Raw genomic sequence first — 57,671 nt, forward strand, 5'->3', positions numbered from 1 at the left:
AGATGTTAGCTTTTATTCAACCCACTACAGTTGACAAAGAGCCAAAAAAAGGAGAAGCTGAGTTCTCCTTTTTTATATTCTTATTTTTCAGTCAAAGCTGCAAGTCCTGGAAGAACTTTACCTTCAAGAAGTTCCATTGAAGCGCCTCCGCCCGTACTAATCCATGAGAACTTGTCTGCACGACCAAGGTTGATAGCTGCGGCAGCTGAGTCACCACCACCGATGATTGATTTAACGCCTGGTTGTTTCACGATAGCGTCCATCACACCGATTGTACCAGCTTGGAAGTCAGGGTTTTCAAATACACCCATAGGTCCATTCCATACAACTGTTTTAGCACCAGTCAAAGCTTCGTCAAATTTAGCGATAGATTTTGGACCGATATCCAAACCAAGGAATCCTGGATCTACTGCTTCACCTTCAGTGTCTTTCACTTCAGTGTAGTCTGCAAATGCATTAGCTTCTTTTGAGTCAACTGGCAAGATCAATTTGCCGTTTGCTTTTTCAAGAAGAGCTTTCGCAACATCCAATTTATCTTCTTCTACAAGTGAGTTACCGATTTCGATACCTTGTGCTTTGTAGAATGTATAAGTCATACCACCACCGATAAGAACTTTATCAGCTTTTTCAAGCAAGTTTTCGATAACACCGATCTTATCTGAAACTTTTGAACCACCAAGGATAGCCACGAATGGACGTTCTGGAGCTTCAACAGCTTCTTGGATGTATGCAATTTCGTTTTCAAGAAGGAATCCAGCAACTGCTTTTTCAACGTTTGCTGAGATACCAACGTTAGATGCGTGTGCACGGTGAGCAGTACCGAATGCATCGTTTACGAAGATACCATCTCCAAGTGATGCCCAGTATTTACCAAGTTCAGGATCGTTTTTAGATTCTTTCTTACCGTCAACATCTTCAAAACGAGTGTTTTCAACCAAAAGAACTTGTCCATCTTCAAGAGCGTTGATAGCTGCTTCCAATTCAGCACCACGAGTTACACCTGGAAGGAATGTAACTTCTTGACCCAATTTAGCAGCCAAGTCAGCAGCAACAGGAGCAAGTGATTTACCAGCTTTGTCTGCTTCCTCTTTTACACGTCCAAGGTGAGAGAAGAGGATTGCACGTCCACCTTGTTCAAGGATGTACTTGATAGTTGGAAGAGCTGCAGTGATACGGTTGTCATTAGTAATCACGCCATCTTTTACAGGAACGTTGAAGTCAACACGAACGAGAACTTTTTTCCCTTTCAACTCAACGTCTTTAACAGTCAATTTTGCCATTTGGAAAGACTCCTTAATTTTTTTTACGTGTTAATTATATCACAAAATCAATAAAAGAGATAGCAAAACCTTAAACTTTTATCCACAACAATTTTTCTCGATTAATTCAGGACAGTGCCTTGTAACTACGACAGAATACTCTACCATTTTTATTCTCCTCCCCTATACAAAAAGATTTGACCCTTAAAAGTCAAATCTTTTTATTATATGAAGTCAGTGTTAGATACACTCTCTATCTTAATCTTCTTTTTTCTTTTGAGCGAGTAGTCCAAAGCCACCTAGAACTCCGACCAAGCCAAGGGCTAGGAGGTTTGCATCTACTTCTGCACTTGTATTTGGAAGTTGTTTTCCTTCAGTCTTTTCAGCTTGTGCTTGTGCTTCTGTTTTTGCTGGTTCTTGCTTCGCCACTTGGCTTACTTGAACTGACGCAACGGATGTTTCAGTTTTAGGTTCTGTTTTTGTAGTTTCCTTCTTAGTATCTTGAGTCGCTGGAGCAGGTGTAATTGGTCTGTCACCTGGTACTTTAACTACTTTTGTACCGACTTCAACAATTTCAGTTACGGCTTCCTTGAGAACTTCTGTCCCCTTAAGACTGCGATGTCCTTCAGAATCAATCTCTACAAGGTTTCTACGAAGGCCTGCAACTCCTACTTGAACCAAGCGACGTTCTCCTACTGGGAGGCTAGGATTTACTCGTTCTTCATGTCCATAGGCAAGAACTTCTTCTTCCACAACCAAGCTTGGTTTCTTAACTTCTAAGACTTTTGGACCGTCAAGCGGTTGAGTGCTACTTTCAATCTTAGTACCAACCTCAGTAATCTCTGCCACTGCTTCCTTGACGACTTCTGTCTGAAGAAGAGTACGGTTGCCTTTGGCATCCACTTCAATCAAATGACGGATTTGTCCTTCTGCACCAGCCTGAACGAGACGTCGTTCACCCAACAAGAGGTCTCCTGACGGACGTTCTTGACGCTCGAAGGCTTGAGTTTCTGTCTCAACCACTAATTCAGGTAGTGCTTCAACTGTTGGCGCAGTTTCTCCTTCTTCTAAGCTACCTACATGATGGCTTTCTTTAACAAGGAGTTTTTTATTGAGTTCTTCCTTGAGGTTGGCAAATGCTTCTGGACTTGGATTTGTTGAGCCAATAAGAGTTTCTGCTTGAGCGATGATTGGATCGTCTGCATTTTTCTCACGAACTTTTCCTAGAAGAGTTTCAAGCTCTTCCTTAGCTGTTTGATAAAGCTGTACACCATTCAAGTCAGAACCTGCTTGTTTCAAGTCATTCAAGGCTTGGTTGACTGCTTCTTGACTAGCATCGTGGTTTTCTAAGATGGCTTTTGCTGCATCAAGCTTCTCAGCAAGAGCTGCTTGTTTTGCTGCATCAGCAAATGTATAAGCTATTGTTTCTTTGCGTCCTTGAGCAGATGTGATTTCTTGTTTCAGATATTCGTCGTTAATGGTTGCCTTAGGTGATACTAGAACATCAAAGTCGACAGTTTGTCCTTGATAGTGTAACTGAAGTTTTTGACGGCCTGTTTTTTGAGCATCATAGCCTGTAATTTCGACTCCTTGGTCTGTAAAGTTATGTTCAGTCTCCGTTTCATCATCATACAAGACCTTGAAACGTCCTTCTGATAAGTCCAGAGCATCACCTACCAAGTAATCAATTTTCGGTTGTTTGCTAATATACAAGGCTGCGACTTCTTTTGGACCAGCTTCTTCACCGGTCACTTGAACCTTAAAGCTACCTGCAACAGGTAGACCAAGATAGGCTACTGTCAACTCTTGTTCGCCATGGTGGTGAGCATCGTAGCCATTAACAGTAACACCTGCATGACTAAGGTTGATGACTTCGTCTGCTTCTTCACCCTCATATTTAACACGGAGAAGACCACCTTTAAGATTCAATTCCTCACCATCTTGGTAACTTGTCTTTTTAGGTGCTACTTCTAGACTGACAGCCTTAATCTTTCTCTCATCCTGAGGAATCGTTACAGCAAGGGTATTACTGATTTCTTTACCTGGCAATTGTGTACGGTAGTAAAGAAGGTTCGGACGTTTTTCAAAGCTTAATGGATCTGTTGCTAAATCCCCTCCAACTGCTGTATTTAAGGTAGCGATTGGAGTTTGTGAATCTGCCTTGTCATAAACTGTGATGGTTGCCCCAGCAGGAACTTCTGAGAATCCAAGCTGAATCTTATTGTCCGTTAGGACACGCGCTGCCACTTTAGCCATTGGAATGTTTTGACTCTCCGTATCAAGAGCTTCATACATCTTCCAGTTGTAGATACGGATAGCTTTCCATGGTGTTCCATTGTCAGACGTGATGACGTTCAAGCGCCAGTCTTGCGCAGTGATTGGGCTATCAAGGGTGATATCCGAAACATGGGCTTTATTGCCACGAACAGCTTTAGCTAGTTTCCATTCGCCTGCTTCATCTTTGTAGTAAAGGTCAAAATCTTTGGTGTTCATCAAGCCATCATTAACAGACTCTCCACCAGCTCCTGCGTGGTCCATAACCCATCTAACAACACGGCGTGGTTGTGTCAAACGGATATCAACGCTACCACTCAATTGAGCAGAAGACCATTTGTCAGATAGACTGGTGATGGTCCCATTCAACATACCTTCGATACCTTCTCCGCCTTCTGTATCTGGGAAGGTACTTCCGATAACAGTAGCCCCTGGAACGATATTTTCTGCAAGAGGTCTTGGAAGGCTGGTATCTTGGACAGTCATTCCCCACTCGAGGTTTGTAGTTGCTGCTTCAGAGCGAAGTCCGTTCTTACCGACTGCGACAACCTTCAACTCCTGACCAGTACCAGTTGCACTAGATGAACGGCTAACTTTTGGTAGGTAGATCGTAGTGGCAGATGAGCCTGTCAATAGGCGCCAAGCATCGCCATCCTTCTCATAAACTTCATAGAAATCAGCATCTTTATTTCCAGTAAATTGGACAATGGCTTCTGCTTCTTGAGCATTTTTCAGGGATTGTTTAGCTACTTTAAGAGCTGTTGGTGCTTGAGGAGCCTCTTGATTATCTGTTACAGTCAACTCACCCAAGTTAAATTGATATCCCTTAAGGGCAGCAGTATTTTCAAAAGTAAGTTTGATACCGTAAATGGTCTGACCTGCCAAGGCGCTCAAGTCAAATTCGTCTTTTGTCCAATCGTCGGATAGAGTCAGTTCTTTACGAGAATTCTCACCACCATAAGTATAATTTTTCTGAGTCGCAAACTCTACATAAACCTTGCTTCCCTTACCACCCTTATGGGCAACCCGAAGTTTTGTTTTATCCGTTACTTCCAGTTTTGTAGAGTAGAGACGAACATCTTGGTTGGTATTTTCGGCTAAATCACCCGCAAATTTGAGTGAATTTCCGCCATTGTAGGCATCTTCAAAGTCATAGTCAGCTTGGAGTTTAGCAGCTGAAGATGTTTGCCACCATCGCCATGTAGGCAAGATACCTGATACAGAACGATAGTTCCATTCAGAATCCTTGGAAACTTTACCGTCCACAAACCATTTTTTACCATGTCCTGTGTTAAAGGATGTTGTAAAGCTACGGCCTACTGCTGGTGTACGGTCAGCTACGAGGTTAGCAATCCCGTACCAGTCCTTGTCATCTGGTTTTTGACCAGTTGGATCTCCTTGGTAACCTGTGAAGAAGATATTTTCATTCTTATGATAGTCTTCACCTGTTTTCCCAAGACTCGTGATAGTATCTGGGGCAAAAAGTCCAAGTGATAAGCGAAGTTTGCCATTCTCATCAAAAAGGGCATCCCATTTCACTTTTGTCTTGTAAGAACCACCTTGTTGCAATTCCAAACCTGCAAAAACATCATACTGACTGCGTTCTAGCCATTTGGCCATAGCTACAGAGTAATCATTTTTCTCTTTCGTCCAGTTAAAGTTGGCAAAGAAGTGATCTGCAGGAACCTTGTCTCCTTCTTTTTGCATGAATGGATAGTTGTATTCACCAAGTCCATCTTCGTGATAACGACCATATTCATAGGTCATGGCATCGTACCAAGAATACTTGACAGGATGGTTGACTTTGGCAGCATATTCCTTGGTATAAAGCATGAAGTCACGCATCTTCTTACCAAGAGGCGTTACGATATCTCCTGTTGTTTCTTGGTTAATAAAGTAACCATCAAATCCATAATACTTAGCCAAATCAACTAACTTACGAGCTATAGGGAAAGTACCGTCTTCATCTTGTTGAAGAGCAGCAGCAAATTTTTCTTGGTCTGCAATGCTATTTGACCAGTTGAAGAATAGGGTACCCAATACAGGAACACCATTACGGTGACCAGCATCAATCACGTCTGGAGTTGGGACAAGTCCTTCCCAGAAGACCATTGAATTCAAGTATTGCCAGTAGTCAAAAGCGTAAGCTTTAAACTCTTCACCACCTACAGAAGCGTGGTCTTTAGCCTTAGAGTTAGTGTTAGCAAGAGCTTCAACCTTAGCGTCCTTATTAGCTTTTTCATTGATGACATGACCGCGATAACGCTTAGCCAATTCTACTGAAGAGCGGTTAATAGCGTCATCTTCACGGGCACCTGGTTCCCATTTCAACAGGTCTTCCCAGGTGTCAAACTTAATTTCTTTTGGTCGAAGACTTTTTTCTTCTTTCTTAGGAACGTCAGCGACAGTCGCTTTTTCTTCAGCCTTATTTTCTGTAGTTGCAGGCGTTTCTTCAGCCTTAGGAGTTTCAGCAGCTGGGCTAGTTGCTTCCTTATCAGCTGCAGTCAATTGATCCAAACTTGGTTTCTCTTCTGAAACAGGCTGCTCGCTTGCCTTATCTTCCGTTACTTCCAGCTCCTTCAATACTTCTGGTACTGGTGTAGTTGCTTCTGCTGGAGTAGTGGTTGACGGTTGCTCTGAAGCTACTGCTGTAGTTGTTGCCCCATTTTCTGGAACGACAGACTCTTCAGCCAAAGCTGGACCTGCAAATAGAACTGAACCAATCATCAATGAGCAGGCACCCACTGACAATTTTCGAATACTATAGCGACAATGTTTTTCAAAAAATGGATTCTTCATCTTTTTCTCCTTTGACTTTCCATAAAAAGTAAGCGCTTTATTTTTGAATTAAAAAAGTAGCTGTTCCAAAAATAAACAGAACAGGTCATTTTTATTTTACGATATTTATAAATAGAGTCAATACTCATCCTAAAATATCTATAAAGGGGTGAATAAATGATATAAATTAGACAATCATCTGCCATTTTTCGAATAAAAACAACATTTTTCTCAAAAAAGAGCATTTACTACTTGTTAGATTTACTTTTATTCTTTAAAATAGAATGGGAGAAATTCCGCGATTATTTTTCGGAGGAAAAAGAGAATGTCCATTAATTGGCAGGAAATTATTTTTCACTTTTTAGGTGGTCTGGGACTATTTTTGTATAGTATCAAGACCATGGGAGACGGTTTGCAACAAGCAGCTGGAGATCGTCTTCGATATTACATTGACAAATATACCAGCAATCCTTTCTTTGGAATTTTAGTTGGAATTGGAATGACTGCCCTGATTCAATCGAGTTCAGGTGTTACAGTTATTACAGTTGGTCTGGTTAGTGCTGGACTATTGACCTTGCGTCAGGCTATTGGGATTGTCATGGGGGCCAATATTGGAACAACCGTCACCTCCTTTATCATAGGATTTAAATTGGGAGACTATGCTTTACCGATGCTCTTTATCGGAGCTGTCTGCCTCTTCTTTACCAAAAATCGCTCGATAAACAATATCGGACGAATCCTCTTTGGTGTCGGTGGTATCTTCTTTGCCCTCAATCTTATGAGTGGTGCCATGGAACCCCTGAAGGATTTACAAGTCTTTAAGGACTACATGGTAGAACTGAGTAAAAACCCAATCCTAGGTGTCTTTGTCGGAACAAGTTTAACCCTTCTGATTCAAGCCTCCTCAGCGACCATCGGAATTCTACAAAATCTCTATGCTAGCAATCTGATTGACCTTCAAGGAGCTCTACCAGTTCTCTTTGGGGATAACATCGGAACTACCATCACTGCTATTATCGCTTCTTTAGGTGCGAATATTGCAGCCAAACGTGTGGCAGCAGCCCATGTTGCCTTCAACGTTATCGGAACTGTGATCTGTATTATCTTCCTGGTTCCATTTACATCTTTAATCCAATGGTTTGAGAGTTTCTTAAATCTGGCTCCAGAAATGACCATCGCCTTTGCCCACGGAACCTTCAACATTACAAACACAATCATTCAATTCCCATTCATCGGTGCCTTGGCTTACTTTGTTACTAAGCTAATCCCTGGTGAAGACGAAGTTGTTAAATACGAACCTCTTTACCTGGATGAACAACTCATCAAGCAAGCTCCTTCTATCGCCCTAGGAAATGCTAAGAAAGAACTCTTGCACCTAGGAAACTATGCTGTTAAAGCATTCGACCTTTCTTACGACTACATTATCAATCCTAATGAAAAAGTCGCAGAAAAAGGACACAAGACTGAAGAAGCTATCAATACAATCGATGAGAAATTAACTCGCTACCTCATTAGTCTATCTAGTGAAGCATTGAGTCAAAAAGAGAGTGAAGTCTTGACAAACATCCTTGACTCTTCTAGAGACTTGGAACGTATCGGCGACCACGCGGAAGCCCTGCTTAATCTCAACGACTACTTGCAACGCAAGAATGTTCAATTCTCTAGCTCAGCCCTAGAAGAATTGGAAGAGATTTACCGTCAAACAAGTGAATTTGTTAAAGATGCTCTTGAGAGTGTTGAAAATAATGATCTTGAAAAAGCTCAAGCTCTTGTTGAACGTCATGAAGCCATCAACAAGATGGAACGCGTCCTTCGTAAGACCCATATCAAACGCCTCAACAATGGCGAATGTTCTACCCAAGCAGGGGTCAACTTTATCGACATCATTTCACACTACACTCGTGTATCAGACCACGCTATGAACCTTGCTGAAAAGGTTTTAGCTGAACAAATCTAAGAGCCAAGAGAGGCTGGGACAAAAGTCCTAGCCTCTCAATTTTCTTTGGATTGTCGAGCAAGACGCAGTGGTTGAGTGGGCTCTCCTACGCTGAGTTCATCAGCTTTTACAGCCCGACTCAACTGTGCGGAGGTGGGACGACGAACTCGAATTCTAACGAATTACCGATTTCTGTCCCACTCTCTTTTCATCTCCTAATCAATAATTGCTTTTCTACCATATAAAAAATGCTTTGATTCACAATGGAATCAAAGCATTTTAAAGAGCTCTCCAATCATAATGGAAGAGGCAGCTGCACCCTTGTACCTAGCTTCTTCTTTTATGATGAAGCGGGCAAGATTGACTAACCCTGGTGCTGGTGTTTTGGGGTTCTTGAGAAGTTCAAGAGTAACCAAACCTGACAAACGCACCGCTAGCAAGCGCTCATTCGTGCTCGGCAACTGTTTCGCAGTTTCTAGGAGTGCAGCCACTAAATCCTCACTCAAATTTTGACGGGCATGATTGTAAAGGTCCCGTATCAAGGTTTCTAGGTTTGGTTCTTCCATACCTGTCACCTCCATCTTTTCAGTTTAATAATTTTTGATCAAGTCTATAGTAGAGCGATCCAATTTTTTCACCAAGGCTTGTAAGAAGGCTTGTGCTTCAAGGAAATCATCCATGGCATAAAGTGTTTGATGAGAGTGGATATAACGCGCACAAACACCGATTGTTGTTGATGGTACACCACCATTTTTCAGATGAGCTGCTCCTGCATCTGTACCACCTTTTCCACAGTAGTATTGGTACTTGATTCCAGCTTCTTCAGCAGTTGTCAAAAGGAAGTCCTTCATACCTGGGAGAAGCAAGTGACCTGGGTCATAGAAACGAATCAAGGTTCCATCACCAATCTTACCTTGACCACCATAAACATCACCTGCTGGTGAACAGTCTACAGCAAGAAATACTTCTGGATCAAATTTTGTTGTTGATACGTGGGCACCACGAAGTCCAACCTCTTCTTGGACGTTAGCCCCAAGGTAAAGTTCATTTCCTAGTTTTTGACCTGACAAGTTTTCAGCCAACTCGCTGACCATGAGAACTCCATAACGGTTATCCCAAGCTTTGGAGATGATATTTTTTTCATTGGCAGTTAGGATTGCGCTACTATCTGGCACGATTGTGTCCCCAGGACGGATACCAAAACTTTCAGCTTCTGCCTTATCCACAAAACCACCATCAAAAACGATATCTGAAATAGCTGGCATAGTTGGACCACCTGTGCCTCGAGTCAAATGTGGAGGAACTGAACCTGAAATGACTGGAATTTCACGTCCTTGGCGAGTAAAGAGTTTAAAACGTTGGCTGCTAACAACCATTGGATTCCAACCACCAATGCTGACTACTCGGAAGGTCCCGTCTGGCTTGATTTCGCTAACCATAAAGCCTACTTCATCCATGTGAGATGCCACCAAGACGCGTGGAGCATTTTCAACTTCTGAGTGTTTAACCCCAAAAATGCCACCCAAGCCATCCGTTACTACTTCATCCACATGAGGTGTTAGTTTCTCACGAAGATAAGCGCGGACAGGTGCTTCATGACCTGAGATAGCAGAAAGTTCTGTTACTTCTTTGATTTTAGAAAATAATGTTGTCATTTCTATCCCTTCTTTCTTTCAACCATTTTACCACTTTTTATAGGAGAAAGGTAGTGGAAATCGATATTTCACCAAGCAAATTACTCCTTGAAACAAAAAGAGAGTGGGACAGAAATCGGTAAGTCGTTAGAATTCGATTTCGTCGTCGCACCTCCGCTCAGTTGAGTCGGGCTGTAAAAGCTGATGACATCAGCGTAGTAGAGCCCACTCAACCACTGCGTCTTGCTCGACAATCCAAAGACAATTGAGAGGCTAGGACTTTTGTCCCAACCTCTTTTTATTCTGTATTTCTCTTTAAAGAAAAGTGGTCTGGTACTGGATCCTTACCTGTTTCAGACCAGGGGTGACAACGTAATATCCTAGCCAAGCCCATGAATACACCCTTAAATCCATGCTTTTCAATAGCCTGAATCATGTAATTTGAACAAGTAGGCTCAAAGCGACAAGAAGGTGGGAAGGCGGGTGAGATAAAGCGTTGGTAAAAGCGCACAGGCGCTATTAAAATTTGTTTTATCATTTGTTATTTGTTACAGCCATGGTGTGTAGTTGACTGATTTCTTTTTTGTTAAGACGACGGGATTCACCTGGACGAAGTCCTGTCAAATCTAGATGTCCAAAACGTGTCCGAGACAATTTATCCACTTGGAGCCCAACTGCTTCAAACATCTTTTTAACCTGATGGTTACGCCCTTCATGAATGGTTAACTGCACAACTGAACGATTCTTAACTGGGTCCACTTTAAGAATCTCATAAACAGCTGGCTTGGTTTTCTTGCCATCAATCTCAAGGCCACGAGTCAAGGGACGAAGATTTTCTTTATTAGCAATCCCTTTCACACGCGCGACATAGACCTTGTCGATCTCATTACGAGGGTGAATCATTTCATCTGTAAAATCACCATCATTGGTCAAAATCAGAACACCTGATGTATCCCAGTCCAAACGCCCTACAGGGTAGATACGCTCTTTCACATTGGGCAAAAGATCGACAACCGTCTTGCGCCCCTTGTCATCTGTCACACTGGAAATGACACCGCGTGGTTTGTTAAGCAGATAATAGACCTTTTCTTCGTTGTAGATGGGTTGACCTTCAACTTCGACCTTATCACCAGACTTGATGATCGTTGCTAGTTCACGCACCACCTGGCCGTTGACCGTCACCAAGCCTTGCTTGATCAGCTCTTCTGCTTTTCTCCTACTGGCCACACCTGCGTGGGCAATATACTTATTGATTCTCATCTTCTTCTATCCTTTCACCAAATAATTGGCTTTCTTGTGCTTGAATGTCAAGCTCATCAATCACGGGCAATTCTTCCAAATGGTTAATACCCATGTAATCTAAGAAATAATCCGTCGTTACATAGAGATTAGGACGTCCAAGAACTTCTTTTTTCCCATCTTCTCGTATCAAGTCAAAGGCCTGTAACTTAGCCAAGGCCCCACTCGAATTAACCCCACGGATAGCATCGATTTCTATACGTGTGATAGGCTGCTTGTAGGCAATGATGGACAAAGTTTCAAGCGCAGCCCGAGATAAACTCTGGTTGATGGGCGCCTTAGAATATTCTTTCAAAATAGCTGCAAATTGAGGTTTGGTTACCAATCTGTAGGCACCACCTGTCTCGATCAGGGCCAGACTAGAATCCTGATCTTTTTCATACTTTTTGGCTAATTTTTCAAGACTCTGCTGAACCCCTGTTGGTGGTAGCGATAAGAGTTCTGCCAACTGACTAGCCCTAATCCCATCTTCACCCGCTACAAACAAGAGCGCTTCTATTTCTGCTAAAGTACTCATATTCCCTCTCTATCAAGCCTAACTGGGCTCTACTTGATTTTCCTCATTCTTTTTCATGAGATAGATATCTCCAAAACTCTCTTTTTGAATCAAGAAAATTTCTTGGGTTTTAATCAACTCCAAGGTCGCTAAAAAGAGTGTAATAACCTCTTGTAAATCCTTGGTTTCTTTAAACAAATCTTGCAAGCATAATTGCTCACCTTCAACCAAGGAGTCTCGGACGATAACCATCATATCTTCAATCTTGTATTCATCGCGTAAAATGGTTGTATGACTTTTGGAAAATTCTTCTTTTTTCTTAGCTAACAAAGTTGAAAAGACTAAGAAAAGATCGATGGTGGTCTTATCATGCACAAGTTCTGCATCCTCATAAATCAACTCAGTCGGTGCTTTTGAGTAATATTGAGCTCTTTCTTGGTGCTTGGCTTCCAAATGCTCACCCAAGAGTTTAAACTTACGGTATTCTTCGATCTGAGAAAGGAGGTCCTGCTCTAGGTCATCCTCTATATCTGTTACTTCTGCAACCTTTGGCAAGAGTTTACGACTTTTGATCAGCATCAGTTGACTAGCCATCACCATATATTCACCTGCTACTTCTAAACGCATGGCTTGTAAGGTCGATATGTAGGCTAGATATTGCTCGATAACCTCTGTAATCGGTACATCATAGATATCCATCTGGTACTTAGAAACCAAGTGCAAGAGCAGGTCCAAAGGTCCTTCAAAATCTTTTAATTTAATATCCATTATCTATATTTTTCTAAGGTTAGGACTGTCTTTAAGCCCAACTTTTTGGCGATTTCGTACAAGTCAACCTTTTCTTCGATTTGTCTTAGTATAAACTGTTCCCTTAACCCTTGAGCAGATAATTCAGGAAAACCCTTTTCTTTTAAAAAGGATTCTAGCTGGCGAAAGGCCCATTGGCGAGAGTAGGATTTACCAGCCCGTTCAAAGAGATAGGTCTGGTCCATCAAGGGTTTCAACTCAGCAAGCAAGGGAGTAGGAAGACTCAGAATTCTTTGTTGAGAAGCTTTATTGATTCTCAACACTTGAAAATCTAGGTTCACATCACTCGTTTTTAAGGCTAGAATTTCACTAGGCAAGAGGCCCAACTCTGTTATCAATAAGGCTATCAAACGCCCTTCTGGAAAAGAACTTTCTTGCCAAAAAGAACTCAAGTCTAAAAGTTCTGACTTATCTTGCTTTTTCTCAGCCTGTTTCGGCAATTCTAAACGATAAAAGTTGCCAATCTTTCCTTTCTGGTATAAAAAGTAAAGAAATTGGTTGCAAGCAGAAACCTTACGCTTTTGGGCACTAATTTTAAACTTAGATAGTTGAGCTTGGTAGATTTTTAAACTTGTGTCAGAAATTCGTTCTCCAATAAGATCTAAAAACTGCTCCAAGTCATATTTATAAGACTGTTTAGAATTACTAGATAGATTTTGCTTTTCTTCTAAAAATGCTGAAATTCCTTCTCTCATTTGCTTCGAATCTCATATTCCTTACTAAAGTCATGCAAGAGAGCATTGACAGCCTTTAGGATTGATTTCCGTGTGATAATGCCTTGGAAGATACCATCCTTGTCAACGACTGGTAGGAAAGACTCATCCACTAACTTATGCAAAACATCCGTCAGTGTATAGTCTGGACTGACAACTGCTACGTCCTTCTTGGTCATATGCACGATATCCGTATCTGCCATAGCTTCCTGACTCAAGTCCTGCTCCATCTGGTAGGCCAGAATGTCTCTAAGTCCAATGGTTCCGACAAATTCTTTCTCATCAGTCACTACTGGCACTCTGGTATAGGTCATCTGGCTAAGGAGGAGAATTGCATGATCTGCATTGTGGCTATCAATGAGTACAGCCAAATTTTCAGCAGGAGTTAAAAAGGTTTCCTCTTGCTCCAGTAAAAACTGTTCAAATTCTTTGGCAATCATCGAGCAAACTCCTTGGATAAGCCTGGATAGACCTCATGGTTCCGTGTCAAAAAGTCCACTTTAAAGTAGCTATCATCAATCTCCACACGGGCATAGAGACATTCTCTGATAGTTCCACGTGGTTGACTGATAGAACCAGGATTTAGGAAGAGGGTCTTCCCTTCCATCCAAGCATTTGGAACATGCAAGTGCCCATAAAGACAGATATCTGCATCTTCCTCTTGAGCCCAAAAATCAAGCTTTTGGAAATTGAAGTTAATATCAAACAAATGTCCATGAGTCTGGATAATCTTGGTAGGACCCAGTTGAGTCACCAAACGTTCTGGATAGTCTGAATAAAAGTCCATGTTTCCTCTGACTACCTGGATTCCTTCCCAGAGTGGTGAATCCGGGCGAAGTTCCGAGTCACCATCGTGAAAAATAGCATCGACTTTCCCAAGATAGCGGTCACGGATTTCTTCTACAATCAAGCTATCTCCGTGGGAGTCACTCATTACAATGATGGTTTGCTTTGCCATGATGGAAATACCTCCAAAAGTTTCTTAACGGCTAAGGCACGGTGGGATTGACTATTTTTTTCTTCGAGGGTTAATTCAGCTGATGATTTGCCTGTTTCTCCTACTAAGAAGAGTGGATCATAACCAAAACCATTTTCACCCTTAGGTTCAAAGTTAATGTAGCCTGGCCAGTCAGCTTCGACAACCAAGCTTTCCTTACCTGGGCTAGCCACGACCAAGGTTGTGTGGAATTGAGCTGAACGGTCCTTGAGTTCAAAAACCATGGCTAATTCGTGCAAGAGTTTCGCATTATTTTCTTGGTCAGTTGCGCCGACTCCTGCGAAACGAGCTGACCAGACACCTGGGAGACCACCAAGCACATCGACTTTGAGCCCAGAGTCATCAGCTAAAACCATCTTACCTGTTAATTTAGAAATAGTTTCTGCCTTAAGGCGGGCATTTTCTTCAAAGGTCATACCTGTTTCGGCTACTTCAGGTAGGTCTGGATAGTCATTGAGATTTTCTACATCATAACCTAGCTTATCAAAGATAGCACGAAATTCCTTGGTCTTGCCCTCGTTACGAGTCGCAATCAACAAGGTTTCTCTTACCTTGTTTGTCTCAAAGAAATCTTGAACGTTGACTCCTTCTTTAGGTAATTCGACATGCAAGAGTTGACCATTTTCAACTAAGAGCAAGGCACCTTGACGTTGAATAACTTCTAAGTTTCGGTCCGCTTCTTGGTTGAGAATATCTACCACAAAAGAGAGTAAGCGGTAGGCTGAACCATATCGTAAAACAGTGACTGAAAGTGGAAATCCTCGCTCCTCATCTCGAAAGATTTTGGCCAAATCAAATAGTGGAAACTCTAACTCATCATCCGTCAAAGTCCGAATGCCACCAAAAACACTGTAGGATCCAACATACCAGTCCTGGTCATCCTTGTATTCATAAATTTTGTTTGTCATAATGTTACATGCTCCACATGAATCTCTTTTTCCAGCCACTCTGCTCCTATCTGGGCAAAACTTTGGCTATTTGCAGTTGTGTAAAAACGGTGTTGAAGTGGTTCAGCATCTCGGCTACGGTTAATCTCAAAGTAATTGAGCAAGACTGAAATATCACGCACACACTCAGCGCCACTATCGATCAGCTGAACCTTAGGCCCCATGACATTTTGGATGATAGGTCTGAGGAGTGGATAATGAGTACAGCCCAAAATTAAGCTATCTACTTTTCCGACTAAGGGACGCAAGGTTTCATAAACAACTTTCTTGGTCACACTGGTCGAAAGAGCACCTGACTCGACCAAGGGAGCAAACTTAGGGCAGGCCAAGCTTTCCACTTGTAAATCTGGGTCTAGATCATGAATCTTTTGTCGATAAATATCTGATTTTACCGTCATCGGGGTTCCAATCACACCGATTTTCCCACCTTGACTTGCTTTGATAGCTGCTGATGCACCAGGCAAAATCACACCCAACACCGGAATATCCAACTTAGCTTTAATCTCTTCCCAAACGACTGCCGTTGCTGTATTACACGCAATGACAATCATCTTAACATTCTTGGTCAAAAGAAAGTTGACCAGTTGCCAAGTATATTCACGAATCTGCTCAGCAGGACGGGGACCATAAGGAGCCCGTGCCGAATCTCCAATATAGACGATTTCTTCATGGGGAAGCTGGCGCATGAGTTCACGTACAACCGTCAAGCCTCCAACGCCCGAATCCAAAAAACCAATCGGTCGATTATCCATACAGTCTTCTTTCTAGTATTTTTTTCTGATTGATAGTTCATTATTATTCATTTCTTTCTGAAATTGCTGACAGACTGGGTAGCTCCCCACTGTCTCCCTCTTAATCATAATCAATTATCAATAGAATGCAAGGAAAAAGTCTTGTCTCTAAATATCAGTCAAACATAGTGAGAAGTCTGGAACTTTCATCCCAGACTTTTCCTATTTATTTCTTTTTATTGTTAGCAAGGGCTGCTTTTTGTTGGCGAATGATTTGGTGGTAAACTTGTTGTACTTTAGCTTCGCTTGGCTTTTGACCGTTTGCACTCAAGAGAGTACGAACTGCTTCTGCGTTCAAACGTGGGTTATCCGCAAATTCTTTTTCGATTTGCTTGCGCACCAAGTACATACCTCCAAGAGCTCCTCCTAGAAAAGCCAAAAGAATCAATACAATTGCTAAAATAAGGTTCATAACATTTCTCCTGTTTCTTTTTGAATCTTCTATATTATACCATAAAGTCCTACGCCTGACTAGTTTGAGTTACGCTTTCAGATGGCTAATTCCTCATATTTCATTTCATATCTAATCATTTTTAAGTTCGATTTTTATAAAAAAATAGAAGCACTAAAATTTGGTAAAAAAAGCCCATTTACCTTGTAAGCCCTTGCAATAGTTTTGTTTATTTGTTATATTAAGATTATCTGAAAAAAATCACACATATTTCTGCAAGACTTATTTTTTTAAAAGAGAATGTATGCGCTTACAGATTTAAGAAAGGAGAATTTTGTGAATAAGAGATATTGGGAAAAATCCTGTAAGTATAGCATCCGCAAGCTAAGTGTCGGAGCTGCCTCTGTTTTACTTGGAGCTGTGTTTTTAGCAGCACAGGGTGTGGCTGCTGATGGTGTCGAGATTACGGAAAGTGAGGCAACAATTACTGAAAACTCTGCTAAACCGGATACGAAGGTAGAGGAAGTTCTTGTTTCTAACACAGAGACTCAGCCTGTAGCTGAATCAGTTGAAAAGCAAACAAACCCAGAGGCAGAACTACCTCAAACTAGTAGTCAGTCAGAGACAAGTACTACTACCGCCCCTGCTGCCAATAAGGAGAGCGAGAAACCAGAACTTCCTGTGAACAAGCAAGAACATTACGAATTACATTACAACCAACCAACTGCTCCTTCCTATGATGGATGGGAAAAACAAGCCCTCCCAGTCGGAAATGGGGAAATGGGGGCCAAGGTTTTCGGACTCATCGGTGAAGAAAGAATCCAGTACAACGAAAAAACACTTTGGTCTGGAGGCCCACAGCCAGATAGTCAAGACTACAACGGTGGAAACTACAAGGACCGCTACAAAGTCTTAGCCGAAATCCGTAAGGCCTTAGAAGACGGTGACCGTCAAAAAGCCAAACAACTAGCAGAGAGAAATTTGGTTGGGCCAAACAATGCCCAATACGGTCGCTACCTAGCCTTCGGTGATATCTTCATGGTCTTTAATAACCAGAAGAAGGGCTTGGAAAATGTTACTGACTATCACCGTGGCTTAGATATTTCTGAAGCTATCACAACTACCTCTTATACTCAAGATGGGACAAGTTTCAAACGAGAAACCTTCTCTAGTTACCCAGATGACGTCACTGTTACCCATTTGACCAAAAAGGGAGATAAGACGCTTGATTTTACTCTTTGGAATAGCTTGACTGAAGATTTGATTGCTAATGGAGATTATTCTTGGGAGAATTCTAAATACAAACAAGGGACTGTTAGCGTTGATTCTAATGGTATTTTGCTCAAGGGAACTGTCAAAGACAACGGTCTGAAATTTGCTTCCTATCTTGGTATCAAGACAGATGGACAAGTCACTGCTCAAGATGGTTATTTGACAGTTACAGGAGCAAGTTATGCAACACTGCTACTCAGCGCCAAGACTAATTTTGCTCAAAATCCGAAAACCAATTATCGAAAGGATATTGATGTAGAAAAAACTGTCAAATCTATCGTTGATGCTGCCAAGGCAAAAGACTATGAAACTCTGAAAAATGATCACATCAAGGATTACCAAAGTCTTTTCAATCGTGTTCAACTAAACCTCGGCGGTAGCAAGTCTAACCAAACTACAAAAGAAGCTCTCCAAACCTATAATCCAACAAAAGGTCAAAAGCTAGAAGAACTCTTCTTCCAATACGGACGTTACCTACTGATCAGTTCTTCTCGTAACCGGACAGATGCCCTCCCTGCCAACTTGCAAGGGGTCTGGAATGCTGTAGATAATCCACCTTGGAACTCAGACTACCACCTCAATGTCAACCTACAGATGAACTACTGGCCTGCCTACATGAGTAATCTCGCAGAAACGGCTAAGCCAATGATCAATTATATTGATGACATGCGTTACTATGGCCGTATCGCTGCTAAAGAATATGCCGGTATCGAATCCAAAGAAGGTCAAGAAAATGGATGGCTGGTTCATACTCAGGCGACACCATTTGGCTGGACTACTCCTGGTTGGAACTACTATTGGGGCTGGTCTCCTGCTGCCAATGCTTGGATGATGCAAAACGTCTATGACTACTACAAATTCACCAAGGATGAAACTTATCTTAAGGAAAAGATTTATCCAATGCTCAAGGAAACTGCCAAGTTCTGGAATTCCTTCTTGCACTACGACAAGGCTAGTGACCGTTGGGTTTCTTCTCCATCTTACTCGCCAGAACATGGAACCATCACGATTGGGAATACCTTTGACCAATCTCTAGTTTGGCAGTTATTCCACGACTATATGGAAGCAGCCAATCATCTGAAGGTCGACCAAGATTTGGTGACAGAAGTGAAGGCTAAATTTGACAAGCTCAAACCACTTCACATCAACCAAGACGGCCGTATCAAGGAATGGTACGAAGAAGACAGCCCGCAATTCACCAACGAAGGCATTGAAAACCATCACCGCCACGTTTCTCATCTGGTTGGACTCTTCCCAGGTACTCTATTTGGCAAGGATCAACCTGAATATCTAGAAGCTGCACGCGCAACCCTAAACCACCGTGGAGATGGTGGAACTGGTTGGTCTAAGGCCAATAAAATCAATCTCTGGGCTCGTCTCCTAGATGGAAATCGTGCCCACCGTTTGTTGGCAGAACAGCTCAGATCTTCAACCCTAGAAAACCTCTGGGATACCCACGCGCCTTTCCAAATCGATGGTAACTTTGGCGCAACCAGCGGTATGGCAGAAATGCTCCTTCAGTCTCACACAGGCTACATTGCCCCATTACCAGCCCTTCCAGATGCTTGGAAAGACGGTCAAGTCTCAGGCTTAGTCGCTCGTGGTAACTTTGAAGTTAGCATGAAATGGAAAGAGAAAAATCTTGAAACGCTATCTTTCCTTTCTAATGTTGGTGGAGACTTAGTCGTAGACTATCCAAATATCGAATCTAGTATCATCAAGATTAATGGCAAGGAAGTTCAAGCTAGTCGCCTCAAAGATAACCGTATCCAACTTGCGACTCAAAAGGGGGATGTCATTACATTTGAAAACTTCCCTGGACGAGTGACTCGCTTATCAGCCCTTCGAAAAGATTCCGTCACAGCCGAACTCGACTTTAACACAGTTGAGGGAGCAACTCATTATGTCATCCGACGAGAAAGCAAGGATGAAAACAGTCAAACTCCTAGCGTTCGTGAGTTTATCACCAATCAAACTCACTTCATCGATCGCTCAATTGATTCAAGCCACGCTTATACATACACGGTTCAAGCAGTTTTGGGAGAACGCTCAACACCAGTTTCAGATCCTGCCCCCATCGATGCCTTCAGTGAGTTGATGGATGACCGTGACAAACGCATCCAGTACGGCTCTGCTTATGGAAACTGGGCTGACTCAGAACTCTTTGGTGGAACAGAGAAATACGCCGATATCTCAAATGGGAATTATTCCGATAAGGATGCGACTGCAACTATTCCATTCAATGGACCAGGTATTGAAATTTACGGACTCAAGTCATCTCAATTGGGACTTGCTGACGTTACAATCGATGGCAAATCTGTTGGAGAACTTGACTTCTATACAGCAGGAGCAACTGAAAAAGGTGTATTAATAGGACGTTACACAAATCTTTCTTCAGGTTCTCACCTCATGACCATCACTGTTAAGCGCGAGCACAAAGGACGTACAACCGAGCGTGCAAAAATTTCTCTCGACTACTTCAAAGTCTTCCCAGGCCAAGGAGCAACTGTTGAGAAGATTGACGACCGTGACCCTCGTATCCAGTATGGTTCCATGTTTAAGGATTGGAGTGATGCAGAACTCTATGCTTCTACAGAAAAATACGCTGACATCAACGCTGATGCTAGTCTCGCTTCTGAAGCCACTGCAACTATCCCATTCTCTGGAACAGGTATCCGAATCTATGGATTAAAAACGGCATCACTAGGCAAGGCACTTGTCACACTGGATGGAAAAGAGATGCCAGCCCTTGACTTCTACACTCCAGGAGCGACTGAAAAAGGAGCTTTGATTGGCGAATTCACAAATCTAGCTGATGGTGATCACGTCCTAACTTTGAAAGTAGATCCGAATTCTCCCCAAGGACGAAAGAAAATTTCTCTCGATTCCTTTGATATCTTAAAAGCTCCGTCTGTGTCTCTCGATAGTCCAAGCCTTGATCCTATTAAGTCCAAAGATAAGACTGTTACCTTAACCCTACCAACTGGCAATTGGGATGGAGTCGCTGTCACCTTCCCTGGTATCAAGGATCCTCTTCTACTCAGAAAAGTCGATGATGACCATCTTGTCACATCAGGTGAACAAACTGTTCTAACCATTAAGGATAACAAGGTCCAACTAGACATTCCTGAAACTACAGATCGTAAAGCTGGCAATCCGATAGAAGCTTATGCTATCCAAGGAAAAACAATCAGCAGCTCTGTTGTAACAGTATTTCCTAAGGATGAAACCAGTCCAGTGGAAGAAAAAATCCAAACAAGTAAAGGAGATGAGCCTGCTCCAGTAGTAACCATACCTGAGTACACAGATCCTATTGGTACTGCTGGGGAGCAAGAGGCACCTACTGTGGAAATTCCTGAATACACCGGTCCTATCGGAACTGCTGGGGAGCAAGAGGCACCTACTGTGGAAATTCCTGAATACACCGGTTCTATCGGAACTGCTGGGGAGCAAGAAGCACCTACCGTGGAAAGACCTGAATACACTGGTCCTATCGGAACTGCTGGGGATCAGGAGGCACCTACTGTGGAAAGACCTGAATACACTGGTCCTGTCGGAACAGTTGGGGACCAGAAAGCGCCTACTGTGGAAAGACCTGAATATACCAAACCTATTAGAACAGGTAGTGGTCAAGCCGCGCCAAGTAACACAGTTCCTGAGTTTAAACTCAAAGTATTGAAAGACAAGACTACAAGAGTTCAAGTTATTAGTGGAACAACTGAACTAGGATGCGCAAGCTACCTCGATAGTCAAAAAGTTGAAAACAAAGAACTCTTGGGCAAGAAATACGATGCTTACACTCTTCAACTCAAGGATAAAGATGGACAGCCAGTTCAACCAAAAGGTGCTATACTCGTTCGACTACCAATTTCAGGTGATGTTCAAGAACTCTATCAATTAACTTCAACGAATGAATTAAAACCACAAGAATTCACCATTCGAGACGGTATGATTGAGTTTATTACTTTTGACGTGAGCACCTACGCTATTGTTTACAAGACAGAAGGCTCAACTGTTAAACCTGTCCCAGCTCATACGGAAGAAAGAAACCTAGAAACCACAAAACCATTGGTTGAAAGTAATGAAGCCAATGATCAGGTCTCTACGAATGACAAACAACTCCCAGCCACAGGTGAACAAGCTAGCCCTCTCCTCTTTATGGCAAGTCTCAGCCTAGCCTTATCGGCTACCTTCTTACTAAAAGGTAAGAAAGATTAATACTCTTCGAAAATCTCTTCAAACCACGTCAGCTTCGTCTTGCCGTACTCAAGTACAGCCTGCGGCTCGCTTCCTAGTGTGCTCTTTGATTTTCATTGAGTATAAATATTGTCCCCCTAGGAATATTGATTTATTCCGCTATAAAAAAGGATGGAAAATCATTCCATCCTTTTTCTATTTCAATAATATACTACAAACCAAATCTTGTTCACATCTTTTACAAATGATTTGATGGGGTAGATTATCGGTAGAACAAGTCTTGATGTTCTATCGTTTTTTATAATCACTACTTCCGTTTTCTCGCGATTAGGTGAATCGGTGTTCCTTCAAAGACAAAGGCCTTGCGAATTTGATTTTCCAAGAAACGTAGGTAAGAGAAGTGCATGAGTTCTTCTTCGTTGACAAAGATGACAAAGGTTGGTGGTTTGGTTGCCACTTGGGTCGCATAGAAAATCTTGAGGCGTTTCCCTTTGTCGGTCGGTGTTGGGTTGATGGCGATAGCATCCATAATCACATCATTCAAGACAGCTGATGGAATACGGGTATTTTGACTCTCACTGATTTGCTTAATCATCTCAGGCAACTTGTGGAGACGTTGCTTGGTCAAAGCGGAAACAAAGATAATCGGTGCATAAGGCAGGTATTGAAACTGCTCACGGATATCTTCTTCCCAGTTTTTCATAGTGTGGTTGTCTTTTTCAAGTGTATCCCACTTATTGACCACGATAATCATCCCTTTACCAGCTTCGTGGGCAAAACCTGCGATACGCTTGTCGTACTCACGGATGCCTTCCTCAGCATTGAGGACCATCAAGACTACATCTGAACGGTCAATAGCACGCATAGCACGCATAACCGAGTATTTCTCAGTGTTTTCATAGACTTTACCAGATTTACGCATACCAGCAGTATCAATCATGGTAAACTCTTGACCGTCAGCATCTGTAAAATGAGTGTCAATGGCATCACGAGTAGTACCAGCGACAGGGCTGGCAATGACGCGATCTTCTCCCAAAATGGCATTGATCAAGCTAGATTTTCCAACATTTGGACGTCCAATCAAGCTGAATTTAATAACATCTGGATTTTCTTCTTCAACTTCATGTGGGAGATTTTCCACAATAGCATCCAGTACATCCCCTGTTCCAATACCATGAACAGATGAAATCGGTAGTGGTTCACCCAAACCTAGAGCATAGAAATCATAGATATCATTTCGCATCTCAGGGTTGTCAACCTTGTTAACGGCTAGGATAACTGGTTTATGAGTTTTATAAAGTTTACGGGCAACGTATTCGTCCGCATCTGTAATTCCTTCTTTACCAGACACGACAAAGACGATAACATCTGCTTCTTCCATGGCAATTTCTGCCTGGTGCTTGATTTGTTCCATGAAAGGCGCATCGACATCATCGATCCCTCCAGTATCAATCATACTAAAAGAACGGTTAAGCCACTCACCCGTGGCATAGATACGATCTCGCGTTACACCTTCAACATCTTCTACGATTGAGATGCGCTCTCCCGCGATACGGTTAAATAGGGTTGATTTCCCAACATTGGGACGTCCCACAATGGCAACAGTTGGTAAGACCATGTTTTCTCACTTTCTACAATAACTTCTTCTGCTCAAGATTTTCACGAGTCGAGCTTGGTTCTGGATTGCCGAATTGCTCTGCCAAACGTTGACTCCAAGTTGTAGTCGCACGCGCACCTGCATATTCAGTCTGTACTCGGTCATAAGCTTCGATTGCCTCAGCTGACTGCTCTTGGTATTCTTCCTCAAAGGCAACATTCTCAAGTGGCAATCTTGGTTTTACATCATGCTTTTGATTTGGCACACCTAGTGCAATCCCAAAGACTGGATAGGTATAGTCAGGAAGCTTGAACAATTCTGCTAATTCAACAGACTTGTAACGCACCAAACCGGTGATCACTCCTCCGTAGCCTAGGCTTTCTGCCGCAAGCAAGGTATTTTGCCCAGCAAGCGCAGCATCTACTGAAGTGATGAGGAGTCCTTCCACCCCTTGAGGTTGGAATACATCCGTATGGAGACGAGCCCCTTTTTCTGCACGGTTTAGGTCACCGACAAAGAGCAGAAAGGCAGCAGACTGGCGAATCGCTTCTTGAGGAACTAACTCAAATAAGGCATCCTTCTTTTCTTGACTTCTAACTACAATCACAGAATACGATTGGAAATTTTTCCAAGAAGAAGCCATTTGTCCTGCAGACAAAATGGTATTTAAATCTTCTTGGGGAATCTCTTGCTCCTTAAATCTACGCACTGAAGTATGAGCCTTCATTAATTTGATTGTTTCTGTCATCGACGGTTTTCTCCTTTTAGTTGTGTTTCTTCAGCAAGGTAACGGATACGTTCCATGACGCGTCTAGCTTCCCAAGTTTCGTCATTTCCGTTCTTGCCTTTTGCAAAATGTTTTTCCAAATCTTCAAAATTGAAGTTGGAAGTAAAGAAAGTTGGTAAGTCTTCCTGCATGCGATACTGAAGAATCACTTGCAAGATTTCATCACGGACCCACGGTGTTGATTGCTCAGCACCGATATCATCCAAAATCAGAACTTCTGCCAGCTTGATTTCATCTACCAAGGTTTTGACAGAGCCATCCCCAATAGCATTTTTGACATCAATGACAAAGCTCGGATAGTGGAGCAGAGTTGTAGATACTCCACGTTTTTCAGATAAATCATGAGCCAGGGCTGCTGCCATAAAACTCTTACCAACTCCAAAATCCCCATATAAATAAAGACCTTTTCGGATAGTTGGATATTGTTCCACAAAAGCTAGGAGCTTTTCAAAAACGGACAAGCGCCCCAAATCATCTAAATCTACTTGAGCTAGGCTAGCTTTTTTAAGACTAGCTGGAAGATTGATTAGCTTGAGACGGTTTTTAATCGCCGCTTCTTTTTCTGCCGCGATGAGCTCCGGAGTCTCTTCATAAGAGACATCTGCATAGCCATGGTTCATGACTAGGATAGGCTTGTAACCACGCGCGATATAGTCTGTATCTCCTCGGAGGAACTTATCTCTCTCAGTGATGTATTGGTTAAACTTGGAAATACTACGGTTCAACTCCTCCTGACTGAGAGATTCTTTCTGGATAAAGGCCGCAACATCAGGGTCTTTTACAATTTGCTGGACTAAATCCTGATACTGAAATCGGCTTGGTTGACGCTTGAGTACGTCTCCGACACTTTCCATCTAGTCCCCTCCTTTTTCTAATCGAGCTAACATTTCTTTTTTCTTACGTTCTAGTTCTAAGCGAGTTTCTTCGCTGGTTTCATTCTTATATTCAGGGTTGCTCCATTTAGGCACATTGGTTTTTGCTGGGGCAGTCTGATTCTGCTTTTGCGTTTTTGCTTTTTGGCCACGTTCACGAATACGGAGGACAGCTTCCTCTGCACTACGGATATTTTGATAGGCGTAGTCATTAGCCACCTTCATGGCGTATTTTTCATTGATATTGGCTGAATCAACCTTATTAAAGGTTAGGAGCAAGATAACATTGATCACTTCATCCAACAAGCCCAAGGCTGCCATCTGCTGGAGCAGGTCCCGTTCAGTCTGAGTAATACTTCCCTTGCGAGTCTGCTTGATTTCAGCAAGGAACTGCAAGGCTGTCTTTCTCTTAGCCTCTCGAATAATAGTTGCTTCCTTGGGACTAAAGTCCGAAGTCACAGGCTTTTGCGCTATCTTTTCACGGATGCGTTTGACAGAAATCACTTGCGACACTGCTGTCGCTTTGGCTACTTGATAGGTCTCAAACCAGGTCCACTTCTGCTCGTCTGCTATTGCAAACAAGGCCAAAACATCCGAAGTCTCATCTTGAAAACGAAGACCATCGCGAGCCATAAGCTGACGGAAATGCTCCAAATCAAAATCATCTGCTGCTGGCTGACTGCTAGAGGTTTCTTGACTCACAGACTCAGATAACTGAGGAAAGATTTGACTCAAGGACACCGAGATCGGTTTCCCTTCAACACCTTCCTGTCTCATGGCTGCAACCGCACTATCCCCAATCATTTTTTCTAACAAGGTCCGATAAACTGTATGTTGTAAAAATTCTTGAGTTGATAAGGGAGAATGGAGTAACAAGTTATAGGCCTCCCCCTGCTGATAGAGGGTCACCAATTTCATGGCTGTTAGAGTTTTAAAAGCCTTTAAAAGGGTATCCATCCCAAAATTCAGATGGTTGAGCATGGCTGCAAAGAGATGCTCCTTTTGACCACCGTCCCAAAAAGTCACAGCATAAAGATAGAGGCTCAGCGCCTCCTGACCGATAATCGGGAGGTAGCACTGCACCATTGATGAGGTATCTTGCGACACCCGATTATTCTTTACAAAAGAAAAACGGTCATTTGGCTTCATTTATTTTTCCTTTTTCTTTTTAGAGGATTGTGTGATCTGCTGGAGTAGGCTTTCAAGCTCACTCACATCCTTAAAGCTACGGTAAACACTGGCAAAACGTACATAAGTAATCTCATCTAACTCTGCCAACTCTTCCATAACCAAAGAGCCAATAACCTCACTCTGAATTTCATTTTCATTGCGACTACGGAGTTTTTGTTCGATGCGATTGACCACCATGCCAATTTCATCACTGGACACTGGACGTTTCTGGGCTGAACGAATAATCCCGTTAAAGATTTTATCTCTTGAAAATTGTTCCCGTGTACCATCTTTTTTGACCACAACTAGTGTTCTCTCTTCAACACGTTCATAGGTTGTAAAACGATGCTGACACTCTTCACACTCACGTCTTCTTCTGATTGTATTTCCTTCTTCAGCCTGGCGACTATCGATCACACTTGATTTTGTAGCGCCACATTTTGGACAACGCATGCCTTTCCCTCCTTGTCGTTTTCTTTTCATTATACCATTTTTTAAGAGATTCCCAAAATAATTCTCCTTTTGGCTTGACAAGTTTTTTGTTTTGTTGTATTATTGAATTAACACAAAGGTAAATAGAAAGGAGATCGTGATGTCTTGGACATTTGATAACAATAAACCCATTTATTTGCAGATTATGGAGAAAATCAAATTGCAGATTATTTCCCATAAACTCGAGCCCAATCAACAGCTTCCAACCGTTAGAGAATTGGCTAGCGAGGCAGGTGTCAATCCCAACACCATCCAGCGCGCCCTATCGGACTTGGAGAGAGAAGGCTTTGTCTATACCAAGCGAACATCTGGACGCTTTGTCACAGAGGATTTGGACTTGATCCTCCAATCCCGTAAGCAACTGTCAGAAGAACAGCTGCAACAGTTTGTAACAGGCATGGTAGAATTCGGCTATGAAAAAGAAGAACTACCGACTGTTTTGAGAGATTATATTGAAGGAGTTTAAACTATGACCTTGTTAGCATTTGAAAATGTGTCAAAATCCTATGGAGCAAGTCCTGCTCTTAAAAATGTTTCCCTTGAAAATCCAGCTGGACAAATCGTTGGTCTCCTTGGCCCAAACGGTTCTGGAAAGACAACCTTGATTAAACTAATCAACGGCTTGCTACAGCCAGAGGAAGGGCGTATCCTTATCAACGGCATGGAACCAAGCCCAGCAACTAAAGCGATTGTTTCTTATCTCCCTGATACGACCTACCTCAACGAGCAGATGAAGGTCAAGGAAGCTCTCACTTATTTCAAGACCTTCTACCAAGATTTCAATCTGGAACGTGCTCAAGGTCTCCTTCGTGACCTTGGCATTGATGAAAATAGCCGTTTCAAGAAACTCTCAAAAGGAAACAAAGAAAAGGTTCAGTTGATTCTTGTCATGAGTCGTGATGCTCGTCTATACGTTCTTGATGAACCAATCGGTGGTGTCGACCCCGCGGCGCGTGACTATATCTTGAACACCATCATCAACAACTACTCTCCAACTTCGACTGTCTTGATTTCAACCCACTTGATTTCAGATATTGAACCAATCTTGGATGAGATTATCTTCCTCAAGGATGGAAAAGTCGTCCGTCAAGGAAATGTTGATGATATTCGCTACGAGTCTGGAGAGTCTATCGACCAGCTCTTCCGCCACGAATTCAAAGCCTAGGTAAAGGAGATTATTATGTTTTGGAATTTAGTTCGTTATGAATTTAAAAATGTTAACAAATGGTATTTAGCCCTCTATGGTGCTGTGTTGGCTCTTTCTGCCCTTATCGGGGCTCAAGCTAGTTCCCTAAAATCCATCGATACTCCCGATCAACAAATGATTATGTTAGTGTTTCTAGGTCTGGTTTTTGGTGGACTACTTATTACCTTGAGTATTTCAACCTTGATTTTAATCATCCGTCGCTTCAAGGGTAGTGTCTACGATCGCCAAGGCTATCTCACTCTAACCTTACCTTTATCTGAACACCAGATTATCTTAGCCAAACTCTTGGGAGCCTTCATTTGGTCTATAATCAGTTCAGCAGTTTTTTTCCTAAGTATCTACATTATCTTTGCAACCATTGACCCAAATATGGTTGATTCCTACTTTTTTGATTACTTATTCGTACATTATATCGAGAATTTCTGGTTAACCTTGATTTCATTTTTCATAAGCACTGTAGCAGGCATCCTTTGCATCTACTTGTCTATTTCAATTGGACAGCTCTTTAATGAATACCGTACAGCCCTCGCTGTCTTAGCTTATATTGTTATCCACATTGTCCTTGGATTTGTCGACATGTTTAGTCCAAGCTTGAATTATAGCATGATGATGTCCGCTGAAATCTTTAAAGACCTCATCCTCAGCGCAGCCTTCTATCTCGGAACCTACTATATCTTGAAGAATAAAGTTAATCTTCAATAATCAATCGACGGCTGGACAATAACTTAATTTTAGCAGAAAATGAAATAGATCTTTCTATGATAAAACGCATATTATCAAGGTTTTTCAATACCTGATAATATGCGTTTTTCTGATTTTAAAAACTTTTAGCGCAGATTCCCTATTCGTCTAAATAGTCACATTTTCTAAGCCTAAAACCCCATTTCATGTGAATTATTTTACAAAAAAGAGTATAATGCCTTTATAAAGTTGCTTTTCACTAGGAGGTTCCCACTTTATGCTTAGAAGATTTGTAACAAAGAAACACCTCATTCTCTATTTTTTATCAATTATCATCACCTGGCTTGAAGCTATTATCACACCTGCCCTCGTTCAGAATATAGTGGCTAGTTTTACCAATCAGGACCTCGAATTACTCTGGAAAGTTCTACTATTGGGAATTTTAGGCAATCTCATCCTTCTTATCGGATTAGCTGGTAAAAGATACTACTACGCCCGTCTCATAACCGATTTCAAATTTGGACTTAAAAGTGCCATCTTTCATCAGTTTTTAAACAGTTATGCGATTGCTGAGCAAGACCTTCTGTCTGATTTGGAAAATGATGTCAAGCAACTGGAAACAAGCTATATTGAGCCTACAGTGATTATTATTTCTTCCATTGGATTTACAAGCGTTTCGGTCTCTTATGCCTTGTGGACCAACTTCTATCTGGGACTCATCTTTATCCTTTTTTACTCTCTCCCAGTCCTTTGTAGTTCCATCGGTACCAAACGCTTAGATACCCTCTCCGAGGCTCGTTCAAAAATCAATCAAAACTATCTAGCAACTTTGACAAGCTTCATCAGTGGGAGCCAACAAATCCGCCACTACCATGGGCAAACTTTCTTTTTCAATCGTTATTCTAGTCAGCTACAACATAGTCTTGATGCAGAGATAAACTATGAAAAACAGCGCACTATCAATAGTCTCCTCATCAATAGTATTGATGCTTTTTGTTCCGTTGCTCCCATTGTCATCGGTGGTTTTATGACCTACTATGGCCACCTCAGTGCAGCCAGTTTTGTCGCTATTTATCTCGTATCTCACAATATCGGCTATCAATTTCAAGAACTAGCTTATTTTAACAACACTCGTAAATCCACTACCTATCTCTGTAAGAAATATCAAAAGCTTCTTAGCCAGAAAAATCATAATTTGACCAAGCCTATTCCAGATATCTATCCTATCAAAGCGGAGAATCTCTCTTTAGAGGTAGAACAACAAGTGATTTTAGCACCTCTCTCACTTAGTATCAATCAAGGAGAAAAAATTGCCATCATCGGAGAGAGCGGCACTGGTAAAACCACTCTCCTGAATATTATTCATGGAGATCAAGACGCTACGAGTGGACACATTAGCTTTGCAGGACAAATCCTTAGTCGGGAAGAAATCACTAGCATTAGTTCTTACATCCTCCAATCCAGTCATTTTTTTGATTACTTATCACTAACTGACAATATCACTCTGGGCTCCGTCATAGACCAGACTAGATTGGATAAAATCCTGAGACAGACTGGCTTAGAGGATTTAAAGCATAGAAAACTTAGCGATGATAGTCTATCTGGTGGCGAAAAACAACGGTTAGAAGTCGCTCGCGCCCTCTACCATGAGAGTAAACTAATCCTAGCCGATGAGGTAAAGGCCAATCTTGACTTGGAAAACAGTCGAAAAATCAGTGATCTCCTCTTTTCTATGCCACAGACTGTTATTGAAGTTATTCACCATTATACCGAAGAAGACCTAAAACGCTACGACCAGGTCATAAGATTGACCAAATAAAACGAAAGCCCATAAAGTACTTTCGCATCCGTAGAAAAAACCAAGGAAATCAAAAATCCTTGGTTTTTAACTCAAGATCAAATTAGCTACGATCGGACTGACAAATACGTAGAGAATCCCTGTAACACCGATGGCTAGTCCTCCCATAGCACCTGCAACTGGTCCATAGCGAAAGGCCGTTCCAGTTCCAACGGCGTGACCTGTTCCACCCAGGGCTAGTCCAGCCGCTACTGGATCGTCTATTTTTAGCCATTTTAGAAGTGTTGGTCCGATAACGCTGGTCAAAATCCCCGTCGCTACTACAACTACTAGGGTCACGGTAGTCAAGCCCTGCAACTTTTCTGTAATCCCTACTGCCATAGCGGTCGTTACTGACTTAGGAAAGAGGGAAATGGCTAGGAAAAAGTCCATGCCAAAGATTTTTGCGACTAGGGCTGTAAAAGTGGTATTGACGATGACAGCTAGGAAGCTCCCCAGCAAAATACTCCTAACATGATGCTTCATCAAGTGGAAACTCTTATAGAGGGGAATTCCTAGAGCCACTGTTGAAGGAACAATCAAGTTATTAAGATAAACCCCACCTTGGTAGTAATCTTGATAGGAAATGCCAGTTACCTTTAGAAAGATGATAATAAAAATAGCTGACAGCAACAAGGGAGTCGTTAAGGGATGAGGATAGCGTCTGAAAATCATCATTCCCCCAAGATAGGCTAAGATTGACAAAGCAATCCCAAATAGGGGATTGGATACAAATTCGCTCATTTAGCACCTCTTTCTTCGTAGTCACCTTCATAGCGTTTTTTGATAAATTGAACCACAAGCGCAATCAAGATGATATTAATCACTGCTGCAAAAAAGACAATCAAGACAATCGGCAGAAGATAGGGAGCAATCACATCAAATTTTTCCATAATTCCAACCGCAGGAGGTAGAAAGAGGATGGTCATGTTGGCTAGGAGAAAATTTCCAACCATGTTGACATGGCGAATGCGCAGCCATTTGAACTGCAAGGCTAGAAAAAGAATAATCAAGCCGATGATACTTCCAGGGATGGACAAATGAAAAAAACTGGAGATTCCTTCACCGATTAAAGAAATCACAAAGAGAATCATTAACTGAACATATAACTTCATTGTAAACTCCACAAATAGACTTTCTGCATACCAGTTTACTCTTTTTTCAGAAAATTTCAAGGAAATATATAAGAAACATCCTTCTTGCTATCTAAGCCAAAAAGGTGTATACTAATTGCGTGCGCAAGCATCATAGATGCACTAGTATGATTACACTATTATAGAGGGAAAGGAGATTGATATGACTTACTTAGAAAAATGGTTTGACTTCAACCGCCGACAAGTAGAGCTAGAAGCACTTTTAGAGCAAACGATTGCTGAGCAGAGTGACCAAAGCCTAACGCTCAAAGAATTCTATCTCTTGCACTTTTTAAATCAGGCTCAAGAAAAATCTTTGAGACAGATTGACCTGCCGGACAAACTCCATCTGAGTCCAAGCGCAGTATCACGAATGGTGGCACGCCTAGAAGCCAAAAACTGCGGTTTACTTAGTCGGAGATGTTGTGACCAGGATAAGCGAGCTAGTTTTATCTGCCTCACTAAGGAGGGTCAGACAACTCTTGCCTATCTACAAAAAGCTGTAGAAGAGAGCCTTGAAACAAAAGCAAGTTGGCTTTCCTAAAATTTTTACAAAAAACTTGCGTGCGCAAGCAATTTTCTTGACATTCCTTTTTCCAAGGAGTAAAATGAAGATATGATTTAGCAAAGGAGAATCCTATGATTGAAATCACCTATCTTGACGCCAGCAAGCAAGAGAGAACCATGACCTTCGAGTCCTACGAAGAATTTGAACGTTCTCAACATGCCTGTCTGATTGGTGTCGCAGACTACTACCCTGTCCAAAAAGTAACCTACAAGGGACATGATTTGGACTACCATGGGACTTATGGAGATGTTTTCTTCTATCTCATGAAACAAGATTTAAGCCAATATAATTAAAAAGGAGAAATACTATGGCAAAAGCAATTACAGATGCAACATTCGAACAAGAAACTAAAGACGGATTGGTCTTGGTAGACTTCTGGGCAACTTGGTGTGGCCCATGTCGTATGCAAGGTCCAATCTTGGACAAATTGTCTGAAGAACTTTCAGAAGATGTCTTGAAAATCGTTAAAATGGACGTTGATGAAAATCCAAACACAGCTCGTTCATTTGGTATCATGTCTATCCCTACTCTTCTTTTCAAAAAAGATGGACAAGTGGTTAAACAAGTTGCTGGTGTTCACACAGCAGAACAAATCAAAGCTATCGTTGCTGAATTAAGCTAATCAAAGGAGAGACCAAGTGCATTCATTTGGTCTCTTTTTTCTTGCCCTTTGCCATTTTTCAAAAAATATGCTAGACTGTAACTAGAATATCACGATGTTTGGGACATGCCATCGCTAAAAAAAACCTCTACTTGGTATTTTTTAGCTCCCTCTAGGGAGCTTTTTGCGTGCTCTGAACATTTCCCATTTTGGAAGGAGTACTATGAAACGTCAATCAGCCTTGGTCGTCTTTAGTGGCGGTCAAGATTCAACAACCTGCCTTTTCTGGGCCAAGCAACACTATGAAAAGGTAGAAGCCGTTACCTTTGCCTATGGCCAACGCCACCATTTAGAAATTCAAGTGGCCAAAGAAATCGCTGAGGAACAAGGAATTCGTCATCATATCCTAGATATGTCTCTGCTAGGACAAATTACTGAAAATGCCTTGACTTCAGATCTAGAAATTGAGCAAAAAGAAGGAGAGGTACCTAATACCTTCGTTGACGGTCGCAATCATCTCTTTCTGTCCTTTGCTGCAGTCCTTGCCAAGCAGCGTGGAATTACGGATATCGTGACAGGAGTGTGCGAAACAGACTTCTCAGGTTATCCTGACTGTCGGGATGTCTTTGTCAAATCACTCAATGTCACCCTCAACCTTGCCATGGATTACGACTTTGTAATCCAAACACCTCTCATGTGGCTAGACAAGGCTGAAACTTGGGAATTAGCTGACCAACTCGGTGCCTTTGACTATGTTCGTGAGAAGACCTTGACCTGCTACAACGGGATTATCGGTACTGGTTGCGGAGATTGTCCTGCCTGCCATCTACGCCAACATGGTTTAGAGGTTTATCTCACTCAGAAAGGAGAGGCCTGATGTTTTTTGCCCCCAAAGAAATCAAACGAGAAACTGGGGAATCTCTTGTCTACAATCCTCACAGAACCTTAGTCTCAAAAGAATTTACCTTCGATGCTGCCCACCACCTCTTTCACTATGAAGGAAAATGTAAATCCCTACACGGTCACACCTATCATCTGCAAATCGCTGTCAGTGGGTTTTTAGATGATAGAGGTATGACCTACGATTTCGGAGATATCAAAGCTATCTACAAGGACTACTTAGAGCCCCACCTAGATCATCGCTATCTCAATGAAACCCTGCCCTACATGAATACGACTGCTGAAAATATGGTTTACTGGATTTTCCAAACCATGAGCCAAGAGTTGCCAGACGAGCGCGGTCTCCGTTTGGAATATGTTCGCCTCTATGAAACTCCTACTGCCTTTGCAGAGTTTAGACGGGAGTGGTTAGATGACTAAGGAACGTGTCCTCAAACTACCAGTTCTAGAAATTTTTGGGCCTACCTTTCAAGGTGAAGGTCGTGCTATTGGCCAGAAAACCATGTTTGTCCGCACTGCTGGTTGCGACTATCACTGCGACTGGTGCGATTCTGCCTTTACTTGGGATGGTTCTGAAAAACCTACTCGCATGACAGCTGATGAAGTGATCGCTGAGTTAGACAAACTAGGAAGCTACGACTATGTAACCCTATCTGGTGGAAATCCAGCCATCCTAGCTGCCAACATGGCTCAACTGGTCACCAAACTCAAGCAACGTGGTGTTACTCTGGCTGTTGAAACCCAAGGCTCCCGCTGGCAACATTGGTTAAAAGATATCGATCAGGTGACTCTGAGTCCCAAGCCTCCTTCATCTAAGATGGAAGTCAACTTCGAGACCTTGGACTTTATCGTTTCTCAATTGGATCCAGACAAGGTCACCTTTAAAATCCCTGTTTTTGATGATGCAGATCTAACCTTTGCCAAAGACATTCAAGAACGCTACCAACCAGATGTCCTCTTCTTATCGGCTGGAAATCCTGAGCCCAAGGCTACAGGCAATATTGTCCAAGACCAACTAGATCGCCTCAAAGAACTATGGGAACGCGTTGCTGCTGATGATAGCTGGGGCAATGTCCGCGTCCTTCCACAACTCCATACCCTCCTCTACGATAACCAACGTGGTGTTTAAGATTAGAAAGAAAAAAACATGTCACAACAAGAAGAAATGAAAAACCTAAGCCTACTGGGCAATAAAGAAACCACCTACATCTTTGACTATCAACCAGAAGTCCTGGAATCCTTTGACAATCGCCATGTGGAAAATGACTATTTCATCAAATTTAACTGCCCTGAATTTACCTCACTGTGCCCAATCACTGCGCAGCCAGACTTTGCAACGATTTATATTTCCTACATTCCTGACAAGCTCTGTGTCGAGTCAAAATCCCTCAAACTCTACCTCTTTAGTTACCGAAATCATGGGGATTTTCACGAAAACTGTATCAACACCATCGGAAAAGACTTGGTCAACTTGCTAGACCCTCGCTACTTAGAGGTGTGGGGGAAATTTACACCTCGCGGTGGTATTTCAATCGACCCCTACTACAACTACGGTAGACCTGGAACCAAGTATGAAGGATTGGCAGAACAACGCCTATTCCAACACGATCTCTATCCAGAAAAAATTGACAACCGCTAAACTCATACTCAATGAAAATCAAAGAGTAAACTAGGAAGCTAGCCGAAGGTTGCTCAAAGCACTGCTTTGAGGTTGTAGATGACACTGACGAAGTCAGCTCCAAACACTGTTTTGAGGTTGTGGATAGAACTGACGAATTCAGGGCAAGGTGAAGCTGACGTAGTTTGAAGAGATTTTCGAAGAGTATAATACGAAAAAGCCCTGTTCCTCATCATGAGGAGCAAGGCTTTTTGAGTTTCAATTATTCTTCAGTTCCAAGGAAGTTTTTAGCAACAAGAGCCGCAAGAACTCCACCAACGATTGGTGCAAGGATGAAAATCCAAACTTGTTGAAGAGCTGCGCCACCTACCAAGACAGCAGGAGCCAAGCTACGAGCTGGGTTTACTGAAAGCCCAGTAATGTTCAAGCCAGCTAGAATCAAAGCTGTCAATGACAAACCGATGACCAAACCAGCAATTGCGCCATTACCTTTACTTGCTGATGTTACAGTCATGATGACCAAAACAAACAAGAATGTTGCAATGACTTCAAACAAGAAACCACCAAAGACAGTTACACCGTTTGCCAAGGCATTTTCACCAAGACTTGCAGTTGACATACCTGAATTTGCCAAGAGGAACAATACAGATCCAGAAGCAAGGAAAGCACCAACCACTTGACCAAGGATGTAGTTTACAAGCTCTGAAGATGACAAACGTTTGTTAACAAACATAGCGATAGAAACAGCTGGGTTCAAGTGAGCACCTGAAACAGTTCCGATTGAGAAGGCTGCGACTACGATTGCCAAACCAAAAGCAAGAGCAATCCCAAGGTGTCCAAGTCCTTCAACACCATTTCCAAAAACAACAGCTCCTGTTCCGATGAACACAAGCATAAAAGTACCGATTAATTCAGCAACAAATTTTTTCATGTTAAGTCTCCTTTTTTCAAACTATGTATTAGTCTATCAGAAGAAGGAAAGGGTTTCAAGAAATGTGCTTGGAAACATTGTGTAAGTTTTCACATTGATAATCAAAATCTAATATTGGAAAGATTGAATAGCTTCTTTCAAGTCATCTTGTAAACTATTTCTCTGGTCGAGTTGAACATAGACTTCTAATAGACAAGATCTGAAATTGGAAAATTTATAAAAATCTTCCCTCTCTTCTATCGGGAAATCAAGTGACTTTATCCAAGAAGCCAGTGTCGCTTGCTCCACCTTTCCTTGCAAAACAGGTTCGTAAAGGACTCTGGCCAAGCGCCAGTCCTCATCATCTATAAATCGAACCGAAATTCTTTTAAATAGTTGGCCAAGTATGTCAAATACTTCATGAACTCTATTTTTAGAAAAGTCTGGATGACAAACAACTTCAGTCAAAAGATCAGCCCCATGAGCAAAAGCATGCACCCAACCATACTGGCTTGAAAAACCAGTCGTATCCTCTTCTTTTTCAAGGTAATGCAAACCTTGATCGAGCAACGTATTTCTGATATCAGTTTTAAGCACTTGATAAAAAAGAGACTGTTCATTGCCATCAGCAGATAAGAGATTGGCATAAATAAGGGCCCTAAAAGAACGTTCAAGCGTTGAAGCTCCTGTCTTATCAATCTCTTTATCTAGCCCACCATCAGAGACAATCTCAGCAGCAATCAACTGAAATTGCTCCTTGGTAAATAACTCTTCTTGAATCCCCCTAGCTAAACTAGTAAAAACCAATTCATCGCGAATCTCTTGACTCGGATCCCCTAAGTGCTCAAGCAACCACAGGATTTCTTCTTGACGATAACTCGGTTTTTCTTCTATTACTTTTCTTTTCAATTCTGGATACATCTGCCTACCTCCAATCATACACATCTATTATACAACATTCTTTTCTAGCTATCTTCATTATAAGAGATAAATATGTTAGTCTCAGATATTTTTTCACTCTTAGAGGGTTAATTTTTTCCAAAAACCAAGTATTTGTTTGACACAAATTTCACAAAGGTGTATACTAAAACGTGATAGGACTTCTTTTAGAAACCTATCACGACTCACTTATAAACCTTTTGCTGTTCTTTTATGAACGTTTGAATGGTATCACGGATACCGAGGAGGAATCATATGTCTAAAGTAGCTATCGTTACAGGTGCAGGTCAAGGGATCGGTTTTGCAATCGCAAAACGCTTGGTTCAAGATGGTTTTAAGGTTGGAGTTTTAGACTACAACGCTGAAACAGCTGAGAAAGCAGTTGCTGAATTGTCAGCAGATAAAGCTTTTGCTGTTGTAGCTGATGTGTCTAAACAAGCAGAAGTTGCTGCAGCTTTCCAAAAAGTTGTCGATCATTTCGGAGACTTGAACGTTGTGGTAAACAACGCTGGTGTCGCTCCTACTACACCTCTGGATACAATTACAGAGGAGCAATTTGCTCGCACATTTGCTATTAACGTCGGTGGTGTGATTTGGGGAGCACAAGCTGCTCAGGCTCAGTTCAAAGCACTTGGTCACGGTGGTAAAATTATCAATGCTACTTCTCAAGCAGGTGTTGTCGGAAATCCAAACTTGACTGTATACGGCGGTACAAAATTCGCTGTTCGTGGTATTACTCAAACATTGGCGCGTGATTTAGCAGAGTCAGGTATCACTGTCAACGCCTATGCTCCAGGTATCGTAAAAACACCAATGATGTATGATATCGCTCATGAAGTTGGAAAAAATGCAGGAAAAGATGACGAGTGGGGTATGCAAACATTCGCAAAAGATATTACATTGAAACGCCTATCTGAACCAGAAGATGTAGCTGCAGCAGTTAGCTTCCTTGCTGGACCAGATTCAAACTACATTACAGGTCAAACCATTATCGTTGATGGTGGTATGCAATTCCATTAATACTCTTCGAAAATCAAATTCAAACTGCGTCAACGTCGCCTTGCCGTACTCAAGTACAGCCTGCGGCTAGTCTCCTAGTTTGCTCTTTGATTTTCATTGAGTATAAGATTAAAAAAGTGAGGTTGGAAAAAATCCAACCTCTTTTATCATCTCTACGACTCCAATTTTCGGAGTTGTTTTTTGTCATTTATAAAAATTCTTCAGCACTATTCATTCTTTAAAAATGAAAGGATTTCTTCAAGACTAGCGGAACTTCCTTGCTCTAAATAGCGTGATTTACTACCATTTTGATAGACTGAAAGATTCGGAACGGTTTGGATATCCATTTCTTTTGCAAAGGCTGTAATCTCATCCTTTTCATCAGAAGCACTATCCAAATAATAGACTGTCTGGTGACTTTTTTGAATCGCTAGAGCCAAATTGGGCACAAACTTTTGACAGTAGGGACAGGATTCTCTTCCTATGTAGACGACAAACTCGTCGCCATTTGCAAGTTTGGAGCGCATTTCTTTCATATTGATTGCTTTGGTATACTGAACAGCTTCCTGATAAGTTTTTGGAAGAACAGGCTGACTGAATTTCCAAATCATAAACAAAATCGGCATAGCAATTCCAATGATAAGCAAGCTAAGTTTTTTATTGACACGCACTAGCATCTCCGTCCTTTTCTAAGTATTTTCCCTAGTCTAATCGCCCACGACAAGATATAAAATCCAACCGATAGATCTATAATAACGCACATTCTGAAGACAAAGTCTTCAGTAAACTTTATGAAATAAATGTCATTCTAAAATCTCAACAATATAACTCTATTGTTGCACTTTTATGATTTTATTCTCCCAACTGGGCACTGTAGTTGATAATTTGGTCAACCGTGTCTGACAAGAATTGAATGGAAAAATCAGCCAATCTCTTTTATTAATTTTCATTATTATTTAGGAGGATATTTTATCAATACCTCTACCTTTCTGGTGACTTATCAAAAAGTCGTTCTTAAATGACTTTGTATCTTATTCTTTTTTAGATGGAGTTTTTCCTGCAGCAATTGCATCAGCCTCTGTCATCTCAACAACATTAGCTTTATTAGTATTTGACGGCATTCTATCTTTGTTATACCAATATACTTTCGCTTGCCCATTCTTAGCGACATAAACAGTTCTATCTTGCTGTTGGGCTTTAATCTCGGCTTCACGTGCAATTCTTTTCTCTTCTTCTTTTTGAGAAATTAATGACTCAACTGCACCTATCCTATCGATCAATTCTGTCTTTTTATCGTTATTTTCAATCTGATTAACTGTTTCTTTAGCAGACTTCACTTGATTCGCATCTTGACTTTCTTCCAATTGTTTGACTAAGGCTTCACCTTTTTCTTGCAACTCATTTGCAGCTTTTTCTTTGGCAATTCTCTCTTCTTCTGCTTTTTCTTTAGCTTTTTTCTCATCTTCGATTCGTTTTGCCTCCTCTATGCTAGATGAAGTATCCGTCGTCGAAGTTGTCGAAGAAGTAGATGTCACAGTCTGCTTAGTTTCTGACTGAGCAGATGAAGTTTTCTTTGTGACTGTTGGAGTTTGGAGAGCAACTGCAACAAAACTGACAATGAAAAGCCCTATCATTAAATTTCTTTTTCGAATATCTGGTGCTTTCTTTACAAAATACCAAATACCAACTCCACTCAAAACAAGATAGAGAGTAGGTAGAGCAATCAATAAAATGATTCCCAACAAAACTATACCAATTTTGATAAAGAGTATTCTTTTGGGATCTTGCTCTAGCCATTTTTTATTCTATTCATATTATTCTCCTAAAATCTGCCTATTTCCCTATTCTCCCAACTGGGCACTGTAGTTGATAATTTGGTCAACTGTGTCAGACAAGAATTGAATGGTATCACGGAGTGGTTTATCTGTTGAGATATCCGCTCCAATAATCATTGCTGACTCAAGTGGTGTCTTACTGCCACCTGATTTGAGGAGATTGAGCCAGTCTTCAGCTCCAGTTTCTGAGTTTTTCAAATGGAGATAGCCAGCTGTCGAGATTACAAGACCTGCAGAGTAAGTGTAACTATACAAGCCCATGTAATAGTGAGCTTGGCGCATCCAAGTCAGTGCTGCATCATTATCAATCTCAATAGCATCTCCCCAGAAATCGGTCAAAACTTCCTGCATAATGCTGTTGAGTCTGCTTGCTCCGAAAGTTTCTCCTTCTTCAATCAATGTATACACCTTACGCTGGAAGGCTGCTTCCAAAAGGTGGGTAATAAAGTTATGGAAGTAGGTGTCCGTCAAGCGGTGGGCAAGGGCAAAGCGTTTTTGACGCAGATCATCAGACTGATGCTCCAAGTAATCACTGAGAAGCAATTCATTAAAGGTTGACGGTGCTTCGACATAATAAGTAGACATGTGGGCATTAAAGTAACTCTGATGATTGTCAGAAAAGATAAATTGACCAGAATGCCCGATTTCATGAATCAAGGTATAAACATCGCTCAAACGACCTGTCCAGCTCATGAGGACATATGGATGCACACGGTAGGGATCAGCTGCATAGCCACCAGAATCCTTGCCACTATTGGCAGCAAAGTCCACCCAGCGTTCTTCTTGATAGCGAGCAACTTCTTGACTGTATTCTTGACCCAAAGGTTCTACCGACTTCATGACCAAATCATAGGCATCATCAATGCTAACCTCTGGATTCAACGCACTATCCAAATCCAATTTCCAATCAGCAAAGGTCATCTTCTCAAGACCATTCACCTTGGCAACATGCTTGAGATATCTCTGAGCAACTGGCGCAAAGTCCTTCATGATGAGGTCAATCTGACGATCAAACATAGCACGATCTACTTCTTGCTCAGCTAAAAGATAGTCAAATACTGAGTCATATCCCTTCATATCTGCCAACAATTTCTCAGATTTGACCTGAGCAAGATAGGCTGCTGCAGCCGTATTTTGGTGCTTGCGTAGTCCTTCTGAGAAGGAACGGAAGGATTTCTCACGGACTTCAGCATCCTCGTGGTTTTGATAGAAGTTTTCATAGGTCACAAAACTGTTTTTGTAAGTCTTCCCATGGGCTTCAAAGTCAGCCATTTCAAAGTCGCCAGCTCGCATTTTAGTATAGATATCCTGTGGACTGTAGAAAACTTCACCCAGATTGGTCAAGGCCTTTTCCACATCCGCCCCAAGATAGTGGGCTTTTTTGATCTTAGCTTGACGAATGGCTGCCGTCAAATGTGGTAAGTCACCCAAACAGTCCAATACTTCCTCATCTGCCGCCACCAAGGCATCGTCAAAGAAGGTTAAGGTGACACTGGCATCTGTCTCAAAGTCCATTCCAGCTTGGGCGATATTGGCAAAATCTTCATTAGCATAGTCTGTCGTCTGAGGCATAAAGGCGTAATTACCGATATGACTCATCTGGATGTAGATTTGTTCCAATTCTGCAAAGGCCTTCTCGAAATCTTCAAAAGTATGAAGATTGCCCTTATAGTCACGACTAAATTGATTGATATCTTCACGCGCCTTCTCTATCGCACGCAAGAAGTCCTCACGGTCTTGGTATAGGGCTGTCAAATCCCAAAGTTCCTTTTCAGGAAATTCTGAACGGTGTTTTTGTTCCATCTTTTTCCTCTTATTTCTCTAATTCTAATAAAACACTAAGGGCCGATAAAGCGTAAAGTGGTGCTGTTTCTGCTCGCAAAATGCGAGGACCAAGTCCTGCCAAGACTGCTCCCTTAGCTTCAAAATTTTCGATTTCCGCAGGTGAGAGACCACCTTCTGGACCAAAGATAAAGAGCAGTTTAGCTCCCTTTTCTAACCCAGAAACAGCTTGGATGAGTGCAGCTGATTCTCCTTCTTTGGCTGACTCTTCATAGGCCACCACGATGCGGTCAAACTGGTCTAGCTGAGCTAGAAAATCTGCTTTATTCTCAAAAAGGGTAACACTTGGTACCAGATTGCGTTTGCTTTGCTCTGCTGCTCCAAGGGCGATTTTTTCTAGTTTCTCGACCTTTTTGCCCAATTTCTTACCATCCCACTTGGCGACTGACCAGTCTGCGGGAAAGGCCCAAATCTGACTGGCACCTAGTTCCGTCACCTTTTGAGTGATAAACTCCAACTTATCTCCCTTGGGAAAACCAGATGCGATGGTCACTTGGACTGGCAGTTCCACATTGTCAGTTAATTCTTCAACCAACTCAAACTGACGTGCTTCCACATTGACCACGCGCGCCAAACGCTTGATGCCATCATCAAATACTAAAGCGACCTCATCATCTTCTTTCAGGCGCATAACCTGAAACATGTGCTTGCTGGTCTCCTTGTCCTCGATGGTGACAGGTGAGACTACACTGCCCTTGACAAAATACTGTTGCATGCTAGCCTCCAATCACACCGGAGATATCCTTGGTCTTCTTGAAGACACAGGCATTCCACTCCCCTTGAATCATATGGGTTTCAAGGAAAAATCCAGCTGACTCAGCTGACTCACGCACCATGTCCCACTTGTCCTTGATAATCCCACTCATGATGAGGTAGCCTTCGTCCTTGACCAAGCGATAAGCATCCTCCGTCAGATGAATGAGGATATCCGCCAAGATATTGGCCACGATAACATCTGCCTCAATTTCCACTCCTTTAAGCAAATCGCCTGGGGCTACATGGATGTTTTCCATACCAGGATTGAGCTCAATATTTTCCTGAGCGACACGAACCGCCACATCATCCAAGTCATAGGCGAAAATCTCCTTGGCACCTAGGAGTGAGCTTGCAATAGAAAGAACACCTGAACCTGTCCCCACATCTAGCACTGTTTCGCCACCACGAAGAACCTGCTCCAAGGCAAAAAGACTCATCTTGGTTGTTGGGTGCGTTCCCGTTCCAAAGGCCATCCCTGGATCTAGCTTGATAATCTTTTCTCCCGCTGTTGCCTCATAGTCCGTCCATGACGGTACGATGGTTAGGTCATGGGTGATGCGTGCCGGTTCATAATACTTCTTCCAGTTGTCCGCCCAGTCTTCTTCAGCTAAGGCAGTCGTACCAATCCTGACTTCTCCTAAGTCCATAAAGTCCGTCAATTCTGAGAGACGAGTTTGCAAATCCGCCTCAACCACTGCCACATCAACCGTATCAGGATAGTAGGCTGTCACTACGATTTCTTCTTGCTGCTCTACCTCTGGGAAAATCTCACCAAAACGATCCACATTGCCCACATAGTCCATGCTATCTTCAATTGCTACCCCTTGGGCACCTAACTCAATCAAGAGGTTGGAAACCAACTCCTCTCCCTCACGCTTCACTGTAACTTTTAACTCTTGCCATGTTTCCATCATTAAGATACCAAGCCCGTAAAACACAAAGCCAAAATAGGAAACTCTCTGAAGACGTTTGTGTATATAAGAAGTTTATCTTTTTGGCACCGTGTTTAGGGCGGGTTCAGTTTAGAAATTTAACTGAACCATCCTTTCTATTTCTCTATCAATTTTTTCATGTAGACCATATCCATGCCTTCTTTTTCAGGCTCGATATGAGTTTGACGGTAGCCATTCTTCTCGTAGAAGGCAACCATTCCCGCATCCTGTAATACCGTACACAAATCCCATTGTGTGATGGTTGGAAATTCTTTTTCCAGTAAGCTTAAACCTTTAGATCCATACCCTTGTCCTTGATACTGAGGCAAAATCGCTGCCGTTCCCAACCAAGCATTCGTTAACTCGGCATTGGTCTGAACTCGTAAAAATCCGATGTTTTCTTCATCTTATTTTACAAAGTAGTAATAGCTATTGGGACGCTCGACTAATTTCCATTTGATTCGTTCGCGGTCCTCGAGATAAGGGTCATATTCATCATGGTATTTTTCATAAACAGCCTTAAAGCTGGCTCTCTGAATTGCAATAATAGTTTCTAAATCCTCTGCTCCCGCTCGAACAAGTGTTATCATAAACTTTCCTCCAAATAATCCCTCAATCTCCCCTGTAGCTGAGGCACTGCCTGTTTAGACTTCAAAAACTCCTCAATAGGCATCAATTTATAGCCTTGTCCTTCATCTCCGAAGATGATATTGTCAAATTGTTCTTGTCTTAGCTGACCAACCATAAATACCGATTGCTTGTCTTTAAAGATTACGCTAGGATAAATCTTGCTCCAAAGCAGACAGTCTTCATCTAAATGAATTCCCAATTCCTCATAAACTTCACGCGCTGCGCACTCGAAAGGGCTTTCGTTTCCTTCACGACCACCACCTGGCAACTCCCACATGTTGGGACAAGGGATATCGTCCTTGTCATCACGTAAGATGGTCAGTAGCTTATCTCCACAAAAGAGGGCAATTTTACAACCTGTGAAATCGAACTTTTTATTCAAGAATTCCATGATGTTTACTCTTTCCTATGATAACCACTAGACGCTGTAAAAGACCGAACTAGCCTTCTGCTATTTCCTTTTGACACTCTGCATCCCAGTACGCCTGCCATCTGCCATGTTTTTTAGCAAAATAAACCGTAAACTCATCATTGACATAATCTGCAACATAGCGAAGATTAGGCGGACTTTCCTCAAAACTTAATATCCAAGGATGAAAGTAAAAGGTTTTCTCCCACTTCTTCTGAGTATAGCCTAGATCCTTGGCATACTGAGGGATGGGTTGTTGCATCTCGCTTTCCAAATAGGACTGAATAGCATTATCAATACTATTTAAATCAGCTAATAGTTGCTGAAACTGCTCTTCTTCCTCCGTCTTAAAACCAACTAGAAATTCAAATTCCGCAAAATCTTCAGGAAATTCAATTTCTGTGATTTTCCCATCCTCAGCATAGCGTCCTTCCTCATTAACAAGGCGACGAGCTCCTGACTTCAATACTCGCTCGAAATCTAGATCCGCAAAGCGATTTCGGGGAAGAATATCAACTGACGGCTCAGTTTTAGCTGACCTTCTCCTGAAAAACTGTTTGACTTTTTCTAGCATAGTCTCCCCCTTCTCCTTGAACTCATTATTTAAAAATGTCCACTTAGAATCTTTTCTAATATCTCGGATAAGGGTAAAATTCTCCCTCTTCCAAGCCTGCTTTTCCTTCTTCAAAGACTTCTTGGTTCCATTCCATGACGAATTCTTCTGCTTCTGGGTCTTCCAAAAAGTCCATGAGAGCATCTAGTCCAACCTCGGCAGTATCCTTAAGAAATAGCGCAAAATAAGCCAAGAATTCACGAGAAAAACCTTTCTTAGGTAGGTAAGGGATAACTGTCAAATAGTCTTCCTCATTAACAGTTGACTTGGCAGGGTTGTAAAAAAGCACCGCTTCTTCAAATAGGATATCGTCTGACGACACCTCTCCGTCCTCATCCAGCATCTCCACTCCTGCAGCATTTTGTGCTTCTAGTAAAAAGCTCACTTCTACCGCATGATTGCGCTTATCCCAACTAATCTCATAATCAAAAGGAAAGTTCTTGTCCAACTCTTCTTGTAAAACATCTAAAAATCCGTATGTTGCCATTTTGTCCTCTTTCTATACGACTCTTTAATCGCCCCGAATACTCGGAAATATGCTAAAATAGATACTACCATATTACCACATTAGTATCAGAAAATCCATGTTAGAAAGGACTGCTATGCCAGACAATCTCGCGCTTCGTATGCGCCCCAAAACCATCGACCAGGTCATTGGTCAGGAGCATCTAGTTGGACCAGGCAAGATTATCCGCCGTATGGTGGAAGCCAATCGCCTATCCTCTATGATCCTCTACGGACCTCCAGGCATCGGAAAAACCAGTATCGCTTCAGCCATCGCTGGAACAACCAAGTATGCCTTTCGGACCTTCAATGCCACAGTTGATAGTAAAAAACGCCTCCAAGAAATCGCTGAGGAAGCTAAATTCTCAGGTGGCCTTGTACTGCTACTAGACGAGATTCATCGTCTTGACAAGACGAAACAAGACTTCCTCCTTCCTCTCTTAGAAAGTGGTCTAGTCATCATGATCGGGGCGACAACTGAAAATCCTTTCTTTTCTGTCACTCCAGCCATCCGAAGTCGTGTTCAGATTTTTGAGTTGGAACCCTTGTCTAACCAAGATGTCAAAGAGGCCATTCAAATCGCCCTGACTGACCCTGAACGAGGCTTTGATTTCCCTGTCGAGTTAGATGATGATGCCCTTGATTTTATCGCAACATCTACCAACGGAGACCTCCGTTCTGCCTTTAACTCACTGGACTTGGCAGTTCTCTCCACTCCAGAAAATAATGACGGTATCCGTCATATCACGCTGAATATCATGGAAAATAGTCTCCAGAGAAGCTATATCACTATGGACAAGGATGGAGACGGGCACTATGATGTTCTATCTGCCCTTCAAAAGTCTATTCGCGGATCAGATGTGGACGCTAGTCTCCACTATGCTGCTCGCTTGATAGAGGCCGGTGACCTTCCTAGCCTAGCTCGTCGTTTGACTGTGATTGCTTATGAAGATATCGGTTTGGCCAATCCCGAAGCCCAGATTCATACCGTGACTGCTCTGGATGCAGCACAGAGGATCGGTTTCCCCGAAGCCCGCATCCTCATTGCCAATGTTGTGATTGATTTGGCCCTTTCTCCAAAATCCAACTCAGCCTATGTAGCTATGGACAAGGCTCTGTCTGACCTTAAAACCTCAGGTCACCTACCAATCCCACGTCACCTGCGAGATGGCCACTATAGTGGTAGCAAGGAATTAGGCAATGCCCAAAACTACCTCTATCCACATAACTACCCAGGTCACTGGGTCAAACAAGAGTACTTGCCAGAAAAAATTCGCAACCATAGCTACTTCTCACCAGAAGATAGTGGAAAATACGAACGTGCCCTGGCTCAACGCAAGGAAACCATTGATAAATTACGAAACTTATGAAATCCTTTTCAAAATTTTTAATTTTCCCTTGATTTTTTTTGAAAAAGTGGTATCATATAATCATAGAAACGCTGTGGTGTACGACTTCACATTTAAGTGTTGACCGACTATTTTTTGTATTATTAGGGAAACAAAAGTCTTCTAACAGCATGTAGGCCGTCTCACACGGAAACAGCTTCAGTTAGAGCGAGTTGCCCACCTGCTTAATTGCGCGGGTTCAATACAAACCGTGAAGTTTCGGCACCAATACAGCTTTTTATTTGCCTCCTTAGCTCAGTTGGTAGAGCAGTAGACTCTTAATCTATGGGTCACAGGTTCGAGCCCTGTAGGGGGCATCTAAATCAACAGGAAAAAGCCTTGATTTATAAGGCTTTTTTGCTTGTCTATAACTGATTTGCCCCATCATTTGCCCCACATTTTTTTATGAGCAATCTTTCCAAACATCTCTGATTACGAAAAACAAAAAAGCTATCCTACCTTTGCAAATTTAGATAAGATAGCAGAATATTTTAATGCAACTCCAACTCAACTTTTTGGAACTAGTAAAGAGATTGAATTAGAAAAGAGTGTTCTTGAATCGAATGAATACTCTGATAAAGTAAGTGAGATCTTAAAGGCTGTCAAATACATCGAACATTTTCTAGAAACTGATGGACAGTACTTAGAGGATTTACTTTACTTAACAAGAGGCAACCAACTATACACAGAAGATGGAGATGAGTTGTATATTGATCCAACTTCTCAGAAAAGAACACTTCATAACCAATATGAACCTGGTTTTATTGAAGCAAGGGATAAATCTCCACTAGAACTCTTAATTGAAAATAAGGAATTGTTTGATAAATAGAAAAAGCGAGGATAACCTCGCTTCAGATTGAAGTTAAAATCTTTAGAAGACACTTTTATAAGGACTTTGTCTTCAATCTGTGAAAAGGAGTGAAAACTCCTTTTCTTTTTGTAAGTCAGACTGAAACTTCCAAATTGTTTATTTATTTTATTGACATTTTCTATAAAAATAAGTACAATAGTTTTATTAGAAAACTATACTATATAAGGGGTATTGAAATGAAATTTTCTAATCGTTTACTGCTATTCCTTGCAGGAGTTGTTTTTGTCCTTTTAGGACTTTTCCTATTTACAAACCCAGTAGCTAATCTTGTTGCTTACAGCTGGTGGATTTCATTTGGTTTACTGGTTTCTTCTATAGCAGCTATTTTAGGCTATTTCTCTGCACCAAAAGAGCTTCGCTCACCTGTTTATCTTTTCCAAGGATTTGTTAGTCTTCTCTTAGCTCTTTACCTCGTTGCTTATGGCTTTGTGACCCTGCCGGTCGTCATTCCGACCATTGTAGGAATTTGGTTAATTGTAGAAGCCATTATTGCTTTCTTTAAAGGCAATCGTCTAAGATTGATTTTCCCTATTATTGGTAGCAATATCATGTGGGTAGCCTTGCTTGAATTTTTACTAGGTCTAGTGATTCTGTTCAATCCAGTGGCTACAGGTGTCTTTGTCGTTTATGTCATTGCCTTTTCATTTTTAGTTACTGGCTTCACCTACATTATTGAGGCCTTTCGTAAATAGTCTAGTTGCTATTTCTATCGCATTCAAAAAAGCTGGGAAATCATATTCTCAGCTTTTTCGTCTCTTTAATTATCACTTTTTCGCATTCCATTCTGCGTAGAAATTTGTTTTTCCATTTTATTCTCCAATTTGATCTCGCACTGACATTTATTTATAACAAAACTATATATCTAGAATAGCATAATCATTAGGTATTATAGGTTTTCAAACAAAATACGAGTCATTCGTTTTTGCCCCACTTTTGCCCCATTTTTAAATCCTGACATTGAAAATACCTAAAAGTATTTCCCTAAAATCAGCTATATTTCAACATTTTTGTTTATTTTCAATATGAAAAGTTCTTACAAATCCATGTAGGGGGCATCTAAACAACAGGAAAAAGCCTTGATTTATAAGGCTTTTTTGCTTGTCATTTTGTTTTTTATACCAAATTTTGTACCAAAAAGTTTATATTCACAAAATAAACGAGTCTCATCCAAAGACTCGTTATTTATCTCACACTCGTTTTCGTCGAAAAAACCACCTCGAAGGTGGTTCCTTTCTATCAATCGTCCATCACTCCGCCTGTGAGTTGGTACATGAGATAAATGTGCTCCAGGACTTTGACTTTATCCATATGTTCCACATCTTTAAAGCCTCCTAATGCTAGTAAAGGAACAAAACCGAAACATTGGTTATATGACAAGGGACCATGTTTTAACACAGCCTGTCTATATAAATCCAGTTCAAAGTTATCAGTCACATATGAGTTATCTAAATACTGAAGAAAATATTTCAGGCTCTTGATAATAATGTCGCAGTCTTGAAGATTTTATTTTACAATACCAACAAATTCATTCTCTTCCCAAGTAATAATATCTCCAAAGGCTGTTACGAACAGCGGAAAAAGAAGTAAGGAACTATTCATAATAATAGCCGTAGCAAATCTTTGCATTTTTGTCTTATCTTTTTTAAGATAGTACTATTAAAAAAAGAAAAGGTGAAAATCATGGAAACATATACACTTGCAAATGGGGTTGCTATTCCTAAAATTGGTTTTGGAACTTGGCAAATTGCTGAAGGCGAAGAAGCCTATAACAGCGTTAGCTTCGCACTTAAGGCGGGTTACACACATATTGATACCGCACAAATTTACGGTAACGAGGTTTCCGTAGGTAAGGCGATTGCTGATAGTGATTTGGCACGTGAGGATATTTTCCTAACCACCAAACTTTGGAATGATAAGCACGATTACGAGTTGGCTAAGACTTCTATCGATGAGTCTCTCGAAAGACTTGGTGTGGATTATTTGGATCTTTTGCTTATCCATTGGCCTAATCCAAAGGCGCTTCGTGAGAATGATGCTTGGAAGGCTGGCAATGCGGGTGCATGGAAGGCTATGGAAGAAGCCTACAAAGAAGGTAAGGTGCGTGCTATCGGTGTGTCAAACTTTATGCAACATCACCTAGAAGCTCTTTTTGAAACAGCTAAAATTGTTCCACATGTCAATCAAATCCTCTTGGCTCCAGGTTGTGACCAAGAAGACTTAGTTGCCTATTGCCAAGAGCGCGATATCCTTCTTGAAGCCTATAGTCCACTAGGTACAGGTAGCATTTTTGGAAATGAAGATGTTGAAGTAGTGGCTGAACGTAACGGTAAATCTGTGGCACAAGTTGCTCTGCGTTGGAGCCTCCAAAAAGGTTTCTTGCCACTACCTAAGTCTGTGACACCTAAAAATGTAAAAGGTAACTTGGATATCTTCGACTTCGACTTATCAGAGGAAGATATGGCAGTCTTGGATAAGATTCAAGGCACCAAAACTCAGGATGATCCTGACACAGTTAATTTTTAATAGGATTTTAAGCAACCCATCAGGGTTGCTTTTTAGTGTGTTCCACATCTTTAAAGCCTCCTAATGCTAGTAAAGGAACAAAACCAAAACCGACAAGTAAATAACAAAAGAAGTCAAGATTTTGACAATTCGCGCCACATGAAATTATTTAAGCATATCCTTTTCTTTCATTACCATTTTCTGTTATAATGTATTGTATTTCTAAAGTAGAAAGGTATTAATATGACAACTCTTATTAAGCATAAACGTGTAGAATTTTCAGAACTATTTTATGACCTAGTGTTTGTTTTTGCAATTTCAAAAGCAACTACTTTAATTGACCATCTTCATAACGGTATTTTGACTTGGAATTCTTTCCTTGATTTTTTCATGGCTGTCTTGGTTCTCACCGATTCCTGGATGATTCAAACCATTTATACCAATCGCTATGGAAAGAACTCTTTATTTAACATGGTAATCATGTTTATCAAAATGGGAATTTTACTCTTTATAGCCAATATAATGGGACCTGATTGGCAACAATATTTTCATTATCTCTGTTGGGCTATTGGTACATTAACCCTTACCTTATTTTTTCAATATTTGGTTGAGTTTTTTAGAAAATCAACCGATGATGTTAATCGGGAAAGTATCAAAGGTTTTCTATGGATAACAGGGCTAGGAAGTTTAGGAGTCTATCTAGCAGCTCTTCTTCCTCTTCCTATTTACGTTAGAGTCTATATCTTCTTTGCTAGTATTCTGCTAACATTTATTATGCCAATTATCTTGCTTAGTAAAGATAAGCATTACCAGGTAAATCTCCCCCATTTAATCGAGCGCATCTCCCTTCTTGTCATTATTACGTTTGGAGAGATGATTATGGAGCTAGCTAACTTCTTTACAATCGAGAATTTCTCGATTTATTCGGTTCTTTATTTCATTATTATGCTTTCTCTGTTCCTATTTTATTTTGGTGAATTTGACCATGCTATTGATGAAAAATCTAATCAAAAGGGACTATTTCTAATTTACAGTCACTATCCTATTTTCATTGGACTTATTATGATGACTGTTTCGATGAGTTTTCTTCTGAATCCTGAAGCTAATCATCTCTTTGCAACCATCTTCTCTTATATCGGATTTGGCCTCTTCCAAGTTGCTGTCCTAGTAAATGGGCCCTGTAACAAACACTATCTTAGCTATTCGAAAAGTTACTACTGTGTCCAAGCGACACTCTATCTGGCTGCCTTGATTCTCTCTTTAATCTTTGCTTCTAATCCTATAATAGTAGTGAGTATAACAACCATTTTAGCTCTAGCTATAGCCACTCATTTTATTTATTTTTATGTGACACAGAATAAAAAATATTCCAAATCTAACTGGGGATTATTTTAATGAGTTTATAACATTAAAAAGCTTTGGGAACCAAGGCTTTTTTTTCATTAATTTGTTTTTCCATTTTATCCTCCAATTTGAGCTCGCACTGACATTTATTTATAACAAAACTATATATCTAGAATAGCATAATCATTAGGTATTATAGGTTTTCAAACAAAATACGAGTCATTAGTTTTTGCCCCACTTTTGCCCCATTTTAAAATCCTGACATTGAAAACACCTAAAAGTATTTCCCTAAAATCAGCTATATTTCAACATTTTTGTTTATTTTCAATATGAAAAGTTCTTACAAATTCATGTAGGGGGCATCTAAATCAACAGGAAAAAGCCTTAAAATCAAGGCTTTTTTTGCTGTCCAATAGCTTTTTATAGCAAATCATTATAAAGGTTTTCTAACCTTATCCAACTTATCATTTATTCTCAATCAATTGCTAGTAGTGTTTGATAAGGCCAACTGTTTTTTACAATAGAGAGCTAGTCTATAATTAACTAAACTATACTAATTTGTGCCCATATTACATGGCCAATCCGCATAGAGATTAAAATGGGCTATTATGAATTCATAAATTTTCGCAACGGAACAAGAGCAAGTCATTTAGAAATAAAAGAGAAGAGAATCTTTCACTCTCTTCTTAGTATATCTTATTAAATTCAGTCTTTCTCAATCTACCTGATTTTCCTTTGCAACGACAAATTCTTTAACCAATCGATAGATAACAGCAAATATCGGTGTAAAGAATATCATCCCAAGTAAGCCAAAGAGATTGCCTCCAATACTAGCAGCCGCAAGCGTGAAAATAGCTGGCAAACCAATAGACTGACCTACAACTCTAGGATAAATAAGGTTTCCTTCAATCAGCTGTATAACTTGATATAGAAGAAGAGAAAGTAAGGCTTGAGTAGGACTCACTGTGAAGATAAAAATCGCTCCCACAACACAAGCAATCATAGGCCCTACATAAGGAATGAACGATAGCACTCCTGCAAAGATACCTGTCATTACTCCATAGGGTATCCCAAACACGCTGTAACCAACCGCTATCATAACTCCTATGATAACTGCTTCAATCAGCTGACTCATCAAAAATTGGTCATAAGTCTCTAGTGCTACTTGTCCAATGTAAGTCAACTTTATCACCACCTTCTCTGGAAGAAAAACTTTTAGAAGTCGACTCGTCATCGCTGCCAAATGTTCCTTACTGGATAAAAATAAAAAGGTGAAGACTATAATCAAAAAGGCATTCATCAAACTTGAAAAAATATTGCCGATATTACTAGTCAGACCTGATAAAAAACCTATCAAAGCTTGGCTAATAGAACTAGATTGTCCCTGTATGCCTGATACGATAGTTGACAACATGTCTTTGGTTACAAATTCCGAGCTGCCTAGCAATTTCCCAAGTTGAGTAAGGACTGTTGAAAGGACTGTTCCCAGCTGACTAATAGTCTGGGCTAGGGTTGGCAGCACCAAAACCAAAAGAGCAATCACGATTAAGATAAGAGCTAGGAAAACAAGTACCATGGCAATCGGACGACGCAACTCTGCCTTTACCTTCAATTTAACTAAGTACTGTTCAATTTTTTTCATAGGAACATTAAGCACAAAAGCAATAACAGCACCATAAATCAAGGTTGATATTACATCAAAGAGAGAGATTGCTCCTGATATAAAGCTCGATGCATTCAGAATTACAAGAGCAACCAGCCCTATAAAAAGTATTAACGGGGTGTATTTTTTTACTAAGTTCATAAATTCTCCTTAATAAACATGTTTAGATACGACTATACTATTTGGTTTTTCAAACTCTCGATTAAGGTAGGCTTGGTAAGTTCCTGGAGCGATAAATCCTTTGGGTGAGAGGATATCGGTGCCAGCCTGACCGACTATGGTATCAGCCAAGAGCACACAGTTTGTAGATAAGACAAAGTAGGATTTAAACTTAGATTTGATAAATTTATAAAGTTCCCCATCTGTCTCATGTCTGATTTTATAAGCGTAGGTGTAGTCTTCCTTACCATCACCTGTCATGATTTTATCTGCACTTGGCTCCCATGGAATCGTCAGTTGTTTCAATTCAGCCAACTTTTTCTGAACTGCTTTTTCCATTTCAGGCGTCAAATCTATCCCATAACCAAAAAGCGTTTTTTGACTCTCACGTTTACATAGGTCAATGTACTTGTCACGATCACAGAAATATAAGACACCATCTCCTACCATGCCAAATAAGGTCTCAGAAGACGGATCATAGTTGCCATAAGAAATAACACGGCCTTGATAGCAGATATCCACATGACCAATTGCCGAAAACAGAGAGGTCTCAGCTGTATGAACAAAAATTTCAAGCTCCGCTGTCTTACCAGACTTCACCATTCCAAGATGGATATCCTCTCTCTCATCAGCATTTTCCTGCATGAATTTGTTGATTTTTGCTAAAGTTCTTGCAGGGATGAGAGCGGCTAGGACAATAGGTAAGCTAATTCTAATGCGACGTTTGAGATGGTTTTTCCCAATTTCCTCCTCAAACAAGAAACCATCACGGATATTGGACACACCATAAAGGAAAAAATAAGCCCCTAATACAAAGAGTTGAAAGACAGAATTTCCTGTAGAGGACAAAAGACTAGTCCCACCAAGAAAAACTAGTACGAGTCCATCTAGTAAGAGACGAAAACGAGGTCGAATTTTGTTTTTGCGGTAGAGAACATAGGTGACAAGGTTAATACTAGCATGAAAAATCTGATAAACTCCAATCACAAGAGCCAAAATATAAATCGGCACATCCGTCGCAAGATTGGAGCCAAGCAAATATCCCAGCACTAACAATTTAACCAGTGCAACTCCCAAGGTGTCCGTTGACTGACTTTTTTTGAAAATACGTAATACTAAATCTAAGACCGTTGCTATCCAAGCTAAAAACAGAACCAGTCGAATAACCTTTACTGGCAACCAAGTCCCCGTGACCATCAAGATGAGACCTAGCAGAACAAACAAGAAACCCTGAACAAGTAATTTCTTACCTGTCAGACCTAAAGAAAGAATTTTTTCCATAAAAGACCTTTCAAAAATAATAATTAAGCCCTTTGATCAAATTGACTGGTAAATAGCTGACGGCACAAACAGCCTGTGCCAGCAAGACATGGCGACTGACTGTAGCAATGTCACCATCTTGTCTTTTGCACTTCTGAAATTTGTTTTATTGAGTCGAAATCAGAGCTTTTAAAAACTAGCTAAACTTGAAAGCTAACCATAATTGCTAGATAAAAAAGGTGCAACCAATCCTTCTTGTAAAGGTAGGAAAGAATTATATCCATTCCATTAATTATTTATATATTACCTATTGTGACACAATACTCACTATAATTCAACTTTTTACTTATTTCAATAGTTTTGATTATTTTCAACATGAAAACTCTTCAAAAATTATGCAGGGGCATCTAAACAACAGGAAAAAGTCTTGGAATCAAGGCTTTTTTACTTGTCAAATCAATCTCATCCATACTTTTCACCACTCAAAAAGCGAGCCGTCGATTTGGCTCATTTTTTCTTTTTTCATTCTTAATTTCGGTAAAAATGACTATCTTTGTCGCTTGGTGATTGGCCGATTGCCAAGACGTCTTGGCTGCCATCCGTACCTGTCAATTCATTTGCTACACCTGCTGGTGTAAAGATAAGGCGTGCACCTTCTCCACCATCGACAAGATGGATTCCTGTTGAGTAGTAGCCATCTTTTTCCTCTACTTGGCCCATTTCATACTGGAAGGTTCCTTTTGAACTTTGAATGGTCACGATTCCATCAGCTGTGACTGTAGCAGTTGTTCCAGCATAGTTTTCCCATGTTCCAAGAAATTTTGCGTAAGCTTCTGGCGACTTTTTCTTCTCTTCCTTCTTATCCGTTTGAGTGCTTGCGGAACTTGATGGACTCGTTTCAGACTTCGGCTCCTCTTTTTGACTAGCTTCTGTTTTACTTGATGACTCCTTAGTTACTTTAGAGGAAGAAGCCTCTTTGCTTGAAGATGCTGTAGTTTTTTCAGTATTTCCTCCACAAGCAGCAAGTGTCACCACAGCCAACAAGGCAAGAGCTGAAAGACTGGTGTAGCTCAATGTTTTTTTCATGATAATCTCCTTTTAAAATGATGACCCAGTTTAGTCTGAGTCTAAAATGGCTAGTCCGAAATTACATATATTTTTGACGGCCAAGCCCTAGTCTTCAGTGTATCATTTATTTGTCTATAATTCAATAGTTATTTTGGTAACTTTGTGTAAGATCAAGCAAAAAACTGATCCAAGAATGAATCAGTCTCTCTTTATATCTTCTTTGATTTTTCAAAAGCTTTAATAGATAAACATGGCATCGCCAAAGCTAAAGAAACGGTATTTTTGGTCGATAGCATGTTGGTAGGCTTCTAAGACCAATTCACGGCCTGCAAAGGCAGAAACGAGCATGACCAAGGTAGACTTAGGCAAATGGAAATTCGTAGAAAAAGCATCCACAACCTTCCAGTCATAGCCTGGTTTGATAAAGATATTGGTCCAGCCAGAGTCTGCTTGGATTTGCCCATCAAACTTGCTTCCGATGGTTTCTAGTGTACGGATAGAGGTTGTTCCAACCGCAATGACACGACCCCCATTTTCTTTGACCTGTCGCAAGGTCGCAGCAGCTTCTTCAGACAATTGATAAAACTCTGAGTGCATCTCGTGCTCATCCAGATTATCTACGGAAACAGGTCTAAAGGTCCCAAGTCCAACGTGCAAGGTCAGGTAGACTAGGTGAACCCCTTTTTGCTGGATTTCTTCCAGTAATTCCTTGGTAAAATGCAGGCCTGCAGTTGGGGCAGCCGCTGAGCCGCTCTCCTTGGCATAGACTGTCTGGTAACGTTCACGGTCATCCAACTTTTCATGGATATAAGGAGGCAGTGGCATTTCTCCAAGACTTTCAAGTACTTCTAGGAAAATTCCTTCATATTCAAAACGCACAATACGGCCACCATGGGTCAATTCCTCAGTCACAACTGCGCTTAGCCGACCATCGCCAAAGACAACTCTAGCTCCGACCTTGAGACGTTTAGCAGGTTTTGCCAAGACTTCCCATTCGTCTCCTGCTGTATTTTTCAAGAGCAAGAGTTCAACATGGCCCCCTGTTTCTTCCTTTTGACCATGAAGTCGCGCTGGTAGTACGCGGGTGTCATTCATAACCAGGGCATCACCTGGCTCTAGCATTTCAATAATAGAGTGAAAATGGCGATCTTGAAATTCCCCTGTTTTGCGATTGACTATCAAGAGTTTAGAGGCATCGCGCTTTTCCAGAGGTGTTTGTGCAATCAACTCCTCAGGCAAGTGAAAATCAAAATCATTGGTATTCATTGTAGTCATATTTCCTTTTCTTTTCTAATGTACTTACGATTAGCTATCAAAACGAACTTCTTCAAGCAAATACTCGATGAAGCGTTCACCCATCTTAGATAAGCTAGTTTTCTCATGCTGGATATAAACCAGCTCAATCGGATCATCAATATCAAGTGGAATCGAAACAATATTGTCTCCATTGAGGTTACTATTAAGGATACCAGTCGCGATGGTATAGCCGTCCAAACCAATCAAGAGATTGAACAAGGTCGCACGGTCACTAACAACGATGGATTTCTTGTGGTGTTCCTGAGACAAAATCTCCTCTGAGAAATAGAAGGAATTATGGGTTCCTTGATCATAGCTCAAGTAAGGGAAGTCTTCTAGGTCTGCCAACTGCACCTTGTCTTTTTTAGCAAGAGGATTGGTCTTGCTGACAAAGATATGAGGTTGGGCTGTAAAGAGATGGTGAGCAACTAGATGGTTATCATCCAACATCTTAGAAAGGACATCACGGTTATAGCTATTTAAAAAGAGGACTCCGA

The 57,671-nt window shown here is 41.2% G+C and carries 55 protein-coding genes, 1 tRNA gene and 2 pseudogenes (1 of these 58 running past the window's edge); 20 read left to right on the forward strand and 38 right to left on the reverse strand.

All coding sequences use genetic code 11. The annotated features are described in order from the left end of the window. Positions 1-80: 80 nt before the first annotated feature. Entirely contained in the window at positions 81-1,280 is a 1,200-nt protein-coding gene (locus AB2B50_RS08490) for a phosphoglycerate kinase (RefSeq protein ID WP_001096781.1), read from the reverse strand. Between the two features lie 237 nt (positions 1,281-1,517). Further along, positions 1,518-6,332 (reverse strand): endo-beta-N-acetylglucosaminidase, encoded by a 4,815-nt coding sequence (locus AB2B50_RS08495; protein ID WP_320693022.1) that lies wholly within the window; start codon positions 6,330-6,332, stop codon positions 1,518-1,520. 304 nt (positions 6,333-6,636) lie between these two features. Between AB2B50_RS08495 and AB2B50_RS08500 the strand changes: the two genes are divergently transcribed. Then, positions 6,637-8,268: a Na/Pi cotransporter family protein gene (locus AB2B50_RS08500; RefSeq protein ID WP_320693023.1), complete on the forward strand. Its 1,632-nt coding sequence runs from the start codon at positions 6,637-6,639 to the stop codon at positions 8,266-8,268. A 248-nt stretch (positions 8,269-8,516) separates the two neighbouring features. On the opposite strand, the gene AB2B50_RS08505 is transcribed toward AB2B50_RS08500, so the two are convergent. The 12 genes from AB2B50_RS08505 to AB2B50_RS08560 form a co-directional block, all read right to left on the reverse strand. Beyond that, positions 8,517-8,813: a bacteriocin immunity protein gene (locus AB2B50_RS08505; protein ID WP_320693024.1), complete on the reverse strand. Its 297-nt coding sequence runs from the start codon at positions 8,811-8,813 to the stop codon at positions 8,517-8,519. A gap of 24 nt (positions 8,814-8,837) precedes the next feature. After that, positions 8,838-9,902, reverse strand: coding sequence for a glutamyl aminopeptidase (gene pepA / locus AB2B50_RS08510; protein ID WP_320693025.1), 1,065 nt, complete (start codon positions 9,900-9,902; stop codon positions 8,838-8,840). Between the two features lie 277 nt (positions 9,903-10,179). Next, positions 10,180-10,416, reverse strand: a complete 237-nt coding sequence (gene yidD, locus AB2B50_RS08515) for a membrane protein insertion efficiency factor YidD (RefSeq protein WP_320693055.1) — start codon at positions 10,414-10,416, stop codon at positions 10,180-10,182. Beyond that, positions 10,416-11,141, reverse strand: coding sequence for a pseudouridine synthase (locus AB2B50_RS08520; protein ID WP_320693026.1), 726 nt, complete (start codon positions 11,139-11,141; stop codon positions 10,416-10,418). The genes yidD and AB2B50_RS08520 overlap by 1 nt, the downstream gene beginning before the upstream one ends. After that, positions 11,128-11,697, reverse strand: a complete 570-nt coding sequence (scpB, locus tag AB2B50_RS08525; protein WP_320693027.1) for an SMC-Scp complex subunit ScpB — start codon at positions 11,695-11,697, stop codon at positions 11,128-11,130. Before scpB ends, AB2B50_RS08520 begins: the two co-directional genes overlap by 14 nt. A gap of 18 nt (positions 11,698-11,715) precedes the next feature. Then, positions 11,716-12,444 (reverse strand): segregation/condensation protein A, encoded by a 729-nt coding sequence (locus AB2B50_RS08530; RefSeq protein ID WP_320693028.1) that lies wholly within the window; start codon positions 12,442-12,444, stop codon positions 11,716-11,718. Next, the gene (xerD, locus tag AB2B50_RS08535) at positions 12,444-13,178 is read right to left on the reverse strand and encodes a site-specific tyrosine recombinase XerD (RefSeq protein WP_320693029.1); all 735 of its coding nucleotides are present in this window, start codon (positions 13,176-13,178) and stop codon (positions 12,444-12,446) included. The genes AB2B50_RS08530 and xerD overlap by 1 nt, the downstream gene beginning before the upstream one ends. Next, positions 13,175-13,636: a cyclic-di-AMP-binding protein CbpB gene (gene cbpB / locus AB2B50_RS08540; protein ID WP_060955251.1), complete on the reverse strand. Its 462-nt coding sequence runs from the start codon at positions 13,634-13,636 to the stop codon at positions 13,175-13,177. The genes xerD and cbpB overlap by 4 nt, the downstream gene beginning before the upstream one ends. Further along, complete coding sequence (locus AB2B50_RS08545; protein WP_004251713.1) at positions 13,633-14,154, reverse strand: metallophosphoesterase; 522 nt, start codon at positions 14,152-14,154, stop codon at positions 13,633-13,635. The genes cbpB and AB2B50_RS08545 overlap by 4 nt, the downstream gene beginning before the upstream one ends. Next, positions 14,130-15,101, reverse strand: a complete 972-nt coding sequence (locus tag AB2B50_RS08550; RefSeq protein ID WP_178895470.1) for a nucleoside-triphosphate diphosphatase — start codon at positions 15,099-15,101, stop codon at positions 14,130-14,132. The genes AB2B50_RS08545 and AB2B50_RS08550 overlap by 25 nt, the downstream gene beginning before the upstream one ends. After that, positions 15,098-15,892, reverse strand: coding sequence for a glutamate racemase (gene racE / locus AB2B50_RS08555; RefSeq protein WP_320693030.1), 795 nt, complete (start codon positions 15,890-15,892; stop codon positions 15,098-15,100). The genes AB2B50_RS08550 and racE overlap by 4 nt, the downstream gene beginning before the upstream one ends. A 205-nt stretch (positions 15,893-16,097) precedes the next feature. Continuing rightward, on the reverse strand, positions 16,098-16,343 hold the full coding sequence (locus tag AB2B50_RS08560; RefSeq protein ID WP_001048970.1) for a YneF family protein: 246 nt from the start codon (positions 16,341-16,343) through the stop codon (positions 16,098-16,100). Between the two features lie 315 nt (positions 16,344-16,658). On the opposite strand from AB2B50_RS08560, the gene AB2B50_RS08565 reads away from it, so the two are divergent. Next, positions 16,659-21,812, forward strand: coding sequence for an SIALI-17 repeat-containing surface protein (locus tag AB2B50_RS08565; protein WP_320693031.1), 5,154 nt, complete (start codon positions 16,659-16,661; stop codon positions 21,810-21,812). A 286-nt stretch (positions 21,813-22,098) separates the two neighbouring features. Here the strand turns inward: AB2B50_RS08565 and der are convergent, their stop codons facing one another. From der to nrdR, 5 genes are read right to left on the reverse strand one after another with little or no spacing between them, the layout of a single operon-like run. Continuing rightward, entirely contained in the window at positions 22,099-23,409 is a 1,311-nt protein-coding gene (gene der, locus AB2B50_RS08570; RefSeq protein WP_000244010.1) for a ribosome biogenesis GTPase Der, read from the reverse strand. A gap of 13 nt (positions 23,410-23,422) precedes the next feature. Next, positions 23,423-24,136 (reverse strand): NADPH-dependent oxidoreductase, encoded by a 714-nt coding sequence (locus AB2B50_RS08575; protein WP_320693032.1) that lies wholly within the window; start codon positions 24,134-24,136, stop codon positions 23,423-23,425. Beyond that, a complete protein-coding gene (gene dnaI / locus AB2B50_RS08580) occupies positions 24,133-25,029 on the reverse strand; it encodes a primosomal protein DnaI (RefSeq protein ID WP_320693033.1) in 897 nt (298 codons plus the stop codon). The genes AB2B50_RS08575 and dnaI overlap by 4 nt, the downstream gene beginning before the upstream one ends. After that, positions 25,030-26,196 carry a DnaD domain protein gene (locus AB2B50_RS08585; protein WP_320693034.1) on the reverse strand — a complete coding sequence of 389 codons (1,167 nt, stop codon included), beginning with the start codon at positions 26,194-26,196 and terminating at the stop codon, positions 25,030-25,032. It abuts the gene before it with no gap. Then, positions 26,197-26,670 carry a transcriptional regulator NrdR gene (gene nrdR / locus AB2B50_RS08590; RefSeq protein ID WP_001203674.1) on the reverse strand — a complete coding sequence of 158 codons (474 nt, stop codon included), beginning with the start codon at positions 26,668-26,670 and terminating at the stop codon, positions 26,197-26,199. Between the two features lie 139 nt (positions 26,671-26,809). On the opposite strand from nrdR, the gene AB2B50_RS08595 reads away from it, so the two are divergent. From AB2B50_RS08595 to gggC, 4 genes are all read left to right on the forward strand, one after another. Further along, positions 26,810-27,175, forward strand: a complete 366-nt coding sequence (locus AB2B50_RS08595) for a GntR family transcriptional regulator (protein ID WP_000119157.1) — start codon at positions 26,810-26,812, stop codon at positions 27,173-27,175. Between the two features lie 3 nt (positions 27,176-27,178). Continuing rightward, a complete protein-coding gene (locus tag AB2B50_RS08600; protein ID WP_320693035.1) occupies positions 27,179-27,874 on the forward strand; it encodes an ABC transporter ATP-binding protein in 696 nt (231 codons plus the stop codon). Between the two features lie 15 nt (positions 27,875-27,889). Continuing rightward, the gene (locus AB2B50_RS08605; protein ID WP_320693036.1) at positions 27,890-28,618 is read left to right on the forward strand and encodes a hypothetical protein; all 729 of its coding nucleotides are present in this window, start codon (positions 27,890-27,892) and stop codon (positions 28,616-28,618) included. 256 nt (positions 28,619-28,874) lie between these two features. Then, on the forward strand, positions 28,875-30,416 hold the full coding sequence (gene gggC / locus AB2B50_RS08610; RefSeq protein WP_049503248.1) for a streptosactin export ABC transporter GggC: 1,542 nt from the start codon (positions 28,875-28,877) through the stop codon (positions 30,414-30,416). A gap of 66 nt (positions 30,417-30,482) precedes the next feature. On the opposite strand, the gene AB2B50_RS08615 is transcribed toward gggC, so the two are convergent. Continuing rightward, positions 30,483-31,178, reverse strand: a complete 696-nt coding sequence (locus tag AB2B50_RS08615) for an LrgB family protein (RefSeq protein WP_001288931.1) — start codon at positions 31,176-31,178, stop codon at positions 30,483-30,485. After that, a complete protein-coding gene (locus AB2B50_RS08620; protein ID WP_049503249.1) occupies positions 31,175-31,549 on the reverse strand; it encodes a CidA/LrgA family protein in 375 nt (124 codons plus the stop codon). The genes AB2B50_RS08615 and AB2B50_RS08620 overlap by 4 nt, the downstream gene beginning before the upstream one ends. A 181-nt stretch (positions 31,550-31,730) precedes the next feature. Here AB2B50_RS08620 and AB2B50_RS08625 point away from each other — a divergent pair, with 181 nt between their 5' ends. The 7 genes from AB2B50_RS08625 (at position 31,731) to queF (ending at position 35,275) form a co-directional block, all read left to right on the forward strand. Next, positions 31,731-32,111, forward strand: coding sequence for a MarR family winged helix-turn-helix transcriptional regulator (locus AB2B50_RS08625; RefSeq protein ID WP_004250773.1), 381 nt, complete (start codon positions 31,731-31,733; stop codon positions 32,109-32,111). A gap of 95 nt (positions 32,112-32,206) precedes the next feature. Continuing rightward, positions 32,207-32,428, forward strand: a complete 222-nt coding sequence (locus AB2B50_RS08630) for a DUF4649 family protein (protein WP_004250771.1) — start codon at positions 32,207-32,209, stop codon at positions 32,426-32,428. Between the two features lie 14 nt (positions 32,429-32,442). After that, complete coding sequence (trxA, locus tag AB2B50_RS08635) at positions 32,443-32,757, forward strand: thioredoxin (RefSeq protein ID WP_001029584.1); 315 nt, start codon at positions 32,443-32,445, stop codon at positions 32,755-32,757. A gap of 202 nt (positions 32,758-32,959) precedes the next feature. Further along, complete coding sequence (gene queC / locus AB2B50_RS08640) at positions 32,960-33,613, forward strand: 7-cyano-7-deazaguanine synthase QueC (RefSeq protein WP_320693037.1); 654 nt, start codon at positions 32,960-32,962, stop codon at positions 33,611-33,613. Continuing rightward, complete coding sequence (gene queD, locus AB2B50_RS08645; protein WP_320693038.1) at positions 33,613-34,056, forward strand: 6-carboxytetrahydropterin synthase QueD; 444 nt, start codon at positions 33,613-33,615, stop codon at positions 34,054-34,056. The genes queC and queD overlap by 1 nt, the downstream gene beginning before the upstream one ends. Next, positions 34,049-34,765 (forward strand): 7-carboxy-7-deazaguanine synthase QueE, encoded by a 717-nt coding sequence (gene queE / locus AB2B50_RS08650; RefSeq protein WP_320693039.1) that lies wholly within the window; start codon positions 34,049-34,051, stop codon positions 34,763-34,765. Before queD ends, queE begins: the two co-directional genes overlap by 8 nt. 18 nt (positions 34,766-34,783) lie before the next feature. After that, the gene (gene queF, locus AB2B50_RS08655; RefSeq protein WP_000082591.1) at positions 34,784-35,275 is read left to right on the forward strand and encodes a preQ(1) synthase; all 492 of its coding nucleotides are present in this window, start codon (positions 34,784-34,786) and stop codon (positions 35,273-35,275) included. A gap of 241 nt (positions 35,276-35,516) precedes the next feature. Here queF and AB2B50_RS08660 read toward each other — a convergent pair whose 3' ends face one another. Then, positions 35,517-36,185 carry an MIP/aquaporin family protein gene (locus tag AB2B50_RS08660; protein ID WP_320693040.1) on the reverse strand — a complete coding sequence of 223 codons (669 nt, stop codon included), beginning with the start codon at positions 36,183-36,185 and terminating at the stop codon, positions 35,517-35,519. A 108-nt stretch (positions 36,186-36,293) separates the two neighbouring features. Further along, the gene (locus AB2B50_RS08665; RefSeq protein WP_320693041.1) at positions 36,294-37,085 is read right to left on the reverse strand and encodes a DUF2785 domain-containing protein; all 792 of its coding nucleotides are present in this window, start codon (positions 37,083-37,085) and stop codon (positions 36,294-36,296) included. A gap of 273 nt (positions 37,086-37,358) precedes the next feature. On the opposite strand from AB2B50_RS08665, the gene AB2B50_RS08670 reads away from it, so the two are divergent. After that, positions 37,359-38,123, forward strand: a complete 765-nt coding sequence (locus AB2B50_RS08670; RefSeq protein ID WP_000048146.1) for a (S)-acetoin forming diacetyl reductase — start codon at positions 37,359-37,361, stop codon at positions 38,121-38,123. Between the two features lie 206 nt (positions 38,124-38,329). On the opposite strand, the gene AB2B50_RS08675 is transcribed toward AB2B50_RS08670, so the two are convergent. The 9 genes and pseudogenes from AB2B50_RS08675 to AB2B50_RS08715 form a co-directional block, all read right to left on the reverse strand. Continuing rightward, on the reverse strand, positions 38,330-38,779 hold the full coding sequence (locus AB2B50_RS08675; protein WP_320693042.1) for a thioredoxin domain-containing protein: 450 nt from the start codon (positions 38,777-38,779) through the stop codon (positions 38,330-38,332). A 354-nt stretch (positions 38,780-39,133) separates the two neighbouring features. Then, complete coding sequence (locus AB2B50_RS08680) at positions 39,134-39,844, reverse strand: deoxyribonuclease (RefSeq protein ID WP_320693043.1); 711 nt, start codon at positions 39,842-39,844, stop codon at positions 39,134-39,136. A gap of 99 nt (positions 39,845-39,943) precedes the next feature. Next, positions 39,944-41,740: an oligoendopeptidase F gene (gene pepF, locus AB2B50_RS08685; protein ID WP_320693319.1), complete on the reverse strand. Its 1,797-nt coding sequence runs from the start codon at positions 41,738-41,740 to the stop codon at positions 39,944-39,946. Positions 41,741-41,750: 10 nt separating this feature from the next. Next, a complete protein-coding gene (locus AB2B50_RS08690; RefSeq protein WP_320693045.1) occupies positions 41,751-42,494 on the reverse strand; it encodes a 16S rRNA (uracil(1498)-N(3))-methyltransferase in 744 nt (247 codons plus the stop codon). Between the two features lies 1 nt (position 42,495). Further along, complete coding sequence (gene prmA / locus AB2B50_RS08695) at positions 42,496-43,446, reverse strand: 50S ribosomal protein L11 methyltransferase (RefSeq protein ID WP_320693046.1); 951 nt, start codon at positions 43,444-43,446, stop codon at positions 42,496-42,498. A gap of 137 nt (positions 43,447-43,583) precedes the next feature. Then, positions 43,584-44,057 (reverse strand): annotated as a pseudogene (locus tag AB2B50_RS08700) (GNAT family N-acetyltransferase). Continuing rightward, the gene (locus AB2B50_RS08705; RefSeq protein ID WP_320693047.1) at positions 44,054-44,488 is read right to left on the reverse strand and encodes an NUDIX hydrolase; all 435 of its coding nucleotides are present in this window, start codon (positions 44,486-44,488) and stop codon (positions 44,054-44,056) included. The pseudogene AB2B50_RS08700 and the gene AB2B50_RS08705 overlap by 4 nt, the downstream one beginning before the upstream one ends. Positions 44,489-44,537: 49 nt before the next feature. After that, positions 44,538-45,080: a hypothetical protein gene (locus AB2B50_RS08710; protein ID WP_320693048.1), complete on the reverse strand. Its 543-nt coding sequence runs from the start codon at positions 45,078-45,080 to the stop codon at positions 44,538-44,540. A 55-nt stretch (positions 45,081-45,135) separates the two neighbouring features. Beyond that, complete coding sequence (locus tag AB2B50_RS08715) at positions 45,136-45,606, reverse strand: DUF3013 family protein (protein WP_219966991.1); 471 nt, start codon at positions 45,604-45,606, stop codon at positions 45,136-45,138. 115 nt (positions 45,607-45,721) lie between these two features. On the opposite strand from AB2B50_RS08715, the gene AB2B50_RS08720 reads away from it, so the two are divergent. The 4 genes from AB2B50_RS08720 (at position 45,722) to AB2B50_RS08735 (ending at position 48,574) form a co-directional block, all read left to right on the forward strand. After that, complete coding sequence (locus AB2B50_RS08720) at positions 45,722-46,993, forward strand: replication-associated recombination protein A (RefSeq protein ID WP_320693056.1); 1,272 nt, start codon at positions 45,722-45,724, stop codon at positions 46,991-46,993. A gap of 262 nt (positions 46,994-47,255) precedes the next feature. Continuing rightward, a tRNA-Lys gene (locus tag AB2B50_RS08725) sits at positions 47,256-47,328 on the forward strand. Between the two features lie 95 nt (positions 47,329-47,423). After that, on the forward strand, positions 47,424-47,840 hold the full coding sequence (locus AB2B50_RS08730) for a helix-turn-helix domain-containing protein (protein WP_080979301.1): 417 nt from the start codon (positions 47,424-47,426) through the stop codon (positions 47,838-47,840). Between the two features lie 218 nt (positions 47,841-48,058). Then, entirely contained in the window at positions 48,059-48,574 is a 516-nt protein-coding gene (locus tag AB2B50_RS08735) for an HdeD family acid-resistance protein (protein ID WP_003004261.1), read from the forward strand. A gap of 544 nt (positions 48,575-49,118) precedes the next feature. On the opposite strand, the pseudogene AB2B50_RS08740 reads toward AB2B50_RS08735, so the two are convergent. After that, a pseudogene (locus AB2B50_RS08740) lies at positions 49,119-49,460 on the reverse strand (T6SS immunity protein Tdi1 domain-containing protein); the annotation flags it as partial. Positions 49,461-49,562: 102 nt separating this feature from the next. Between AB2B50_RS08740 and AB2B50_RS08745 the strand changes: the two are divergent. Both AB2B50_RS08745 and AB2B50_RS08750 read left to right on the forward strand, forming a co-directional pair. Further along, the gene (locus tag AB2B50_RS08745) at positions 49,563-50,405 is read left to right on the forward strand and encodes an aldo/keto reductase (protein WP_320693049.1); all 843 of its coding nucleotides are present in this window, start codon (positions 49,563-49,565) and stop codon (positions 50,403-50,405) included. Positions 50,406-50,627: 222 nt separating this feature from the next. Beyond that, a complete protein-coding gene (locus tag AB2B50_RS08750; RefSeq protein ID WP_320693050.1) occupies positions 50,628-51,779 on the forward strand; it encodes a low temperature requirement protein A in 1,152 nt (383 codons plus the stop codon). 664 nt (positions 51,780-52,443) lie between these two features. On the opposite strand, the gene AB2B50_RS08755 is transcribed toward AB2B50_RS08750, so the two are convergent. The 5 genes from AB2B50_RS08755 to AB2B50_RS08775 form a co-directional block, all read right to left on the reverse strand. Beyond that, a complete protein-coding gene (locus AB2B50_RS08755) occupies positions 52,444-53,532 on the reverse strand; it encodes an AI-2E family transporter (RefSeq protein ID WP_049551477.1) in 1,089 nt (362 codons plus the stop codon). 9 nt (positions 53,533-53,541) lie between these two features. Then, complete coding sequence (locus AB2B50_RS08760; protein ID WP_320693051.1) at positions 53,542-54,831, reverse strand: DUF308 domain-containing protein; 1,290 nt, start codon at positions 54,829-54,831, stop codon at positions 53,542-53,544. A gap of 507 nt (positions 54,832-55,338) precedes the next feature. Beyond that, positions 55,339-55,896: a hypothetical protein gene (locus AB2B50_RS08765; protein WP_000753298.1), complete on the reverse strand. Its 558-nt coding sequence runs from the start codon at positions 55,894-55,896 to the stop codon at positions 55,339-55,341. Between the two features lie 219 nt (positions 55,897-56,115). Then, positions 56,116-57,144 carry a tRNA preQ1(34) S-adenosylmethionine ribosyltransferase-isomerase QueA gene (queA, locus tag AB2B50_RS08770; RefSeq protein ID WP_001095263.1) on the reverse strand — a complete coding sequence of 343 codons (1,029 nt, stop codon included), beginning with the start codon at positions 57,142-57,144 and terminating at the stop codon, positions 56,116-56,118. A 39-nt stretch (positions 57,145-57,183) separates the two neighbouring features. Continuing rightward, positions 57,184-57,671, reverse strand: the 3' portion of a protein-coding gene (locus AB2B50_RS08775; protein WP_025171295.1) for a LysR family transcriptional regulator. Its footprint extends 421 nt past the window's final position; 488 of the gene's 909 nt are visible here — the last part of the coding sequence; the start codon falls outside the window, past its right edge — the gene reads right to left on this strand; the stop codon is at positions 57,184-57,186.

Source organism: Streptococcus fermentans, assembly GCF_040888305.1.
Taxonomy (GTDB): Bacteria; Bacillota; Bacilli; order Lactobacillales; family Streptococcaceae; genus Streptococcus; species Streptococcus fermentans.

Bases quoted from the DNA above. Each gene is read 5' to 3' on its own strand.
- AB2B50_RS08615 (WP_001288931.1), bottom strand. From the start codon at position 31,178: ATGAGCGAATTTGTATCCAATCCCCTATTTGGGATTGCTTTGTCAATC.
- AB2B50_RS08625 (WP_004250773.1), top strand. From the start codon at position 31,731: ATGACTTACTTAGAAAAATGGTTTGACTTCAACCGCCGACAAGTAGAG.
- AB2B50_RS08585 (WP_320693034.1), bottom strand. From the start codon at position 26,196: ATGAAGCCAAATGACCGTTTTTCTTTTGTAAAGAATAATCGGGTGTCG.
- AB2B50_RS08670 (WP_000048146.1), top strand. From the start codon at position 37,359: ATGTCTAAAGTAGCTATCGTTACAGGTGCAGGTCAAGGGATCGGTTTT.
- AB2B50_RS08735 (WP_003004261.1), top strand. From the start codon at position 48,059: ATGAAATTTTCTAATCGTTTACTGCTATTCCTTGCAGGAGTTGTTTTT.
- AB2B50_RS08605 (WP_320693036.1), top strand. From the start codon at position 27,890: ATGTTTTGGAATTTAGTTCGTTATGAATTTAAAAATGTTAACAAATGG.
- AB2B50_RS08600 (WP_320693035.1), top strand. From the start codon at position 27,179: ATGACCTTGTTAGCATTTGAAAATGTGTCAAAATCCTATGGAGCAAGT.
- AB2B50_RS08495 (WP_320693022.1), bottom strand. From the start codon at position 6,332: ATGAAGAATCCATTTTTTGAAAAACATTGTCGCTATAGTATTCGAAAA.
- queD (WP_320693038.1), top strand. From the start codon at position 33,613: ATGTTTTTTGCCCCCAAAGAAATCAAACGAGAAACTGGGGAATCTCTT.
- AB2B50_RS08520 (WP_320693026.1), bottom strand. From the start codon at position 11,141: ATGAGAATCAATAAGTATATTGCCCACGCAGGTGTGGCCAGTAGGAGA.
- AB2B50_RS08665 (WP_320693041.1), bottom strand. From the start codon at position 37,085: ATGTATCCAGAATTGAAAAGAAAAGTAATAGAAGAAAAACCGAGTTAT.
- AB2B50_RS08750 (WP_320693050.1), top strand. From the start codon at position 50,628: ATGACAACTCTTATTAAGCATAAACGTGTAGAATTTTCAGAACTATTT.
- AB2B50_RS08595 (WP_000119157.1), top strand. From the start codon at position 26,810: ATGTCTTGGACATTTGATAACAATAAACCCATTTATTTGCAGATTATG.
- AB2B50_RS08690 (WP_320693045.1), bottom strand. From the start codon at position 42,494: ATGCAACAGTATTTTGTCAAGGGCAGTGTAGTCTCACCTGTCACCATC.
- AB2B50_RS08630 (WP_004250771.1), top strand. From the start codon at position 32,207: ATGATTGAAATCACCTATCTTGACGCCAGCAAGCAAGAGAGAACCATG.
- queE (WP_320693039.1), top strand. From the start codon at position 34,049: ATGACTAAGGAACGTGTCCTCAAACTACCAGTTCTAGAAATTTTTGGG.
- prmA (WP_320693046.1), bottom strand. From the start codon at position 43,446: ATGGAAACATGGCAAGAGTTAAAAGTTACAGTGAAGCGTGAGGGAGAG.
- AB2B50_RS08490 (WP_001096781.1), bottom strand. From the start codon at position 1,280: ATGGCAAAATTGACTGTTAAAGACGTTGAGTTGAAAGGGAAAAAAGTT.
- cbpB (WP_060955251.1), bottom strand. From the start codon at position 13,636: ATGATTGCCAAAGAATTTGAACAGTTTTTACTGGAGCAAGAGGAAACC.
- dnaI (WP_320693033.1), bottom strand. From the start codon at position 25,029: ATGGAAAGTGTCGGAGACGTACTCAAGCGTCAACCAAGCCGATTTCAG.
- pepA (WP_320693025.1), bottom strand. From the start codon at position 9,902: ATGACAACATTATTTTCTAAAATCAAAGAAGTAACAGAACTTTCTGCT.
- pepF (WP_320693319.1), bottom strand. From the start codon at position 41,740: ATGGAACAAAAACACCGTTCAGAATTTCCTGAAAAGGAACTTTGGGAT.
- queF (WP_000082591.1), top strand. From the start codon at position 34,784: ATGTCACAACAAGAAGAAATGAAAAACCTAAGCCTACTGGGCAATAAA.
- AB2B50_RS08500 (WP_320693023.1), top strand. From the start codon at position 6,637: ATGTCCATTAATTGGCAGGAAATTATTTTTCACTTTTTAGGTGGTCTG.
- gggC (WP_049503248.1), top strand. From the start codon at position 28,875: ATGCTTAGAAGATTTGTAACAAAGAAACACCTCATTCTCTATTTTTTA.
- scpB (WP_320693027.1), bottom strand. From the start codon at position 11,697: ATGAGTACTTTAGCAGAAATAGAAGCGCTCTTGTTTGTAGCGGGTGAA.
- AB2B50_RS08675 (WP_320693042.1), bottom strand. From the start codon at position 38,779: ATGCTAGTGCGTGTCAATAAAAAACTTAGCTTGCTTATCATTGGAATT.
- AB2B50_RS08530 (WP_320693028.1), bottom strand. From the start codon at position 12,444: ATGGATATTAAATTAAAAGATTTTGAAGGACCTTTGGACCTGCTCTTG.
- AB2B50_RS08755 (WP_049551477.1), bottom strand. From the start codon at position 53,532: ATGAACTTAGTAAAAAAATACACCCCGTTAATACTTTTTATAGGGCTG.
- AB2B50_RS08560 (WP_001048970.1), bottom strand. From the start codon at position 16,343: ATGAACCTTATTTTAGCAATTGTATTGATTCTTTTGGCTTTTCTAGGA.
- nrdR (WP_001203674.1), bottom strand. From the start codon at position 26,670: ATGCGTTGTCCAAAATGTGGCGCTACAAAATCAAGTGTGATCGATAGT.
- trxA (WP_001029584.1), top strand. From the start codon at position 32,443: ATGGCAAAAGCAATTACAGATGCAACATTCGAACAAGAAACTAAAGAC.
- AB2B50_RS08505 (WP_320693024.1), bottom strand. From the start codon at position 8,813: ATGGAAGAACCAAACCTAGAAACCTTGATACGGGACCTTTACAATCAT.
- AB2B50_RS08575 (WP_320693032.1), bottom strand. From the start codon at position 24,136: ATGACAGAAACAATCAAATTAATGAAGGCTCATACTTCAGTGCGTAGA.
- AB2B50_RS08760 (WP_320693051.1), bottom strand. From the start codon at position 54,831: ATGGAAAAAATTCTTTCTTTAGGTCTGACAGGTAAGAAATTACTTGTT.
- AB2B50_RS08620 (WP_049503249.1), bottom strand. From the start codon at position 31,549: ATGAAGTTATATGTTCAGTTAATGATTCTCTTTGTGATTTCTTTAATC.
- AB2B50_RS08545 (WP_004251713.1), bottom strand. From the start codon at position 14,154: ATGGCAAAGCAAACCATCATTGTAATGAGTGACTCCCACGGAGATAGC.
- AB2B50_RS08765 (WP_000753298.1), bottom strand. From the start codon at position 55,896: ATGAAAAAAACATTGAGCTACACCAGTCTTTCAGCTCTTGCCTTGTTG.
- AB2B50_RS08720 (WP_320693056.1), top strand. From the start codon at position 45,722: ATGCCAGACAATCTCGCGCTTCGTATGCGCCCCAAAACCATCGACCAG.
- der (WP_000244010.1), bottom strand. From the start codon at position 23,409: ATGGTCTTACCAACTGTTGCCATTGTGGGACGTCCCAATGTTGGGAAA.
- AB2B50_RS08705 (WP_320693047.1), bottom strand. From the start codon at position 44,488: ATGGAATTCTTGAATAAAAAGTTCGATTTCACAGGTTGTAAAATTGCC.
- AB2B50_RS08710 (WP_320693048.1), bottom strand. From the start codon at position 45,080: ATGCTAGAAAAAGTCAAACAGTTTTTCAGGAGAAGGTCAGCTAAAACT.
- AB2B50_RS08715 (WP_219966991.1), bottom strand. From the start codon at position 45,606: ATGGCAACATACGGATTTTTAGATGTTTTACAAGAAGAGTTGGACAAG.
- queC (WP_320693037.1), top strand. From the start codon at position 32,960: ATGAAACGTCAATCAGCCTTGGTCGTCTTTAGTGGCGGTCAAGATTCA.
- AB2B50_RS08660 (WP_320693040.1), bottom strand. From the start codon at position 36,185: ATGAAAAAATTTGTTGCTGAATTAATCGGTACTTTTATGCTTGTGTTC.
- AB2B50_RS08745 (WP_320693049.1), top strand. From the start codon at position 49,563: ATGGAAACATATACACTTGCAAATGGGGTTGCTATTCCTAAAATTGGT.
- queA (WP_001095263.1), bottom strand. From the start codon at position 57,144: ATGAATACCAATGATTTTGATTTTCACTTGCCTGAGGAGTTGATTGCA.
- racE (WP_320693030.1), bottom strand. From the start codon at position 15,892: ATGGATAATCGACCGATTGGTTTTTTGGATTCGGGCGTTGGAGGCTTG.
- xerD (WP_320693029.1), bottom strand. From the start codon at position 13,178: ATGAGAGAAGGAATTTCAGCATTTTTAGAAGAAAAGCAAAATCTATCT.
- AB2B50_RS08550 (WP_178895470.1), bottom strand. From the start codon at position 15,101: ATGACAAACAAAATTTATGAATACAAGGATGACCAGGACTGGTATGTT.